At 58.5% G+C, this 56516-nt stretch carries 57 protein-coding genes and 1 tRNA gene (2 of these 58 cut by a window edge); 34 read left to right on the top strand and 24 right to left on the bottom strand.

Features of this window, described 5'->3' with window-relative positions; all coding sequences use genetic code 11:
• From PPTH39_RS11430 to PPTH39_RS11410, 5 genes are all read left to right on the top strand, one after another.
• Positions 1-1042: the 3' portion of an RNA polymerase factor sigma-54 gene (locus PPTH39_RS11430; protein ID WP_095001139.1), read on the top strand. The gene continues 452 nt to the left of window position 1, outside the view; 1042 of the gene's 1494 nt are visible here — the last part of the coding sequence; its start codon lies off the left edge, out of view; it ends in the stop codon at positions 1040-1042.
• Between the two features lie 75 nt (positions 1043-1117).
• A complete protein-coding gene (hpf, locus tag PPTH39_RS11425; RefSeq protein ID WP_016781796.1) occupies positions 1118-1426 on the top strand; it encodes a ribosome hibernation-promoting factor, HPF/YfiA family in 309 nt (102 codons plus the stop codon).
• Between the two features lie 12 nt (positions 1427-1438).
• A complete protein-coding gene (gene ptsN, locus PPTH39_RS11420) occupies positions 1439-1903 on the top strand; it encodes a PTS IIA-like nitrogen regulatory protein PtsN (protein ID WP_095001138.1) in 465 nt (154 codons plus the stop codon).
• A 2-nt stretch (positions 1904-1905) separates the two neighbouring features.
• Positions 1906-2763: an RNase adapter RapZ gene (rapZ, locus tag PPTH39_RS11415; protein WP_019825031.1), complete on the top strand. Its 858-nt coding sequence runs from the start codon at positions 1906-1908 to the stop codon at positions 2761-2763.
• Positions 2764-2778: 15 nt separating this feature from the next.
• On the top strand, positions 2779-3051 hold the full coding sequence (locus PPTH39_RS11410; RefSeq protein WP_095001137.1) for an HPr family phosphocarrier protein: 273 nt from the start codon (positions 2779-2781) through the stop codon (positions 3049-3051).
• A 133-nt stretch (positions 3052-3184) separates the two neighbouring features.
• Here PPTH39_RS11410 and PPTH39_RS11405 read toward each other — a convergent pair whose 3' ends face one another.
• The 6 genes from PPTH39_RS11405 to pmbA form a co-directional block, all read right to left on the bottom strand.
• Complete coding sequence (locus PPTH39_RS11405; protein WP_095001136.1) at positions 3185-4078, bottom strand: ZIP family metal transporter; 894 nt, start codon at positions 4076-4078, stop codon at positions 3185-3187.
• 26 nt (positions 4079-4104) lie between these two features.
• The gene (locus PPTH39_RS11400) at positions 4105-4716 is read right to left on the bottom strand and encodes a superoxide dismutase (protein ID WP_095001135.1); all 612 of its coding nucleotides are present in this window, start codon (positions 4714-4716) and stop codon (positions 4105-4107) included.
• Between the two features lies 1 nt (position 4717).
• Positions 4718-5173 carry a hypothetical protein gene (locus PPTH39_RS11395; protein WP_130871988.1) on the bottom strand — a complete coding sequence of 152 codons (456 nt, stop codon included), beginning with the start codon at positions 5171-5173 and terminating at the stop codon, positions 4718-4720.
• Between the two features lie 27 nt (positions 5174-5200).
• Entirely contained in the window at positions 5201-6577 is a 1377-nt protein-coding gene (locus PPTH39_RS11390; protein WP_095018241.1) for a class II fumarate hydratase, read from the bottom strand.
• The gene (locus tag PPTH39_RS11385) at positions 6570-6965 is read right to left on the bottom strand and encodes a FagA protein (protein ID WP_095001132.1); all 396 of its coding nucleotides are present in this window, start codon (positions 6963-6965) and stop codon (positions 6570-6572) included. Before PPTH39_RS11385 ends, PPTH39_RS11390 begins: the two co-directional genes overlap by 8 nt.
• 141 nt (positions 6966-7106) lie before the next feature.
• Positions 7107-8453, bottom strand: a complete 1347-nt coding sequence (pmbA, locus tag PPTH39_RS11380; protein WP_095018242.1) for a metalloprotease PmbA — start codon at positions 8451-8453, stop codon at positions 7107-7109.
• Positions 8454-8560: 107 nt separating this feature from the next.
• On the opposite strand from pmbA, the gene yjgA reads away from it, so the two are divergent.
• The gene (gene yjgA / locus PPTH39_RS11375; protein WP_016781786.1) at positions 8561-9082 is read left to right on the top strand and encodes a ribosome biogenesis factor YjgA; all 522 of its coding nucleotides are present in this window, start codon (positions 8561-8563) and stop codon (positions 9080-9082) included.
• Positions 9083-9129: 47 nt separating this feature from the next.
• Here yjgA and tldD read toward each other — a convergent pair whose 3' ends face one another.
• The 8 genes from tldD to mreB all read right to left on the bottom strand — a co-directional run bounded on the left by tldD (position 9130) and on the right by mreB (position 20364).
• On the bottom strand, positions 9130-10572 hold the full coding sequence (gene tldD, locus PPTH39_RS11370) for a metalloprotease TldD (RefSeq protein WP_016781785.1): 1443 nt from the start codon (positions 10570-10572) through the stop codon (positions 9130-9132).
• A 155-nt stretch (positions 10573-10727) separates the two neighbouring features.
• Positions 10728-11555, bottom strand: coding sequence for a carbon-nitrogen hydrolase family protein (locus PPTH39_RS11365; RefSeq protein ID WP_095001129.1), 828 nt, complete (start codon positions 11553-11555; stop codon positions 10728-10730).
• 9 nt (positions 11556-11564) lie between these two features.
• Positions 11565-15377 (bottom strand): YhdP family protein, encoded by a 3813-nt coding sequence (locus tag PPTH39_RS11360; protein WP_095026598.1) that lies wholly within the window; start codon positions 15375-15377, stop codon positions 11565-11567.
• Positions 15378-15452: 75 nt separating this feature from the next.
• Positions 15453-16910, bottom strand: coding sequence for a ribonuclease G (gene rng, locus PPTH39_RS11355; RefSeq protein WP_095001127.1), 1458 nt, complete (start codon positions 16908-16910; stop codon positions 15453-15455).
• Between the two features lie 56 nt (positions 16911-16966).
• Positions 16967-17572: a Maf family protein gene (locus PPTH39_RS11350; RefSeq protein ID WP_130871987.1), complete on the bottom strand. Its 606-nt coding sequence runs from the start codon at positions 17570-17572 to the stop codon at positions 16967-16969.
• Positions 17573-17623: 51 nt separating this feature from the next.
• The gene (mreD, locus tag PPTH39_RS11345; protein WP_095001125.1) at positions 17624-18112 is read right to left on the bottom strand and encodes a rod shape-determining protein MreD; all 489 of its coding nucleotides are present in this window, start codon (positions 18110-18112) and stop codon (positions 17624-17626) included.
• A complete protein-coding gene (mreC, locus tag PPTH39_RS11340) occupies positions 18113-19183 on the bottom strand; it encodes a rod shape-determining protein MreC (RefSeq protein ID WP_130871986.1) in 1071 nt (356 codons plus the stop codon). It abuts the gene before it with no gap.
• A gap of 143 nt (positions 19184-19326) precedes the next feature.
• The gene (gene mreB, locus PPTH39_RS11335) at positions 19327-20364 is read right to left on the bottom strand and encodes a rod shape-determining protein MreB (RefSeq protein WP_002555108.1); all 1038 of its coding nucleotides are present in this window, start codon (positions 20362-20364) and stop codon (positions 19327-19329) included.
• 210 nt (positions 20365-20574) lie between these two features.
• On the opposite strand from mreB, the gene gatC reads away from it, so the two are divergent.
• From gatC to PPTH39_RS11305, 6 genes are all read left to right on the top strand, one after another.
• A complete protein-coding gene (gene gatC / locus PPTH39_RS11330; protein ID WP_016781778.1) occupies positions 20575-20862 on the top strand; it encodes an Asp-tRNA(Asn)/Glu-tRNA(Gln) amidotransferase subunit GatC in 288 nt (95 codons plus the stop codon).
• A gap of 15 nt (positions 20863-20877) precedes the next feature.
• Positions 20878-22329: an Asp-tRNA(Asn)/Glu-tRNA(Gln) amidotransferase subunit GatA gene (gene gatA / locus PPTH39_RS11325; RefSeq protein WP_095018245.1), complete on the top strand. Its 1452-nt coding sequence runs from the start codon at positions 20878-20880 to the stop codon at positions 22327-22329.
• Between the two features lie 10 nt (positions 22330-22339).
• Positions 22340-23785, top strand: coding sequence for an Asp-tRNA(Asn)/Glu-tRNA(Gln) amidotransferase subunit GatB (gene gatB, locus PPTH39_RS11320; RefSeq protein ID WP_095018246.1), 1446 nt, complete (start codon positions 22340-22342; stop codon positions 23783-23785).
• A 77-nt stretch (positions 23786-23862) separates the two neighbouring features.
• On the top strand, positions 23863-24234 hold the full coding sequence (locus PPTH39_RS11315) for a septal ring lytic transglycosylase RlpA family protein (protein WP_095018247.1): 372 nt from the start codon (positions 23863-23865) through the stop codon (positions 24232-24234).
• 47 nt (positions 24235-24281) lie between these two features.
• On the top strand, positions 24282-25322 hold the full coding sequence (locus tag PPTH39_RS11310) for a calcium/sodium antiporter (protein WP_130872123.1): 1041 nt from the start codon (positions 24282-24284) through the stop codon (positions 25320-25322).
• A gap of 137 nt (positions 25323-25459) precedes the next feature.
• Entirely contained in the window at positions 25460-26932 is a 1473-nt protein-coding gene (locus tag PPTH39_RS11305) for a PhoPQ-activated pathogenicity-related family protein (protein WP_130871985.1), read from the top strand.
• A 2-nt stretch (positions 26933-26934) separates the two neighbouring features.
• Here the strand turns inward: PPTH39_RS11305 and PPTH39_RS11300 are convergent, their stop codons facing one another.
• Both PPTH39_RS11300 and PPTH39_RS11295 read right to left on the bottom strand, forming a co-directional pair.
• Complete coding sequence (locus PPTH39_RS11300) at positions 26935-27876, bottom strand: AEC family transporter (RefSeq protein ID WP_130871984.1); 942 nt, start codon at positions 27874-27876, stop codon at positions 26935-26937.
• Positions 27877-27940: 64 nt separating this feature from the next.
• Positions 27941-28498, bottom strand: a complete 558-nt coding sequence (locus tag PPTH39_RS11295; RefSeq protein WP_095018249.1) for a hypoxanthine-guanine phosphoribosyltransferase — start codon at positions 28496-28498, stop codon at positions 27941-27943.
• A gap of 164 nt (positions 28499-28662) precedes the next feature.
• On the opposite strand from PPTH39_RS11295, the gene upp reads away from it, so the two are divergent.
• Together upp and PPTH39_RS11285 are read left to right on the top strand one after the other, a co-directional pair.
• Positions 28663-29301, top strand: coding sequence for a uracil phosphoribosyltransferase (gene upp, locus PPTH39_RS11290; RefSeq protein WP_095001117.1), 639 nt, complete (start codon positions 28663-28665; stop codon positions 29299-29301).
• 1 nt (position 29302) lies between these two features.
• Positions 29303-30580 carry a uracil-xanthine permease family protein gene (locus PPTH39_RS11285; protein WP_095001116.1) on the top strand — a complete coding sequence of 426 codons (1278 nt, stop codon included), beginning with the start codon at positions 29303-29305 and terminating at the stop codon, positions 30578-30580.
• Positions 30581-30686: 106 nt separating this feature from the next.
• On the opposite strand, the gene hemH is transcribed toward PPTH39_RS11285, so the two are convergent.
• Both hemH and PPTH39_RS11275 read right to left on the bottom strand, forming a co-directional pair.
• Complete coding sequence (hemH, locus tag PPTH39_RS11280; RefSeq protein ID WP_095001115.1) at positions 30687-31712, bottom strand: ferrochelatase; 1026 nt, start codon at positions 31710-31712, stop codon at positions 30687-30689.
• Positions 31713-31725: 13 nt separating this feature from the next.
• The gene (locus PPTH39_RS11275; RefSeq protein WP_095020521.1) at positions 31726-32628 is read right to left on the bottom strand and encodes a TIGR01777 family oxidoreductase; all 903 of its coding nucleotides are present in this window, start codon (positions 32626-32628) and stop codon (positions 31726-31728) included.
• A 192-nt stretch (positions 32629-32820) separates the two neighbouring features.
• On the opposite strand from PPTH39_RS11275, the gene PPTH39_RS11270 reads away from it, so the two are divergent.
• The 10 genes from PPTH39_RS11270 (at position 32821) to PPTH39_RS11225 (ending at position 42450) form a co-directional block, all read left to right on the top strand.
• Positions 32821-33807, top strand: coding sequence for an NAD(P)/FAD-dependent oxidoreductase (locus tag PPTH39_RS11270; RefSeq protein WP_095001113.1), 987 nt, complete (start codon positions 32821-32823; stop codon positions 33805-33807).
• A gap of 172 nt (positions 33808-33979) precedes the next feature.
• Positions 33980-34948: a YbgA family protein gene (locus tag PPTH39_RS11265; protein ID WP_130871983.1), complete on the top strand. Its 969-nt coding sequence runs from the start codon at positions 33980-33982 to the stop codon at positions 34946-34948.
• Positions 34949-34950: 2 nt separating this feature from the next.
• A complete protein-coding gene (locus PPTH39_RS11260; protein WP_095024931.1) occupies positions 34951-35889 on the top strand; it encodes a MerR family transcriptional regulator in 939 nt (312 codons plus the stop codon).
• A gap of 8 nt (positions 35890-35897) precedes the next feature.
• Positions 35898-37343, top strand: coding sequence for a deoxyribodipyrimidine photo-lyase (phrB, locus tag PPTH39_RS11255; RefSeq protein WP_095024932.1), 1446 nt, complete (start codon positions 35898-35900; stop codon positions 37341-37343).
• Positions 37336-38106: an SDR family NAD(P)-dependent oxidoreductase gene (locus PPTH39_RS11250; protein WP_095018251.1), complete on the top strand. Its 771-nt coding sequence runs from the start codon at positions 37336-37338 to the stop codon at positions 38104-38106. Before phrB ends, PPTH39_RS11250 begins: the two co-directional genes overlap by 8 nt.
• Positions 38103-39350 (top strand): NAD(P)/FAD-dependent oxidoreductase, encoded by a 1248-nt coding sequence (locus PPTH39_RS11245; protein ID WP_095001108.1) that lies wholly within the window; start codon positions 38103-38105, stop codon positions 39348-39350. The genes PPTH39_RS11250 and PPTH39_RS11245 overlap by 4 nt, the downstream gene beginning before the upstream one ends.
• A complete protein-coding gene (locus tag PPTH39_RS11240; RefSeq protein WP_095020519.1) occupies positions 39347-40147 on the top strand; it encodes a DUF1365 domain-containing protein in 801 nt (266 codons plus the stop codon). The genes PPTH39_RS11245 and PPTH39_RS11240 overlap by 4 nt, the downstream gene beginning before the upstream one ends.
• Entirely contained in the window at positions 40134-41405 is a 1272-nt protein-coding gene (locus PPTH39_RS11235; RefSeq protein WP_130871982.1) for an SAM-dependent methyltransferase, read from the top strand. The genes PPTH39_RS11240 and PPTH39_RS11235 overlap by 14 nt, the downstream gene beginning before the upstream one ends.
• Positions 41398-41904: a DUF2878 domain-containing protein gene (locus PPTH39_RS11230; RefSeq protein ID WP_095018254.1), complete on the top strand. Its 507-nt coding sequence runs from the start codon at positions 41398-41400 to the stop codon at positions 41902-41904. The genes PPTH39_RS11235 and PPTH39_RS11230 overlap by 8 nt, the downstream gene beginning before the upstream one ends.
• Positions 41905-42144: 240 nt before the next feature.
• The gene (locus PPTH39_RS11225) at positions 42145-42450 is read left to right on the top strand and encodes a YkgJ family cysteine cluster protein (protein WP_095001104.1); all 306 of its coding nucleotides are present in this window, start codon (positions 42145-42147) and stop codon (positions 42448-42450) included.
• Between the two features lie 10 nt (positions 42451-42460).
• Here the strand turns inward: PPTH39_RS11225 and PPTH39_RS11220 are convergent, their stop codons facing one another.
• From PPTH39_RS11220 to hemA, 6 genes are all read right to left on the bottom strand, one after another.
• Entirely contained in the window at positions 42461-42979 is a 519-nt protein-coding gene (locus PPTH39_RS11220; RefSeq protein ID WP_095001103.1) for an acyloxyacyl hydrolase, read from the bottom strand.
• Positions 42980-43061: 82 nt separating this feature from the next.
• The gene (gene murI, locus PPTH39_RS11215; RefSeq protein ID WP_095001102.1) at positions 43062-43853 is read right to left on the bottom strand and encodes a glutamate racemase; all 792 of its coding nucleotides are present in this window, start codon (positions 43851-43853) and stop codon (positions 43062-43064) included.
• On the bottom strand, positions 43846-44601 hold the full coding sequence (locus PPTH39_RS11210; protein WP_095031454.1) for a molybdopterin-synthase adenylyltransferase MoeB: 756 nt from the start codon (positions 44599-44601) through the stop codon (positions 43846-43848). The genes murI and PPTH39_RS11210 overlap by 8 nt, the downstream gene beginning before the upstream one ends.
• Positions 44595-45425 carry a peptide chain release factor N(5)-glutamine methyltransferase gene (gene prmC / locus PPTH39_RS11205; RefSeq protein WP_095024934.1) on the bottom strand — a complete coding sequence of 277 codons (831 nt, stop codon included), beginning with the start codon at positions 45423-45425 and terminating at the stop codon, positions 44595-44597. The genes PPTH39_RS11210 and prmC overlap by 7 nt, the downstream gene beginning before the upstream one ends.
• Positions 45426-46508, bottom strand: coding sequence for a peptide chain release factor 1 (gene prfA / locus PPTH39_RS11200; protein ID WP_095003173.1), 1083 nt, complete (start codon positions 46506-46508; stop codon positions 45426-45428).
• Between the two features lie 2 nt (positions 46509-46510).
• A complete protein-coding gene (hemA, locus tag PPTH39_RS11195; protein ID WP_095003174.1) occupies positions 46511-47794 on the bottom strand; it encodes a glutamyl-tRNA reductase in 1284 nt (427 codons plus the stop codon).
• Between the two features lie 201 nt (positions 47795-47995).
• Between hemA and PPTH39_RS11190 the strand changes: the two genes are divergently transcribed.
• From PPTH39_RS11190 to PPTH39_RS11145, 10 genes are all read left to right on the top strand, one after another.
• Complete coding sequence (locus PPTH39_RS11190; RefSeq protein WP_130871981.1) at positions 47996-49720, top strand: tetratricopeptide repeat protein; 1725 nt, start codon at positions 47996-47998, stop codon at positions 49718-49720.
• A 3-nt stretch (positions 49721-49723) separates the two neighbouring features.
• Positions 49724-50350 (top strand): lipoprotein insertase outer membrane protein LolB, encoded by a 627-nt coding sequence (gene lolB, locus PPTH39_RS11185; RefSeq protein ID WP_095003176.1) that lies wholly within the window; start codon positions 49724-49726, stop codon positions 50348-50350.
• A 1-nt stretch (position 50351) separates the two neighbouring features.
• Entirely contained in the window at positions 50352-51212 is an 861-nt protein-coding gene (gene ispE, locus PPTH39_RS11180) for a 4-(cytidine 5'-diphospho)-2-C-methyl-D-erythritol kinase (RefSeq protein WP_371926134.1), read from the top strand.
• A gap of 37 nt (positions 51213-51249) precedes the next feature.
• Positions 51250-51324: transfer RNA gene (locus PPTH39_RS11175), tRNA-Gln, on the top strand.
• 45 nt (positions 51325-51369) lie between these two features.
• Positions 51370-52311, top strand: a complete 942-nt coding sequence (locus PPTH39_RS11170; protein WP_019825119.1) for a ribose-phosphate pyrophosphokinase — start codon at positions 51370-51372, stop codon at positions 52309-52311.
• 139 nt (positions 52312-52450) lie between these two features.
• Positions 52451-53038, top strand: a complete 588-nt coding sequence (locus tag PPTH39_RS11165) for a 50S ribosomal protein L25/general stress protein Ctc (RefSeq protein WP_095003177.1) — start codon at positions 52451-52453, stop codon at positions 53036-53038.
• Positions 53039-53204: 166 nt separating this feature from the next.
• Complete coding sequence (gene pth / locus PPTH39_RS11160; protein ID WP_016781749.1) at positions 53205-53789, top strand: aminoacyl-tRNA hydrolase; 585 nt, start codon at positions 53205-53207, stop codon at positions 53787-53789.
• A 23-nt stretch (positions 53790-53812) separates the two neighbouring features.
• Positions 53813-54913, top strand: a complete 1101-nt coding sequence (ychF, locus tag PPTH39_RS11155; RefSeq protein WP_086798695.1) for a redox-regulated ATPase YchF — start codon at positions 53813-53815, stop codon at positions 54911-54913.
• A gap of 124 nt (positions 54914-55037) precedes the next feature.
• The gene (locus PPTH39_RS11150) at positions 55038-56102 is read left to right on the top strand and encodes an FUSC family protein (protein ID WP_130871980.1); all 1065 of its coding nucleotides are present in this window, start codon (positions 55038-55040) and stop codon (positions 56100-56102) included.
• A 250-nt stretch (positions 56103-56352) separates the two neighbouring features.
• Positions 56353-56516, top strand: partial view of a sigma 54-interacting transcriptional regulator gene (locus PPTH39_RS11145; RefSeq protein ID WP_130871979.1) — the 5' portion only. The gene runs 754 nt beyond the window's last position; only the first 164 of its 918 coding nucleotides appear in the window; its start codon is at positions 56353-56355; the stop codon falls past the right edge of the window.

Below are 56516 nucleotides of genomic sequence, written 5' to 3'. Positions count from 1 at the left end.
GATGTCCGACACCGACCGTCTGATCGGCGTAACCCTGATCGACTGCATCAACAACCAGGGCTACCTGGACGAAACCCTCGAAGAAATCCTCGAAGCCTTTGATCCGGAACTGGACATTGAACTCGATGAAATCGAAGCCGTCCTGCATCGCATCCAGCAATTCGAACCGGCTGGCATTGGCGCGCGCAACCTGGGCGAATGCCTGCTCCTGCAATTGCGCCAACTGCCTGCCAAGACCCCCTGGCTGAGCGAGGCCAAGCGCCTGGTCACCGACTACATCGACCTGCTGGGCGCACGCGACTACAGCCAGCTGATGCGCCGCATGAAGCTCAAAGAGGACGAACTGCGCCAGGTCATTGAACTGGTACAGAGCCTCAACCCGCGCCCGGGTTCGCAAATCGAATCCAGCGAAGCCGAATACGTCGTACCTGACGTGATCGTGCGCAAGGACAACGAGCGCTGGCTGGTCGAGCTTAACCAGGAGTCCGTACCGCGCCTGCGGGTGAACGCGCAATACGCCGGTTTCGTACGCAGAGCCGATACCAGCGCCGACAACACCTTTATGCGCAACCAGCTGCAGGAAGCACGCTGGTTTATCAAAAGCCTGCAAAGCCGCAACGAAACCCTGATGAAAGTGGCGACCCAGATCGTCGAGCACCAACGCGGCTTTCTCGAGCATGGCGATGAAGCCATGAAACCCCTGGTACTGCACGATATCGCCGAAGCGGTGGGCATGCACGAATCCACCATTTCCCGGGTTACCACACAAAAATTCATGCATACCCCACGGGGTATTTATGAACTTAAATACTTTTTCTCCAGCCACGTCAGCACCTCTGAAGGCGGCGAATGCTCCTCCACCGCGATCCGTGCCATCATCAAAAAACTGGTTGCAGCGGAAAATCAGAAAAAGCCGTTGAGTGACAGCAAGATCGCTGGTTTACTGGAGGCACAAGGTATTCAGGTAGCCCGTCGCACCGTCGCCAAGTACCGCGAATCCCTCGGGATAGCGCCTTCGAGCGAACGCAAGCGTTTGATGTAAGCCACGGACCCCGGCGTTTCAGTGGCAGGCTGCTCGGCCTGCCGCTTTATGCAATGGCATCAAAGGAGAAACTGTATGCAAGTCAACATCAGTGGACACCAACTGGAAGTCACCGAACCGCTACGCGCATACATCGGCGAAAAACTCGACCGACTGGAGCGTCACTTCGACAAGATTACCAACGTACAGGTAACGATGGCGGTCGAAAAACTGAAACAGAAAATCGAGGCCACCTTGCACATCCATGGAGGAGAAGTCGTTGCCAACGCCGAGCATGACGATATGTATGCCGCCATCGATCTGCTCACTGACAAGCTTGATCGCCAACTGAAAAAGCATAAGGAAAAGACCCAAAGCCTGCTCCAGGGCGCGACCGGTCGTTAATACTCCCTACCCATGATCCGACTTGAAAGTATCCTGACCCCCGGCCGTTCCCTGGTGAACGCGCCGGGCGGCAGTAAAAAGCGTGCACTCGAACATATTGCCAACCTGATCAGCCGCGAAGTGCCTGGTCTCGAAATGCAGGATGTTTTCGAGAGCCTTATTGCCCGTGAAAAACTGGGTTCCACCGGTTTTGGCAACGGCATCGCCATACCCCATTGCCGCCTCAAGGGCTGCGAGTCGCCTGTAAGCGCCTTGCTGCACCTCGACGCCCCCATAGATTTCGACGCCATCGATGGCGCGCCGGTCGACCTGCTTTTCGTTTTGCTGGTGCCAGAAGCGGCAACCGATGCACACCTGGAACTGCTCCGGCAGATTGCCAGCATGCTCGATCGCAAAGACGTGCGCGAAAGACTGCGCAACGCACCTAGCAACGAAGCGTTGTATCAGGTTGTTCTGGACGTACAGAACGGTCATTAATCATGCGCTTAGTCATAGTCAGCGGACGCTCCGGCTCCGGTAAAAGCACTGCCCTCGCCGTCCTTGAAGACAACGGTTTCTATTGCATCGACAACCTGCCAGCCGGCTTGCTGCCGGAACTGGCCGAACGCGCGTTGATTCACACTGAACTGGCCCAGCCACTGGTGGCCGTTTCGATCGATGCGCGCAACCTGCCGAGTCATTTGTCACGTTTTCCGCAGTTGCTTGAAGAGGTGCGTAACCGGCATATCCAGTGTGACGTGCTGTACCTGGATGCCGACGAAGAAACCTTGCTCAAGCGCTTCTCGGAAACCCGCAGGCGCCACCCGCTCAGCAGCGCGAGCCGCTCCCTTGCCGAAGCCATTCGCGATGAAACCCAGCTTTTGGGCCCCATTGCCGACCTTGCTGACCTGACCATCAATACCACCAATCTGAATCTGTATCAGTTACGTGACACCATCAAGCTGCGCCTGCTGAACAAGCCAGAGCCAGGCACCGCCTTTTTGGTGGAGTCGTTCGGTTTCAAGCGCGGTATGCCGGTGGATGCCGATCTGGTGTTTGACGTGCGTTGCCTGCCCAACCCGTACTGGAAACCCGAGCTGCGCGAGCAGTCAGGGCTGGACCAGCCGGTAGCCGATTATCTGGCGGCGCAACCTGATGTCGAAGAGATGTTCCAGGACATCTCCAGCTACCTGCTTAAATGGCTACCGCGCTTTGCAGCCAGCAACCGCGCCTATGTGACAATCGGAATCGGCTGCACGGGCGGGCATCACCGCTCCGTGTACCTGACCGAACGCCTGGGCAAATGCCTGCAAGAAACTCTGAAGAACGTCCAGGTTCGCCACCGCGACCTTACTTGAAGGATCTACCCCGCGATGCCTGCAGTGGAAATTGAAATCATCAACAAACTGGGCTTGCACGCCCGTGCATCGGCAAAGTTTGTCGGCATCGCAGGGCAGTTTCCATGTCAGATCCAGGCGGGTCGCACCCCTGAGTCGATGGTCGACGGCAAAAGCATCATGGCCATGATGATGCTGGCCGCCGGCAAGGGCACAACCATCCACATCAAGACCGAAGGTGAGAAGGATCAGGAAGCGCTGGACGCACTGGTTGCCCTGATCAACAACTACTTTGATGAAGGTGAATAAGCCTGAAGCTTTTTCGACGCAGCGGCAGGAAAACTGCCACCGTGGGAGCGAGCCTGCTCGCGAAGGTTGTTCGCGAGCAGGCTCGCTCCCACGGCAGGAATTGATCGACTAAAGAGTATCTGCAGAGATCGATTCAACCAAGCGCCGTATCCATCACCATCATCAAACAAAAGCCGACACACAGCCCCAGGCTCGCCAGCTTTTCGTGGCCATTGCGCCGCGACTCGGGGATGACTTCCTGGGTGACCACCAGCAGCATCGCCCCGGCCGCCAATGCCAGACCCAACGGCAACAGCACCTCGGCCAAGTTGACCAGCCAGGCACAGAGCACCGCAAAGACCGGCTCAACCAGACCTGATGCCGCACCAATCAGGAACGCCTTGACCCGCGACATGCCCGCCCCTGCCAATACAAGGGCAATCACCAGGCCTTCCGGCACATCCTGCAACGCAATGCCCATCGCCAGGCTATCGGCATCCGGCATGCCGCCACCCGCCGACACCCCGACCGCCATGCCTTCAGGAATGTTGTGCGCCACAATGGCAATCACAAACAACCAGATGCGCGGCGCGATGACCGGCTCGCCGGGGCGACTGACAAATACCTCCGGCCCGGCGCCCGAGACCTTGCGATCCACCAGAAACAGGCAGAATGCGCCCAGCAGGATCCCTGCACTTATAAGCCCGCTGGCGGGCCAGGGTGACAACCCCAGGCTTTGCGCTGCCGCAATGCCCGGCACAATCAGCGAAAAGGCCGTGGCCGCCAGCATCACACCGGCCCCAAAACCCAGCAGAGTGTCACTGACCGCCACCGGCATTTTTCGAATAACCAGGACAGGCACGGCGCCTAACGCCGTGCCCAGTGCACACAACGCACCGCCCTGCAGCGCCCGCAGCAGCCGGGGCTCCAGATCCAGCCAGACCAGCCCCTTGGCAACCAACAGGGCCGTACCCGCCAACAGCAAAAGCGTACCGAAGGCATAGCGAAACATTCGAACGCCACCGACCGCTAAAATTTGCGTGCCCATAATCCGCCTGAATCCTTTCGTTGCGCTTAGCCAATCGCCGCTTGATAGCGTCGCGCCACTTCCGGCCAGTTGATCACGTTGTAAAACGCGTTGATATATTCCGGGCGGCGGTTTTGATAGCGCAGGTAATACGCGTGCTCCCACACATCAAGCCCCAGGATCGGCGTATTGCCGTTCATCAGCGGGCTGTCCTGGTTGCCGCTGCTTTCGATTACCAGCGTTTTTTGCGGGGTCACGCTCAACCATGCCCAGCCACTGCCAAAACGCGTCAGCGCGGCTTTGGTAAAGTTTTCCTTGAACGCCTCCAGACCACCCAACTGCTCGTCAATCGCCTTGGCCAGCGCACCTTCGGGCTTACCCCCGCCTTTAGGGCTCATGACTTCCCAGAACAACGAGTGGTTGGCATGCCCGCCACCCTGGTTGATCACTGCAGCGCGCAGCTTTTCGGGCAACTGATGAACACTGGCCACCAGTTTTTCCACCGGCCACTTGGCCCATTCGGTGCCCTCTACGGCCGCATTGAGGTTATTGATGTAGGTCTGGTGATGCTTGGTGTAGTGAATTTCCATGGTTTGCGCATCAATATGCGGTTCAAGCGCGTCATAGGCATAAGGCAATGCAGGCAAGGTGTAAGTCATTTCAATGTGCTCCTAAGTGATGGCCGCTAACTGTCGAGAACTCATGGCTGCTCTGAGCCACATTGCTTTTGAGCAACAGGTTGGAGCGCGGGTACTCGCCGTACTCACTGATAAAATTCAAAAGCTCTACGTAGGTCTTGCTGCTCTGACGCAGCGCCGCTTCACGCAATGCTGTCGGCAGGCGCGCGTTCTGCATGGTTTGCAACAATCGCTGATGAATCGCACAGAGGTACTCCACGCTCTCCTCCGGTTGATTGAGGCGCAAATGCAGATCCGCCAGGTTGTGGTGTGAAATGACGCAGGCGGCCACTGCTTCGTCGGCATCACTCCAGCGCTCGAACAGCACCTGGGCCAGGGCCAGGGCCAGCGCCTGCAGATAATGCTCGCGGGCATCGACCAGTTCGCCTTCGGCGAAACAGCGGTTGGCTCTTTCGATCGTGCGTTTCCAGTGATCCATGTGAACCTCCAAAGCAGTGTCGATGGATTAAACGCCGCCGGCGGTGAGTTTCTCGGGGTCGAGAAGGACCTCAAGCTGGCTGCGTGACAAATCCGTGTATTCAAGTGCCACATCGATTACCGGGCGCCCTTGCTGGTAAGCGGTCTTGGCAATTTCGGCGGCTTTTTGATAACCGATGATCGGGTTCAGTGCCGTTACCAGGATCGGGTTGCGCGACAGCGCCTCCTTGAGCTTGGCTTCATTGACCTTGAAGCTGGCGATGGCCTTGTCAGCCAACAGGCGGCTTGAGTTGGCCATGAGTTCGATGCTGCTCAACAGGTTGTGCGCAATCACCGGCAGCATGACGTTCAGTTCGAAATTGCCGGACTGACCTGCCACGGTGATCGCCGCGTCGTTGCCGATGACCTGGGCCGCGACCATCGCCGTGGCTTCCGGAATCACCGGATTGACCTTGCCCGGCATGATCGACGAGCCCGGCTGTAACGCCTCAAGTTCGATTTCGCCCAGACCGGCCAGGGGGCCGGAGTTCATCCAGCGCAGGTCGTTGGCGATTTTCATCAGTGACACTGCCGTGGCCTTCAACTGACCAGAAACAGCCACTGCGGTGTCTTGCGAACCAATCAAGGCAAACAGGTCCTTGCCCGGCGTGAAGGCCACCCCGGTCAGCTCGCTGAGTTGCTGACTGAATAACGCAGCAAACTGCGGGTGGGCGTTAATCCCGGTGCCCACCGCGGTACCGCCCTGGGCCAGGGCTTGCAGAGCTGGCTGCAAGTTATGCAAATGCTCGATATTGGCCTTGAGCTGCTGCGCCCAGCCATTGAGCACCTGGCTCATGCGTACCGGCATCGCGTCCATCAAGTGGGTGCGCCCGGTTTTGACGTAGGCGTGAACCTCGATCGCCTTGCGCTCGATAACCTGCACCAGATGGCTCAGCGCCGGCAGCAACTGCTCGTGCAGGCCCAGTGCAGCGCTGACATGGATGGTGGTCGGGATAATGTCGTTGCTGCTTTGCCCGCAGTTGACGTGATCGTTGGGGTTCACCGGCTCGCCCAGCAGCCGCGTGGCCAGGGTTGCAATCACTTCGTTGGCATTCATGTTGGAGCTGGTGCCCGAACCGGTCTGGAAAATATCCACCGGGAAGTGCTCCATGAAATCACCGGTCAACAGGATCTGGGTGGCCTCGACAATCGCCTCGCCCTGGGCCGCGCTGATCTGCTTGAGTTCAACGTTGGCCAGGGCCGCTGCGCCCTTGGCCAGGATCAGGGCGCGAATGAATTGCGCAGGCATGCGTTGATGGCTGATGGGGAAGTTGTCGACTGCACGCTGGGTTTGCGCACCGTACAACGCGGATTCAGGCACACGCAACTCACCCATGCTGTCACGTTCGATACGAGTGTTACTCATCGGGAAATCCTTGCACCAGTTCTGTTAAAGAAATTGAAGGTTCGAGCTCGCAGGTTGCCAACTGCCAGGCAAAGCTTTGCCAGCGCTTGAGTCGGCAATTGCACAGGGCTTGGGTTTCGAGGTCGCGCAGCGGACGCCACGCGTTGTCCAGGCACAGATTGCGCCAGTGCCAAGGCAGCGCGGTGTCAGTGGCTGTGTCTAGCATCAGGCGGAAGGTGGTGACCGCAATCAACCACGGGGAAGTGGCTGTACAGCCAGCAAGATAGCGGCCTTCAGCCAGGTAATGCTCGATCAGGCGCGGCTCGTCCGGCGCCAGCCCGCAGCGGATCTGGCGGCTCATCCAGCGCCAGCTTTCTAGATACGGCCCTTCACGCAACGCAGAACTCATGACCCAGGCTCACTCGATAATGAGATTCATTATTAAGCGATATTGATTATCAAAACAAGTCTGCTAAAGGACAAGATGCACAAACACAAAAAAGGCGTATCACCGCTGCAGTGATACGCCTTGGCATGGAACAGGCCAGTCTTAGCTGCCCGCCACCATCATGCGTTCAATCAGCACCGAACCGGTGCGGATGTTGCTGCGCAGCTCCAGATCGTTGCCCACGGCCACGATCTGTTTAAACATATCGCGCATATTGCCGGCGATGGTCACTTCCTGCACCGGGAACTGGATTTCGCCATTCTCGACCCAGAAACCCGCCGCGCCACGGGAATAGTCACCGGTGACCATGTTCAGGCCGCTGCCCATTAACTCGGTGACAAACAGACCACGCCCCATTTTGCGAATCAAGGCTGCCTGGTCTTCATCACCATGTGTCACAAAGAGGTTATGCACGCCGCCGGCGTTGGCAGTGCTCGGCATGCCCAGTTTGCGCCCCGAGTAAGTGCTCAGGATGTACGAAACCAACTCGCCGTCCTTGATAAACGGTTTGGCGTAAGTGGCCAGGCCATCATTGTCGAACGACGAGCTGCCCATGGCGCGCATCAGGTGCGGGCGCTCATCCAGGGTCAACCATTCAGGGAAAATCTGCTGCCCCATTGCATCGAGCAGGAACGACGATTTACGGTACAGGTTGCCACCCGAGATTGCCCCCAGGAAGCTGCCGAACAGGCCGCCAGCCAGTTCGGCCGAGAACAGCACCGGCACCTCGCACGTCGGTACCGGGCGCGAGCCCAGTCGCCGGGCAGCGCGCTCGGCAGCGCGCTGGCCAATGCTCACGGCGTCCATCAACAACTCGCCCTGGCAATTGACGTCATACCAGTAGTCACGCTGCATCTGGCCGTCGCCTTCGGCAATCATTACGCAGCTGAGGCTGTGACGGGTCGAAGCCGAGCCGCCGATAAAACCATGGCTATTGCCGTACACGCGGCAGCCCTGATGGGTGCTGAGGGTGGTGCCATCGGCATTTTTGATCCGGCTGTCGGCCTCAAATGCAGCGGCTTCGCAGGCCAGGGCCTTTTCAATGGCCTGCTCGGGGGTGATATCCCAGGTGTGGAACACATCAAAGTCTTTCAGTTCACGCGCCATCAGGCTGGCATCGGCCAAACCCGAGCTTTCGTCTTCCGAGGTGTGTTTGGCAATCGCCAGGGCGGCGGCGACGGTTTCGCGGATGGCATCCGGGCCGGTGGCCGAGGTGCTGGCCGAGCCTTTGCGCTGGCCTACATAGAGGGTGATGCCAAAACCCTGGTCACGGTTGAACTCTACGGTTTCAACTTCGCGCTGACGTACCGAGGTCGATAACCCCTGCTCCAGCGACACGGCGACTTCACAGGCGCTGGCACCCTGGCGCCTGGCTTCGGCGATGATTTGCTCGACCTGTTCCTGCAGTGCCGGCAAGGCCTGCGGGCCGACGCTTTGAACTGCACTCATGGTTTTCTCCACTCAAATTCTGTTTTCGGCAGGGCCGCCGAGCGACCGGGCCGGACAATCGGCCCCCGACTGGTTATCATGGCGGCGTTTCTTTGCGGACTGCCACCATGGTTGATTCTTACGACGACGCCTTCGACGGCGAAAAAAGCAAATCGCAGGTCAAACGCGAGCTTCATGCTCTGGTTGATCTGGGCGAGCGTCTCACGACACTCAAGCCTGACTTGCTGAACAAAATGCCCCTGACTGACGCTATGCGTAAGGCTTTGGCAGATGCTCCAAAACACACGGCTCATATTGCGCGCAAGCGCCATATGATGTTCATCGGCAAACTGATGCGCGATCAACCGCTTGACGAAATTCTTGCCTTGATCGATCAAGTCGATGCCTCTTCTCGCCAGTACAACGAACGTTTTCACAACCTCGAGCGCTGGCGTGATCGCCTGATCGAGGGTGATGACGCTGTACTGGAAAAGTTTGTTGCCGAGTTCCCTGAAGCCGACCGCCAGCAAATGCGTTCGGTGATACGTCAGGCCAAACACGAGCTGGCTCATAACAAGGCACCGGCTTCAAGCCGCAAATTGTTCAAGTACATCCGTGGGTTGGACGAGACTCAACGCGGTCTGCGTTAAGCCTCGTACCCGTGAAGGTTGCCTGGCAACCTTCACGGGGCCTCCCCTCAACCGCCCGTACCGCCTACAGTGATCGCGTCAATCTTCAGGGTTGGCTGGCCGACACCTACCGGCACCGACTGCCCATCCTTGCCACACGTGCCTACGCCGCTGTCCAGCGACAGATCGTTACCGACCATCGACACCTTGCTCATTGCTTCCGGCCCGTTGCCAATCAGGGTCGCGCCTTTGACTGGGCGAGTGATTTTGCCGTCTTCAATCAGATAGGCTTCGCTGGTGGAGAACACAAACTTGCCGCTGGTGATATCGACCTGACCACCACCCAGATTGGCGCAGTAGATGCCCTTTTTCACCGAAGCGATGATTTCGGCAGGATCGCTTTCGCCGCCCAGCATGTAGGTGTTGGTCATGCGCGGCATCGGCAAGTGCGCATAGGATTCGCGACGGCCGTTGCCGGTGCGCGCCACGCCCATCAGACGGGCATTGAGCTTGTCCTGCATATAGCCCTTGAGCACGCCGTTTTCAATCAGGGTGGTGCACTCGGTCGGGGTGCCTTCGTCATCCACGCTCAGCGAGCCACGGCGGCCCGCCAGGGTACCGTCATCGACGATGGTGCACAGTTTGGAAGCAACCATTTCGCCCATGCGTCCGCTGTAGGCAGAACTGCCCTTGCGGTTGAAGTCCCCTTCCAGACCGTGACCCACCGCTTCATGCAACAGTACGCCGGACCAACCCGAGCCCAGAACCACCGGCATGGTACCTGCCGGAGCCGGTACCGCTTCGAGGTTGACCAGGGCCTGGCGCAACGCTTCACGGGCGTAACCCATGGCACGATCGTCAGTGAGGAAATAGCGGTAGTCGGTACGCCCGCCACCACCATGACCGCCGCGCTCGCGACGGCCATTCTGCTCAACGATGACGCTGACGTTGAAACGCACCAGCGGCCGGATATCTGCCGCCAGCCCGCCATCGGTGGAGGCCACCAGAATCCGCTCCCAGACCCCGGCCATGCTCACGGTGACTTGCTGGATACGCGGATCGAGGGCGCGGGTGGCGGCATCGACACGCTTGAGCAGCTCGACCTTTTCTGCGCGGCTGATGACTTCCAGCGGGTTGTCCGGGCCATACAGCTGAGCCACGTCCTGAGTGGTGAACGCCTGCACCGTGCCGTTTTGCCCGGCACGGGAGATCGAACGGGCGGCGCGGGCGGCCTGACCCAATGCGTCCAGGGTAATGGCATTGCTGTAGGCAAAGCCGGTCTTCTCGCCAGACTGGGCGCGAACACCTACACCCTGGTCGAGGTTAAAGCTGCCTTCTTTGACGATGCCGTCTTCCAGCGCCCAGGATTCGGAAATCTGGCCCTGGAAATACAGGTCTGCCGCGTCGATACCCGGCCCGGCCAGGTCTCCCAATACGCTTTGCAGGCTTTCGATGGTGACACCTCCGGGTGCCAACAGGTGTTCGCTGACTGAGGTCAACAACTCGCTCATAATCACTCCGTCTTGGCCCCTGCTTCAGCATCTTTGAGTGCTGAACCCTCGGGCCTGAAAAATCTGTTCTGTGGGAGCGGGCTTGCTCGCGATGGCATCGATGCGGGGCAACGGTTACACCCTGTCGCCTGCATCGCGAGCAAGCCCGCTCCCACTTAAATTAGATGGGCGTTGAACCGCCGATGGCTCACCACCGGCATGCGCGCCCTGATATCCGCCTGCTCAAGCGCATCGCGGCGGGCCAGCAACACCCCCTCGCCCTGCGCCTGCTCGGCCAGCACCCGCCCCCAGGGATCGATAATGGCTGCATGCCCCCAGGTTTCTCGCGGGCCCGGATGCACGCCGCCCTGGGCCGCTGCAAGGATATAGCACTGGGTTTCAATGGCGCGGGCGCGTATCAGTATCTCCCAATGGGCCGCACCCGTGACAGCGGTAAAGGCCGAGGGCGCGGTAATCAGTTCAGCGCCCGCAGTGCGCAGCTCACTGTACAGCTCCGGGAAGCGCAGGTCATAACATACGCTCAGGCCCAGCTTGCCCACCGGGGTATCAACCACCACCACACGCTTGCCCCGGGCATAGTCATCAGACTCGCGATAGCGGCCACGGTTGTCAGACACATCCACATCAAACAAGTGCAATTTGTCGTAACGGGCCGCTTGCTCGCCCTCGGCGTTGATCAGCAATGAACAAGCATTGACCTTGGCTTCAGGCTGCCCCTCGGGCGGCAGAGGCAAAGTACCAGCCACTACCCATAACTTGAGGTCGCGGGCGGTCTGTTTCAACCAGGGCAGGATCGGGCCCTCGCCCAACGCCTCGGCGCGGCCGATGGCGGCAGTATCGCGACGGCCCATCGCGGCAAAGTTCTCGGGCAACACGGCCAGTTGCGCACCGCCTTGGGCAGCCTCTTCCAGCAGCCGGCGCGCCTGGGCCAGATTGGCCAGGACATCGCTCTGGCTGACCATTTGAATCACTGCCAGGGTCATGCTGCGCTCCTAGTGTTTCTCGAAAGGCTTGTCGAAAGTGATCTTCGGATCGTTCCACGGCCCTTGAATGCTGTATTGCACGCTGGCGAAGCGCGACACCTGGTCACCGATCAGCTTGTTGAGCAGGAACATCGCCCCGCCCGCTGCCGGCCCGCCCACCAACAGCGCTGCAAGGGGCAGGTTATTGGTCACGGGCAAGGTCACCAGCAGCTTGGCGTCGACCCGGTCGGTGACCATGTTCAATGTACCGTTAAGTTCCAGATTGGTGGACGGCCCGGTCATCAGGATCGGCTTGCCTGTGCTGTACACGCCGCTGCGGGCATTGAGCACGCCCTTGACCCGGTCATAGCTCAGGCCCTTGCCGAACAGGTCGGAGAAGTCCAGGCGCAGACGACGGCCAATGGCGTTGAAGTTGAGCAAGCCAAAAATGCGCAGCACCTGGGCGCTGCCGTCGACTTCCACAAACTGCCCCTTGTTGAGCGAGGCGTCCAGTGTGCCGGAGAAACGCTTGAGGCCAATCCACGCTGGCGAACCGGGCCAGTTGCCATCGATGTCCACATGAAAGTTGTCGCTGGTGACGCTGGGGGCAAAGCCCCAGTTCTTCAGCACCGTGGCCAGGTTGCCGCCACCCAGGCGCCCCTGGTACCAGCTTTTGCTGTTACCCGCCACGCCTTCCCAGCCGCCCGAACCTTCTAGCAGCATGCCCTTGAGCCCCAGGTTGAGACTGGTAAGGCTGATGCCCCGGCTGTTGGGTCGAATGTTGAGTGACCAGGCACCAAGCAGGTCCGCCCCCTGGTAGAGCTGGCGAATAATGATGTCCAGGGCCGGTATTTTGCGCGGGTCGACCGCAGCCAGCGGGTCGGGGGCATTCTCGTCTGCCACCGTCTTGGGATCAGGCGCAGGCAGGCGAATGGTCTGCATGTTGACCACAATCGGTGCGTTGTTCGCATCCGGCAGGGTCACGGCGCCGATGGCCTGCTTGCTGTCGATTTGCAGCGCCCAGGAGGCGGCGACGCGCTTCATGACCAGGCGCACCTGATCCAATTGGGTGCCGAAGGCAATCAACTTGCCGACTTTAAAGTCCGCACTGCTGAGCAGTTGCTTGGCGCTACCGCCGGGGTCATTGCCGGCATATCGTTCGACCAGCGCCTGCCAGGGGGCGACGTCCAGCTCCGACAGCACGCCGCGAATGCGCAGGCCCTTGGTCGTGGGCAAAACGGGTTTGCCATCGCCCAGGAACAACTCGCCACGCCCGTCTTCAAACTTGCCATTGGGGGCAGCAAAGGTCAGGTTGACCAGGTCGCCGTAGTCAAACCAGTACCGCCGCTCGGCCCCTTGCAGAGTCATGCGAAACACGCTGTTGCGGCTTTCATTGGCCGCCAGCCCGAAGGGTGCCGGCAAATCCACCACCGCGCCCTTGAGGCTGGAGCTGACGCGTAACTGGCTGTCGGCACCGTCCAGGGTCAGTTGCAACTGATAGGGCAAGTCACCGCTTACCGGGATCGGTTGATTGAACTTGAGCCAGTCCGTGAGTTTTTTCACCCCCACCTGACCGCTGGCCACCACCCGGGTGCTGATGCGGCCAGGCTTGCCGTCGGCAAAGATCTGCGCGGTGATCGGGCGATCGAACGCCCGGGCGCTGATGCCCTTGCCGCTCAGGCCCTTGGCACTGTCAAAGCGCAGGTCACCCTTGAGCTGGGTCAGTTCAAGCTCGGGTTCGCTGATTTTCAGGCGCGCCTTGTCGACGTTGAAGTCCACCAGGATTTTTGGCTCCACACCCTTTTCCAGCGGGATGTCCAGATCAACACGGCCCTTCAGCGAACCTTCACCCTGCCAGCCAGCGAACGTTTCTGCGGTACCTATCGGTGCTTCCTGAAGAATTTTCAGACCGTCCCCCAGCCCGCCCTCAAAGTCGCCATCCAGAAACAGATGGCTGACCTTGCCGGCAGGCACATGCGGGATGCTGACAGCCACGTTACGCACACGGGTGTCGAGTAGCTGACCTTTGCTGGCCATGATCCGCACACCGCTATCTTCAATAAACACATCGCCCGACACGTTACGCACATGGGGCCAGCCAGGCTGGAACGCCAGTTCTGCGCCATGCACCTTGAAAAACAGGCTGATATTGCGCGCCGCCGCAACGGCGTCATGGCTCAGCGAACCTTGATACTGGAAGAAGCCCTCTTCGACTGCTCCTTTGATAATCGCCGTGCTCAGCCACTCCGAAAGCGCCGGACTCAGTACTTCAGGCAGGTACTTGGGGGTAAAACGGCCGTCGCCATCTGTCAGGCCCACCCGCAGGTCCATGTAATCTTCCTGGGAATGGTCAAGGTGAATGCGGATCAAAAAGTCGGCCGCGATATTGCCCTCTTCCCCCAGCACTTTGATGTAGGGCGCAATCAGGGTGAAGCTGTCCTTGTTCAGGGTCCAGGTCAGCAGGGCATTGGCTTGCAGGTATTGCCAGGGCTTGGCGAAGATCGGGTCGAGGTGCAGCATGAAGTCTTTGCTGTCCAGGCGCAGTTCGCCCTTGCCCAGGTCGCCGCTGATCAGGCCACTGACATTGCGCGCCGCCGGAGCGCCGTGGGTGGCATTGAAGCCGACCTGCTCCAGATTGGCCGCAAAGCTGATTTTTTGATCGTCCGTGGCTGCTGGTCGATAATCAGCCAGCACATTGCGCAAGGTGCCGGTAACGCTCAATTGATCGATGACTTTGGCGACGGCTTCCGGCACGGGGGCCAGTGAGTCCATCAGCGGCGTGATCGGGGTCAGGTCCAGGCGGTCGGCCTGCAGGTGCCAACGCTCCTGCTCCTTGTCGGTGGCCGCGAACTGCTGCAGTTGCAGACGGGTTTCCCAACGGGTCTTGCCCAGGTTCATGGCCAGTGAGTCGAGCACCACCCTGAAACCCTGTTTGCCGCGCTCAGCCCAGGCATGCAGCGCCAGGTTCTCGATGGTCTCGGGTTTGCGATCGGCATAGGCACCACTGAACCGGGTCGCATTCAGGCGCGCCACCGCGCTCTGTACCGAGCCCTGGCTCCAGTTGAACCAGAACTCGCCTCCAGCCTTGAGCTCGGAGACTTTCCACGGTGCGATCAGCGTGGCCGGCAGCCACTTGGCCCAATCACTTTGCGGCAGGCTCACATAGGCCTGGGCCGCACCGTCACGCCAGTGGCTGGCCTGAACCTGTGTGCTGAGGCTCAGCGCCACGGGCTGGCCATCGGGCAAGGTCAGCCGCGCATCAAGACGCTGGTCCGACGCGCCGACGTCCAGCGTCAGCCCGACATAAGTCAGGGTCAGCGGGGATTGTTTGTAGGGTTCCAGGGTCACCTGGCTGTCGAGCACCGACAACCGCGCCACACGTTGCAGCTGGTTGAGCAACTGCTCAGGGTCAAGCGGCTGGTCATCCTGCACCGGCAGCCCTTCGAGTGCCCAGTGGCCGTGTTCATCCTGGCGCAAGCTCAGTTGCAGACCATTGAGTTGCACGTGACCAATACGGATATCACGGTTCAACAGGCTGGCCCACACATCGGGCACCACCTGCACTTCATCCAGACGCAGGGCGCTGTTGCCCTCACCGACCATGACGTCGTGGGCCTTCAATACCGGCGCCATGCCGCTCCAGCTTCCTTCCAGGCTGCCAATGGTCAATGGCATGCCCAGCGCTTCACGGGCTTTGCTCTGCACTTCAACGCGGTATTCGGCGATCAGGGGGGTCAATTCACGGCCGATACTGACGTACAACGCCGTCAGGACCAAAACCAGAGCGCACGCGCCCAGCCCCCAACGGGTCAGCGCGGCAAAAAAGCGTGTCAGACGCTCCATGTCAGGTGGCCCCTTAAATAATGATCGTAGGGGCCGGTTTCAGCCCCTTTTCGACGCTATGTGACGCTAGATACTTCAGAGCAGCACCACGTCGTATTGTTCCTGGGAGTACATGGTTTCGACCTGAAAACGAATCGTGCGACCGATAAACCCTTCCAGCTCCGCGACATTGCCTGACTCTTCGTCCAGTAAACGATCCACCACTTTCTGGTTGGCCAGCACACGATAGCCGGTCGCTTGATAAGCCCGGGCCTCTCGCAGGATCTCACGGAAGATTTCATAGCAGATGGTTTCGGGGGTTTTCAACTTTCCCCGGCCCTGGCAGCACACGCACGGCTCGCACAACACTTGCTCCAGGCTCTCGCGCGTACGTTTGCGGGTCATCTGCACCAGACCCAACTCGGTAATGCCGATGATGTTGGTCTTGGCGTGATCACGCTCCAGCTGTTTTTCCAGGGTGCGTATCACCTGGCGCTGGTGCTCTTCATCTTCCATGTCGATAAAGTCGATGATGATGATCCCGCCCAGGTTGCGCAGGCGCAGTTGCCGGGCAATCGCGGTAGCCGCTTCGAGGTTGGTCTTGAAGATGGTTTCCTCAAGGTTGCGATGCCCCACAAACGCGCCGGTGTTGACGTCGATGGTGGTCATGGCCTCAGCCGGGTCGACCACCAGATAACCGCCGGACTTGAGCGGTACCTTGCGGTCCAGGGCCTTCTGGATTTCGTCTTCAACGCCGTACAAATCGAAAATCGGCCGTTCGCCCGGGTAGTGCTCAAGGCGGTCGGCGATTTCCGGCATCAGTTCGGCAACAAATTGCGTGGTCCTCTGAAAGGTTTCCCGCGAATCGATGCGAATTTTCTCGATCTTGGGGCTGACCAGATCACGCAATGTACGCAGCGCCAGGCCCAGGTCTTCGTAGATCACCGTCGGCGCGCCAACCGTCTTGATCTGGGCACCGATCTGGTCCCACAAACGACGCAGGTAGCGAATATCCATCAGGATCTCATCCGCCCCGGCACCTTCGGCCGCCGTACGCAGGATAAACCCGCCGGCTTCCTTGATGCCTTCCTGGGCCACGCAATCACTGACCACCTGTTTAAGGCGTTCGCGCTCGGCTTCGTCTTCGATCTTCAGCGAAATGCCGACATGGGCAGTGCGCGGCATATACACCAGGTAGCGCGAGGGTATCGACAGTTGAGTCGTCAGGCGCGCACCTTTTGAACCTATCGGGTCTTTGGTGACTTGCACCACCAGGCTCTGGCCTTCATGCACCAGCGTACCGATGCTTTCAACGGCCTGGCCTTCACGCAGGGAAATTTCGGAGGCATGAATAAAAGCAGCACGATCCAGACCGATATCCACAAAGGCAGCCTGCATGCCGGGCAAAACCCTGACAATCTTGCCTTTGTAGATATTACCGACAATGCCCCGGCGCTGGGTACGTTCGACATGCACCTCTTGCAGAACACCGTTCTCTACCACTGCCACGCGCGATTCCATCGGCGTGATGTTGATCAGGATCTCTTCACTCATGGCTGGGTCTCGTTCAGGCGTCATCACAGTAGTGCCACGTCTCGTAGGTGCCGTATTCAGCGCACGGTAAGGTTTTGCCAACAGGGTATGCCGAAATGCCCGAGCAGTTCTGCGGTTTCGCACACAGGCAGGCCCACGACGGCGGAATAACTGCCATTCAGGCCCGCCACAAACACCGCAGCCAAGCCCTGAATGGCGTAGCCACCGGCTTTGTCCAGGGGTTCACCGCTGGCCCAATACAGGCTGGCTTCTTGTTTGCTGATGTTTCTAAAGCGTACCTGACTGCGTACCACTCGGGTTTCACAGCTCCCGGCGTCAATAATCGCGATCGCGGTCAACACCTCATGCTCCCGGCCAGACAGCGCCATGAGCATAGCCAAGGCGTCGGCCTCGTCGACCGGTTTACCGAGAATGTGTTCATCGAGCACCACGGCCGTGTCAGCCCCCAGTACGCAAAACGCAGCGTCCGGCATGGTCGTCAGCAGTTGTTGGCGCCCGGCCTGGGCCTTTTCGCGCGCCAGGCGCTCGACATAGGCCACAGGGGATTCATTCGGGAGGGGAGTTTCGTCAATGGCTGCGCTGACCGTTTCAAACGGCACGCCGATCTGAGTCAACAACTCGCGTCGGCGCGGTGAGCCAGAGGCCAGATAAAGCGAGGTCATCAAGACATCTCCCTGTCGAGGTGCACAAACCAGGAAATGGCTCGTATCCGGTTAATTGATTTTGAAGCGTCTGCACAGCCCGCGCAGCCCGTAACTGACCCAGGGCCACAGCAGGGCACTGACCACACCCGGCAACACCAGCGCCAGCGTTGGCTGGCGATTGCCGGTCAACGCACTGAGCCACAGTTGGGCAAGCTGCGCCAGGCCGAACACAACCAGAAGCACCAGGCATTGCTGCCACATCGGGAACACCCGCAAGCGCTGCTGAAGGGACAGCACCAGAAAGGTAATCAGGGTCAGGGTCAGGGCGTTCTGCCCCAGCAACGTGCCATACAGCACATCCTCCGCCAACCCCAGGCAAAACGCGGTGACCATGCCCACTTTGTGCGGCATGTACAAGGCCCAGAAAGCCAGTAGCAATGCCAGCCAGAGCGGGCGCAGGATTTCCATGAACTGGGGCATGGGTGAAATACTGAGCAACAGGCCAATGGCAAATGTCAGCCAGATGATCCAGCCGTTACGCGAACGGGTACTCGCCATTTATTGCCTCTCCCGGGTAGTGGCCGGCACGGCGGCTGGCGGCTTGGCGGCAGGGGTTGCAGCGGGCGCAGGTTTTTTCACGGTCTTGGGCTCGGCAACAGCCGCCGGAGCTGGAGCCACAGCCGCCGGGATAACGGCCGCTGCAGGCGCAACCGGCTTGGGCACCGTCGCCGGAATGATCGGCGGCGGTTCACCGTTTTGTTCAGCCTGCTGAGCCTTGGCCGCATCGTTGGCCCGCTCTTCAGGGGTACGGCTGTCACTGAACACCAGCAGCAGGTAACGGCTGCGATTCAGGGCTGCCGTCGGCACGGCCCACACAATGGCAAAGGGCTGACCCGAATCGTGAATCACCTCCTTTACCGTTGCCACCGGATAACCGGCCGGGAAGCGCTGCCCCAGGCCCGAGCTGACCAACAGGTCACCCACCTTGATATCCGCCGTATCGGCAACATGACGCAGTTCAAGGCTCTCGGGGTTGCCCGTACCGCTGGCAATCGCCCGCAACCCGTTACGGTTGACCTGCACTGGAATGCTATGGGTGGTATCGGTCAGCAACAGGACACGCGAGGTGTAGGGCATCAACTCAACCACCTGCCCCATCAGACCGCGGGCATCGAGTACCGGCTGGCCCAGCACAACGCCGTCACGTTCACCCTTGTTGATGATGATGCGATGAGTGAAGGGGTTGGGATCCATGCCGATCAGTTCGGCCACTTCGACCTTTTCGTTGACCAGCGCCGAAGAGTTGAGCAACTCGCGCAGGCGAACGTTCTGCTCGGTCAAGGCCGCCAGCTTTTGCATGCGCCCCTGAAGCAGAAGGTTTTCGGTTTTGAGTTTCTCGTTTTCAGCCACCAGCTCAGTGCGGCTGCCGAACTGACTGGCCACGCCCTGCCACAAACGCTGCGGCAGATCGGTGATCCAGTAGGACTGCATCAGTACCAGAGACATCTGGCTGCGCACAGGCTTGAGTAACGTAAAGCGAGCGTCCACTACCATTAGCGCGACCGATAGCACGACCAGCACCAGAAAGCGCACGCCCAATGAGGGGCCTTTGGAAAAGAGCGGTTTAATAAGCCGCTCCTCCCGGGCAGGTGTTCAATTTATTCATACGGCTTCAAGCGGCCTGGATGAAGATTGACAGAAGATAAACGCCAAAAGGCAGCACTGCAAAGTGCTACCTTCTGATGATAACGAAAGGGCTGCACCACGCGATCTTATTCGCTGGAGAGCAGGTCCATCGTGTGTTTATCCATCATTTCCAGCGCACGGCCACCGCCACGCGCAACACAGGTCAACGGGTCTTCGGCAACAATCACCGGCAGACCGGTTTCCTGAGCCAGCAACTTGTCGAGGTCACGCAGCAAGGCGCCACCACCGGTCAGTACCAGGCCACGCTCGGCGATGTCCGAAGCCAGCTCTGGCGGAGACTGTTCCAGCGCGCTTTTCACGGCCTGAACGATAGTTGCCAGCGACTCTTGCAGAGCCTCGAGCACTTCATTGGAGTTCAGGGTGAAGGCACGTGGTACGCCCTCTGCCAGGTTACGGCCGCGTACGTCGACTTCACGTACTTCACCACCCGGGTAGGCAGTGCCGATTTCCTGCTTGATGCGCTCGGCAGTCGATTCACCGATCAGGCTGCCGTAGTTACGGCGCACATAGGTGATGATTGCTTCGTCAAAACGGTCGCCACCTACCCGTACGGATTCGGCGTAAACCACACCGTTCAGGGAGATCAGCGCGATTTCAGTGGTACCGCCACCGATATCGACAACCATCGAGCCACGAGCTTCTTCAACCGGCAGGCCCGCACCGATGGCCGCAGCCATTGGTTCTTCGATCAGGAACACTTCACGGGCACCGGCACCGAGTGCCGATTCACGAATGGCGCGACGCTCTACCTGAGTCGATTTGCAAGGCACGCAAATCAAGACTCGCGGGCTAGGTTGCAGGAAACTGTTTTCATGCACCTTGTTGATGAAGTACTGCAGCATTTTTTCGCAAACGCTGAAATCGGCGATAACGCCGTCCTTCATCGGACGAATGGCAGCAATGTTGCCCGGTGTACGGCCAAGCATGCGCTTGGCCTCGGTGCCGACAGCAACGACACTTTTCTGGTTACCGTGTGTCCGAATAGCCACAACTGATGGCTCATTCAGGACAATACCGCGCTCGCGCACGTAAATAAGGGTGTTGGCAGTGCCCAGGTCGATGGAAAGATCGCTGGAAAACATGCCACGCAGTTTCTTGAACATGGGAAAGGGACCCTAGGCAACGCGTGGGTAAAAAAGTGCGGCAAACTCTAACAACGACAGGGATTTTGGGCAAGGCGCCAATATGTTAAATTGGGCGCTTTTCTGAGCACCAACACCCACAATCGCGGCCATATGACCGTAGAAATGCGGTAGTGTTCCGACAATCTAACACACGGATAGCATCCGTCCTGTTTTCCACTGGAGAATCCCATGGCGCTAGACCGCTCCGACGTGGAAAAAATCGCACATTTGGCCCGTCTTGGCCTCAATGATGCCGATATTCCACGCACCACCGAAGCCCTTAACAGCATTTTGGGGCTGATTGATCAGATGCAGGCCGTCGACACGACCGGTATCGAGCCTCTGGCCCACCCACTGGAAGCCAGCCAGCGCCTGCGTGCAGACGTCGTGACTGAGAGCAATCATCGCGAGGCGTATCAGTCCATCGCACCGGCGGTCGAAAACGGCCTCTATCTGGTTCCGAAAGTCATCGAGTAAAGGGAAAGCGCCTGCATGCATCAATTGACTCTGGCCGAGATCGCCCGCGGACTCGCCGATAAAAAGTTTTCTTCCGAAGAGCTGACCAAGACCCTGCTGGCGCGTATCGCCCAGCTCGATCCTCAGCTCAACAGTTTTATCACCCTCACCGAAGACCTTGCCCTGGAGCAGGCCAAGGCCGCTGACGCACGCCGCGCCAACGGTGAAAGCGGTGCCCTGCTGGGCGCCCCGATCGCTCACAAGGACCTGTTCTGCACCCTGGGCGTACGCACCAGCTGCGCCTCGAAGATGCTCGACAACTTCAAGGCACCGTACGACGCCACAGTGGTAGCCAAGCTGGCCGCTGCCGGCGCCGTAAGCCTGGGCAAGACCAACATGGACGAGTTCGCCATGGGTTCGGCCAACGAATCGAGCTACTACGGCGCGGTCAAAAACCCGTGGAACCTTGACCACGTACCCGGCGGTTCGTCGGGTGGTTCGGCCGCCGCCGTTGCCGCCCGCCTGTTGCCTGCCGCGACGGGGACCGACACTGGCGGATCAATCCGACAGCCGGCAGCCCTGACCAACCTCACAGGCCTGAAACCGACGTACGGTCGCGTTTCGCGCTGGGGCATGATCGCCTACGCCTCCAGCCTCGACCAGGCCGGCCCGCTGGCTCGCACGGCCGAAGACTGCGCCATCCTGCTGCAAGGCATGGCCGGTTTCGACCCGCAAGACTCCACCAGCATTGACGAACCCGTACCGGACTTCAGCGCCAACCTCAATGGTTCGCTGAATGGCCTGCGTATCGGCGTGCCTAAAGAGTTCTTCAGCGAAGGCCTCGACACGCGTATCGCCGAGCTGATCCACAACAGCATCAAGGAACTGGAAAAACTCGGCGCCGTGATCAAGCCGATCAGCCTGCCGAACATGCAGCACGCGATTCCTGCGTACTACGTCATCGCACCTGCCGAGGCCTCGTCCAACCTGTCGCGTTTTGACGGTGTGCGCTTCGGCCATCGCTGCGAAAACCCCAAGGACCTCACTGACCTGTACAAGCGCTCGCGCGCCGAGGGCTTTGGCCCGGAAGTACAGCGCCGGATCCTGGTGGGGGCCTACGCCCTGTCGGCGGGCTACTACGACGCTTACTACCTGCAGGCGCAAAAAATCCGTCGCCTGATCAAAAACGACTTCATGGCGGCATTCAACGAAGTCGACATCATCCTCGGCCCGACCACGCCTAACCCGGCCTGGAAAATCGGCGCTAAAAACAGCGACCCGGTTTCCGCCTACCTGGAAGACGTCTACACCATCACCGCCAACCTCGCGGGCCTGCCGGGCCTGTCGATGCCAGCCGGTTTTGTCGATGGCTTGCCAGTGGGCGTGCAGTTGCTTGCACCTTATTTCCAGGAAGGTCGCCTGCTCAACGTCGCCCACCAGTATCAGTTGAACACTGACTGGCACACGCGCTCACCTGCCGGCTTCTGAGGAGAAACATATGCAATGGGAAGTTGTGATCGGGCTGGAAATTCACTCCCAGCTCGCCACCCAATCGAAGATTTTCTCCGGTAGTGCCACCACCTTTGGTGCAGAACCGAACACCCAGGCCAGCCTGGTAGACCTGGGCATGCCCGGCGTATTGCCGGTACTGAACCAGGAGGCCGTGCGCATGGCCGTCATGTTCGGCGTGGCAGTAGATGCCGAGATCGGTCAGCACAACGTGTTTGCCCGCAAGAACTATTTCTACCCCGACCTGCCCAAGGGCTACCAGATCAGCCAGATGGAGTTGCCGATCGTCGGCAAGGGTCACCTGGACATCACTCTGGAAGACGGCACCGTCAAGCGGGTCGGCATTACCCGCGCGCACCTTGAAGAAGACGCCGGCAAAAGCCTGCACGAAGACTTCAGCGGCTCCACCGGCATCGACCTGAACCGCGCGGGCACACCGCTGCTGGAAATCGTTTCCGAACCGGACATGCGCAGCGCCAAAGAGGCCGTGGCCTACGTCAAAGCCATGCACGCCCTGGTACGTTACCTGGGTATCTGCGACGGCAACATGGCCGAAGGCTCGCTGCGTTGCGACTGCAACGTATCGGTGCGCCCGGTGGGTCAGGCCGAGTTCGGCACCCGCTGCGAGATCAAGAACGTCAACTCGTTCCGTTTTATCGAGAAGGCGATCAACAGCGAAATCCAGCGCCAGATCGAGCTGATCGAAGACGGCGGCAAGGTTATCCAGCAAACCCGCCTGTATGACCCGAACAAGGACGAAACCCGCGCCATGCGCAGCAAGGAGGAAGCCAACGACTACCGTTACTTCCCCGATCCCGACCTGCTGCCGGTGGTGATCGAAGATGCGTTTATCGAACAGGTTCGCGCCACCCTGCCAGAACTGCCACCGCAAAAGCGCGAGCGCTTCCAGTCGCAGTTCGGCCTGTCGGCTTACGACGCCAGCGTTTTGGCCTCCAGCCGCGAACAGGCGGACTACTTCGAAAAAGTCGTGAGCATCAGCGGCGACGCCAAGCTGGCGGCCAACTGGGTCATGGTTGAGCTGGGCAGCCTGCTTAACAAGCAAGGCCTGGACATCGACCAGTCACCGGTAAGCGCCGAACAGCTGGGCGGCATGCTGCAGCGCATCAAGGACAACACCATCTCCGGCAAGATTGCCAAAGTGGTGCTTGAAGCAATGGCCAATGGCGAGGGCAGCGCTGACGAGGTCATCGAAAAGCGCGGTCTCAAGCAAGTCACCGACAGCGGCGCCATTGAAAAGGTGCTGGACGAAATGCTGGCGGCCAACGCAGAGCAGGTCGAGCAATACCGTGCGGCAGACGAAGCCAAGCGCGGCAAGATGTTCGGTTTCTTTGTCGGCCAGGCGATGAAAGCGTCCAAAGGCAAAGCTAACCCGCAACAGGTCAACGAGCTGCTGAAAAGCAAACTCGAAGGCTAAGCCACTCAACTGTGGGAGCGGGCTTGCCCGCTCCCACAGATTTTTGTGGTTATTTCCCGCAACAGAAGGATTCCCCCATGAAGCAGCTACTCGGCGCCTGCGCCCTGCTCAGCTTGCTCGCCGGCTGTGCCAGCCATGACATAGACCCCCGCGGCTATGACAAAACCGGCATTGCCTCCTATTACGGCGCTCGCCACCACGGCAAGCGAACCGCCAGCGGTGAACCTTTCGACCAAAATGCCCTTACCGCTGCCCATCCCGCCCTGCCTTTCGGGACGCGGGTACTGGTCACCAACTTGAGCAACGACAAATCCGTCGTGGTACGCATCAATGACCGCGGCCCGCATACGCGCAGCCGCTTGATCGATCTTTCACGCCAGGCCGCCAGGCAGTTGGATATGCTGCGCAGTGGCACGGCTAAAGTCCGGGTCCAGGGCTTGAGCGACTAAGCGAGGGGGTCACTATTTTCGGCTTGAACGCATTATCTGCGTGGAGCGTGCTGCAACTGTTCGGCGGCCTGGTGCTGTTGATTGCAGGTGCGCAGCTGTTGGTGCGCTGCGCAGAGCACATTGCGAGCAAATTGAAGGTACGGCCACTTCTGGTCGGCTTGACCGTGGTAGCAATGGGCAGCAGCGCCCCCCAGATGACGGTCAGCCTGCAGGCCGCGCTCAATGACACCGCGGACATTGCCGTGGGCAGTGTCATTGGCAGCAATATTTTTAACATCCTCGTCACCCTCGGGCTTTCGGCGCTGATTATTCCACTGCGGGTGTCGCGACAGCTGGTGCGCCTGGACATCCCGTTGATGATTCTCGCCAGCATCATGGTGTTTGCACTGGCCCTGAACCATCAACTCGACCGCCTGGACGGCGCACTGTTGCTGGTCGGCTTGCTGGTGTACCTGTTCTTGCTGCTGCACCAATCCCGCCACAGCGGTCACCACCACCCCGGCCGCGACACCCCTCACGCTTCATGGCTACGCACACTCACGCAGATGGGCTGCGCCTTGCTCCTCCTCGGGTTTGCCGGCCACCTGCTGCTGGGCGCTGCCGTCGAGGTGGCGTCAGAGCTGGGCCTGTCCGAACGCATCATCGGCCTGACCATCATCGCCGTGAGTACCTCACTGCCCGAGCTGGCCACTTCCCTGATTGCTGCATTTCGCGGCCAGCGTGAAATTGCGGTGGGCAACGTCATTGGCAGCAACGTGTTTAACCTGCTGGGCGTATTGGGGCTCACCGCCCTGCTGGCGCCCGCGCCACTGTCGGTGTCGCCCAATGCACTGGCCTTCGACCTGCCGGTAATGCTGGGCGTGGCAGCACTGTGCCTGCCGGTGTTCTATAGCGGCTATCGGGTGACACGGGTGGAAGGCTTGCTGTTTCTCGGCTTGTATCTGGCGTATGGCCTGCACGTAGTGTCATTCACCACCGGCATGCCGCTGGCAGGCAGGCTCGAGCATCTGATGCTGTTTTACATTCTGCCGGCTTTGTTGCTGTTTCTGCTGTTCAGCACTTTGCGTGCATGGCGCCGACAACATTGAGGCGTGGTGACTACCACTTAATGCAGGAACAAAACCTACAACAAAGACAGGTACATCCTGCTGAAGTATTTAGATAACTCCCGTAAACATGGAGGATGCCGCGCGATACATGCGCCTCTGGTATTTACGGGCCTGCCATGAACTCACTTCGCTCCCTCGTTTTACTCGCCCTCACCCTGCTGACAAGCGGTTGCAGTTACGCATCGGATGCCGCGATGGCCTGCTTCATCAACAACGGTCAAGATTTCAGTAAAGTATTGGGCTGCTACAAACAGGCTCAAGCTGGTCAGGCGCTGACGCATAAGTTCATCGGCTCAACATTGTTTCCCGGGGTGGAAAGACGTCGCTTCGAGCTTCAGTCCCAGCGCTGGACAGGGCATGACTTCGCTCGCCCGACCGACTGGGTTCACACTGTCGATATCTATATTCCGCAAGCTGCATTGAATAGCCAGGCACTATTGATCGCCAATAACGGGATCAATATCCCTGCAACCGACAAACCCCTGCAACCTTCAACAGACTTTACCGAAGAAATGGCACTCGGCATTGCCCGGCAAACGCAAACCATTGTGGTCTCTGTCAGCAATATCCCGAATCAGTACCTGACCTATGCCGATGATGACCTGGCGCGTCGCGAAGATGACAGCGTGGCCCATAGCTGGTCTCTGTTTCTAAAAAGCCCTGAGACCCGGCCATTTCTTTCGCTGCACATTCCCATGATGCTCACACTGGTCAAAGCTATGGACCTTGCCCAACAGGAGCTCAAGCCATGGCAAATAGATCGTTTTATTGCTAGCGGCGCGTCCAAACGGGGGTGGGCGGTATGGATGACGGCGCTGACAGACTCGCGGGTGAGCGCAATAGCCCCCTTTGTTATCGATATTCTCAACACCAAAGCGGTTCTGAAACACACCTATGGTGCTTATGGTAAAAGCTGGCCGATCGCTTTCAATGCCTATCACCACGAAGGCATTACGCAACAGTTAGAAACGGCTGATTTCGACAAACTGATGCAGATAGAAGACCCTCTGCTCTATGTCAAATCATCAACCGACAGGATGACAATCCCCAAGTACATCGTGAATGCCAGCAGCGATGACTTTTTTCTCCCGGACAACGCACGGTTTTATTTTGACGCGTTGCCTGGAACAAAAATGCTCCGTGTCGCACCCAACGCAAACCATTACGGGATCAAGGCATTTATCGAGAGTTCGTTGATTGCTTTTACCAACCGACTGCAACAGAAACGTCCATTACCGACCCTAACAACCATCGAAAAAACCGAATCGGCAAGTTCAAAAATGCAACTTGGGTTTTCTGAACGCCCCACCAAACTGGTTCAATGGCGCGCGTTCAATCTCAATGATCGTGATTTCCGACTGGCCTGCGGTATCAGGTACGAAGCCACCTCGATTGTCATGACCGAAAACAACACGCTTACCGTTGAGTTGAACTCACCCGAAGAGGGCTGGAGCGCCAACTACATAGAGGCCACGATGGCCGACGGCCTGGTCATCAGTACGCCTGTACTGGTTTTGCCGCACACCTATCCGACCTGGACACCCAAACAAATCGGGCCTGCATGCAGAAACCTGAACGATCCAGCCTGAGATTAAATCCAGCCGCCCCACTGCAACACAAAAATCCCGATATTGGTGGTGATAGCCGCCATCAAGGTGGTGATCACGATAATCGCTGCTGCCAGCTCGTGATTACCATTGGCTGCCCGAGCCATGACATAACTGGCAGCCGCCGTAGGGCTGGCGAAGTACAGGAACAAAATCCCCAGTTCCGGCCCGCGAAAACCGCAGATCCAGGCGCCGAGGGTTGCCAGCAGCGGCATGCTGACCATTTTCACCAGGCTGGCGCTCAGCGCCATGTCGCCACTTTTGCGCAGGCTCGCCAATGACAGCGTGCCACCGATGCAAATCAGCGCCAGCGGCAAGGTCATCGCCGCCAGATACTCACCCGATGCCTGCAACCAGCCAGGCAAGCTGATCTTGAACAGCGCAAAGGGCACTGCAGCCAGAACACTGATGATCAGCGGGTTCTTGACCACACTTTTGCAGATACTCCACGGATCGGACTTGATGACCGGGCTGTAAACCGCCAATACGATGGTCGACAGGGTGTTGTAGAGCAGGATCACCAGGCCGGCGAGCACTGCCCCCAGTGAAATCCCGTATTCGCCGTACATGCTGGCCGCCAGAGCCAGGCCGATAACCCCGTTATTACCGCGAAAAGCGCCCTGGGTGTAGATGCCGCGATCTTCCCGCGGGCAGCGCCAGATTGACCAGCCCCACGCCAGGGCAAAGCTGAACAGGGTCGCCGCGACAAAATACGCCAGCACCTTGGGCTGCAAGGCAGCCCTGAGGTCGGCGTGCAAAATACCCAAAAACAACAACGCCGGCATGGTGACGTTAAACACCAATGCCGACGCCGTATGGATAAAGTTGTCATTGATCCAGCCCACGCGCTTGAGCACCACGCCTAAAAACAGCATGGCAAACACGGGAGCCGTAATGGAGAGCGTCTGAAGGAATATAGCCAGCATGTCGGCGCTCTCGTGAAGACAGGACAGGTTGAAGCCTTCCAGGGGTCAGCTTCAACGACCTTTATTACATACCTTTGACGGCATAAATGCCGGCAGCATTACGCCAGTAGCCTTTGTAGTCCATACCATAGCCAAACACGTAACGGTCAATGCAAGGCAAGCCCGTGTAGTCGGCCTTCAGGTCAGGACGCGCCTTGCGGTCATGTTCCTTGTCGATCAATACCGCGGTATGCACCTGACGGGCACCGGCGTGTTTGCAGAAATCAACGATCGCGCTCAGGGTGTGACCTTCATCGAGGATGTCATCGATGATCAGTACATGACGGTCTATAAACGAGACTTCAGGCTTGGCTTTCCAGAACAGGTCACCACCCGTGGTTTCATTGCGATAGCGTGTCGCATGCAAATACGACGCTTCAAGCGGAAATTGCAGATGGGTAAGCAGCTTGCCGGAAAAAATCAGGCCGCCGTTCATCACACAAAATACCACTGGATTGGTCTCGGCCATTTCAGCCGTGATTTGCGCGCCAACGCGGGCAATGGCTGCCTCGACTTCAGCTTCGGTGTACAGGCAGTCAGCCTCTCGCATGATTTGACGGATATGCTCGAGATCAGCAGACATGACGCTCTCCAGGGGGTGTTGTGCAAGAAAAGCGGGCAAAGGTACGCATCCGCTTGGCTCAGATCAAGCATTTATGGACTAACGTGCAGTAATGTCTGTAGGACATCACCCCGGATTAGATTAATCTAGGCCGGTTTTTTTGCCTGCCCCCGGAGTTTTTCCCTATGCCTATCCGTGAGATACGCCATCCGCTAATCCGTCACAAACTCGGCCTGATGCGTCGTGCTGACATTAGCACGAAGAATTTCCGCGAGCTCGCTCAGGAAGTCGGCGCGTTGCTGACCTATGAAGCCACCAGTGACCTGACCCTCGAAACCTACGATATCGACGGCTGGTGTGGCACTGTTCAAGTTGAAAAAATCGCCGGTAAGAAAATTACCGTCGTCCCGATCCTGCGTGCAGGTATCGGCATGCTTGAAGGCGTCCTTAGCCTGATCCCGGGCGCCAAGGTCAGTGCTGTCGGCATTGCCCGCAATGAAGAAACCCTCCAGGCCCACACTTACCTGGAAAAACTGGTACCGGAAATCAACGAGCGTCTGGCGATGATTATCGACCCGATGCTGGCCACCGGTTCCTCGATGGTTGCCACCATTGATCTGCTGAAAAAAGCAGGCTGCAAGGAAATCCGCGCCATGGTGCTGGTTGCTGCGCCTGAAGGGATTGCAGCTGTTGAAGCCGCTCACCCGGACGTAACCATCTACACCGCCTCCATTGATGAGCGTTTGAACGAGCACGGCTACATCATTCCGGGCTTGGGTGATGCCGGCGACAAGATCTTCGGCACCAAGCAAAAGGACATTTAACATGCAGGACGAGTTCAACGACCCGCTCTGGCGCCAGATCATATCTGGCGCGCAGATGCTCTTCGTGGCCTTTGGCGCGTTGGTGTTGATGCCTTTGATTACAGGCCTGGACCCTAACGTTGCGCTGTTCACGGCGGGTCTCGGGACTCTGCTGTTCCAGATCGTGACCCGGCGCCAGGTGCCGGTCTTTCTGGCTTCGAGTTTCGCTTTCATTACTCCGATCATTCTCGCCAAGGGTCAGTTCGGCCTGGCCGCGACCATGGGCGGCGTGATGGCAGCCGGTTTCGTGTACACCTTTCTCGGTTTCGCGGTAAAGCTCAAGGGCACCGGTTTTATTGACCGCCTGCTGCCACCTGTGGTGATTGGCCCGGTGATTATCTCGATCGGCCTCGCGATGGCACCCATTGCTGCACACATGGCCATGGGTCGCGCTGAAGATGGCACCGAGCTGATTCACTATCAGACGGCAATGCTGATCTCGATGCCAGCACTGCTGACCACCTTGATCGTGGCCGTATTCGGCAAAGGGATTTTCCGTCTGGTGCCGATCATTGCCGGCGTGCTGGTAGGTTTTGGCATGGCGTTCTACTTCGGTGTTGTCGACACCGCCAAGATCGCCGCCGCCCCCTGGTTTGCGCTACCGCACTTCACCGCGCCCGAGTTCAACTGGCAGGCGATTCTGTTTATCGTCCCCGTGGCACTTGCCCCGGCCATTGAACATATCGGCGGTGTCATTGCCGTAGGCAGCGTAACCGGTCGCGACTACCTGAAAAAACCGGGCCTGCACCGCACACTGTTCGGTGACGGCATTGCCACCACTGCAGCCGGCTTGCTGGGTGGCCCACCCAACACCACGTACGCCGAAGTGACAGGCGCGGTGATGCTGACCAAGAACTACAACCCGAAAATCATGACCTGGGCGGCGATCTTCGCCATCAGCCTGGCATTTATCGGCAAGTTCGGCGCACTGCTGCAAAGCATTCCAGTGCCGGTGATGGGCGGGATTCTGTGCCTGCTGTTCGGTTCGATTGCGGCGGTGGGCATGAACACCCTGATCCGCCATCAAGTCGACCTGAGCGAAGCACGCAACCTGGTAATCGTCTCGGTGACCCTGGTATTCGGGATTGGCGGCGTACTGATCGGTACGGGGATGGGGCCTGAGGACTTCGGTCTCAAAGGCATCGCGCTGTGCGCCATTGTGGCGATTGCGCTGAACCTGATCCTGCCGGGCAATGACAGCTGGAAGCACAAGAAAAAAGGTGACGGCCCCGTCATCTGACCTGTAATCCTTGTAGGAGCGGGCTTGCTCGCGATGGCATCACCTCTATCCAACAGATAGACCGCGTTGACTGCATCGCGAGCAAGCCCGCTCCCACAGGGGTTTTCTACAGGGCCAGCGGCGCCCTCTCACACAACGTGTTCAACGCCTGCGCCCACTGCGGGTGGTCATTGAGACACGGCACCAGCACCAACTCCTCGCCCCCCGCCTCGATAAACTGCTCGCGTCCGCGATCGCCAATCTCTTCCAGGGTTTCAATGCAATCGGCCACAAACGCCGGGCACATCACCAGAATCTTCTTTACCCCTTGCTTGGCCAACGCATCCAGACGCGCCTCAGTGTAGGGTTCAATCCACTTGGCCCGGCCCAGACGGGACTGGAACGCCACCGACCACTTCCCTTCAGGCAAGCCCATGCGCTCGGCAAAGGCCTGTGCGGTGCGCAGACACTGCGCCCGATAACAGGTGGCAAGTACCGCAGGCGATGCATTCTTGCAGCAGTCATCATTTTTGAAGCAGTGGTTGCCGGTCGGATCCAGCTTGTGTAAATGCCGCTCGGGCAAGCCGTGAAAGCTCAGCAGCAAGTGATCGTAATCCTGCTCCAGATGCGGTTGGGCACTTGCCACGAGAGCATCGAGGTATTCGGGCTGATCATAGAACGGTTGCAGGATGGAGAACTGGACAGGCAGCTTTTTGGCCTTTACCACCCGCTTGGCCTCTTCAATCACCGTGGTCACGGTGCTGTCGGCGAACTGCGGGTAAAGCGGCGCCAGAGTGACCTTTTTGATGCCCTGCGCAGCAATACGGGTCAACACGGTTTCAATCGATGGCTCGCCGTAACGCATTGCCAGCTCGACCGGGCCCTGGCTCCACTCTTTGGTCATGGCCTGTTGCAAACGGCGGCTCAGTTCCACCAGCGGCGAACCTTCCTTCCACCAGATCGAGGCATAGGCATGGGCCGATTGCTCGGGCCGCTTGATCAGAATCAGCGACACCAGCAAGCGTCGCACCGGCCACGGCAGATCGATGACGTACGGGTCCATTAAAAACTGATTCAAGTAGCTGCGTACATCCGCTACCGAAGTAGACGCCGGCGAACCCAGGTTAACCAGCAACAGCGCGTGATCGGTCATGCAACTTCCTATTTCAGGGGCGGGCGGCGACATCTTCGAGCGCCGCACGCAAATCGGTGAACTGAAAAGTAAAACCCGCTGCCAGCAGTTTTGCCGGTTGAGCCCGCTGACCACCCAGCAACAAACCGGCCATCTCGCCGAGCAGCACACGTAACACAAAGGCAGGCATGGGCATAAAGGCCGGGCGGTGCAACACGCGACCCAGCACCTGGGCAAATTCGCCATTGCGTACAGGATGCGGCGCGCAGGCATTATAAGGACCGCTTGCGGCATTCTCATGCACAAGAAAATCAATCAGGGCGATTTGGTCATTGATATGAATCCACGGCATCCATTGCCGACCATTGCCTATCGGCCCGCCCAGCGCCAGCTTGAACGGCAACAACAGGCGCGACAAAAAGCCGCCTTCGGCCGCCAGCACCAGCCCCGTGCGCACCAGGACCACGCGCACCCCCAAAACCTGTGCCCGCTGAGCGGTCTCTTCCCAGGCAATACACAAGTGGCTGGCGAAATCCTCACTCACCGTCGGCGACTCTTCTGTCAGCTCGCGCTCACCACCGTCGCCATACCAGCCCACCGCCGAACCCGATACCAGCACTGAAGGCTTTTGCGCACGACTTTGCAACCAACCCACAAGGGTCTCGGTCAAGGTGATGCGGCTGCTCCACAACAAAGCCTTGCGCTTGCGGGTCCAGGGCCGATCGGCAATCGGCGCGCCGGCCAGGTTGATCACCGCATCAATCGGCTCCTCACCAAGCTCTTCAAGCAGGGCAATCCCTTTGACCTGGGCACCGCATAATTGAGCCACCTTTTCGGGGCGACGGCTCCACACACTGAGGCGATGGCCTTGCGCCAGCCAGTGACGACAGAGCTGACGCCCTATCAAGCCTGTACCGCCGGTCAGCAAAATGTGCATGAGTTGATCCTCACAAGGAGTTTTATCGGGAGCACTGGTCTATTTTTATATAAAGACCTTTTATCGGTCGTTGAGCTGATTTAAGAATAGGCCACATGGATCTGAAGCAAACACTAAAACCTATACTAAAAAACATAATTGTACAGGTATTGCCGACGGCGTAGTCTGTGCAAACAGAGATCGGGGGCCACAATGACTGTACCCATCGCAATTATCGGTGCCGGCATAGCCGGGCTGTCAGCCGCAAATGCCCTGCACAAGGCGGGGCATGCAATTCAATTGTTCGATAAAAGCCGGGGCAGCGGTGGACGCATGTCGAGCAAGCGCAGTGATGTCGGGGTACTGGACCTGGGGGCTCAGTATTTCACCGCACGCGACCGCCGTTTTGTCGATGAAGTCCAGCAATGGCAAGCCGAAGGCTGGGCCGCCGAGTGGGAACCGCACCTGTACCACTATAAAAATGGCCTGTTAAGCCCCTCACCCGACGAGCAAACCCGCTGGGTGGGCACGCCGCGCATGAGCGCCATTACCCGAGGCCTGCTGGGCCATTTGCCCGTGAGTTTCTCCTGCCAGATCACCGACCTTATACGCGGCGAAAAACGCTGGCACTTGCTGGATGCCGAAGGTGAGGAACACGGCCCGTTCAGCCACGTCATCATCGCCACTCCGGCACCACAAGCCACGTCCCTGCTGGCCAGCGCACCCAAGCTCGCAAGCGCTGCTGCCGGTGTGAAAATGGAACCGGCCTGGGCCGTGGCACTGGCGTTCGAATCCCCCCTCGACACGCCCATGGAAGGCTGCTTCGTGCAAGGCAGCCCGCTGGACTGGCTGGCCCGTAACCGCAGCAAACCCGGGCGCGACAGCCAGCCTGACACCTGGGTCCTGCACGCCACCAGTGCCTGGAGCAAACAGAACCTCGACCTGCCCAAAGAGTCAGTGATCGAACATCTGCACGGCGCATTTGCCGAGTTGATGCACTTCCCTACTCCCGCACCGATTTTCAGCCTGGCCCACCGCTGGCTCTACGCCCGCCCTGCTGCGGCGCATGAATGGGGCGCGCTGGCCGACTCCGATCTGGGCCTGTATGCCTGTGGTGACTGGTGCTTGTCAGGTCGCGTGGAAGGCGCCTGGCTCAGCGGCCAGGAAGCAGCGCGACGGCTGATCGAGCATCTGGATTGAAGCCACAACACGTGCCGCAGCAGCTGCCGCAGGAACGAGCAGCTGCTACGCGGGATTAACAACCCTTCAAATACCTGTACAAGAAATTTGACTTGTACAACATCTGGCATATGATGAACTCAAGTTGTACATCACCAAAAAGATGTACAAGTAATTCTTGGAGGTTCGTCACATGCCCAGCCCCACATCTGCCCGGCACAAACCCAAAATAGCCATCAGCGCCTGCTTGTTGGGGGCTGAAGTGCGGTTCAACGGCGGGCATAAAGAGTCACGCCTGTGCAGCCAGGCCCTGACCCAACACTTCGAATTTGTCCCGCTTTGCCCCGAGGTCGCCATCGGTCTGGGTATTCCGCGCCAGCCGGTGCGATTGGTGGGCAACCCCTTACAACCCCAGGCTGTCGGCACGGTCGACAGCACGCTGGACGTGACCCGGCCCCTGCACGACTACGGCGTGGAAATGGCCGCGGCGCACACCGATATCTGCGGCTACATCTTCATGCAGAAGTCACCGTCCTGTGGCCTGGAGCGGGTCAAGGTGTATCAGGACGGCGGACGCCCTGCCGAACTGAGCGGGCGCGGCATCTACGCCCGGGCATTCTGTGACGCTCAACCCGATTTACCCGTGGAAGAAGACGGCCGTTTGAACGACCCGGTGCTGCGGGAAAACTTCATGACCCGGGTGTACGCCTACAGCGCCTGGCAGGCACTGCTCAAACAGGGCGTTACCCGCCGCTCACTGACCGAGTTTCATGCCCGCTACAAATATCTGCTGATGGCCCATCATCCGGTGCAGTACAAAACCCTCGGCAACCTGCTCGGCAGCCTTGGCAAGCAAGACCCTATGGGCATTGCACCGCAGTACTTCAGCGAACTGATGAAAGCCCTGAAAAAATGCGCCACCCGCCGCACCCACACCAATGTGCTGCAACATATCAGCGGCTACCTCAAGCAAGCCATCAGCGCCGAAGACAAGCAGGAAGTCCAGCAACTGATTGGCCAGTACCTGCACGGCATCGTGCCACTGGTGGTCCCGCTGACCCTGCTCAAGCATCACTTTCGCCTGCACCCCCACCCGTACATCTCGCGCCAGGTTTACCTGCAGCCGCATCCGGAAGACCTCAGCCTGCGTAATGCCATCTGACCATGAATGATGACCTGATCATGTCCAACACCCCTGGTACGGACTACAGCCAGGCACTGGCCGAAGGCTGGTTGCCCATCCGCGAAGTGTCGCGCATCACCGGTGTGAATGCCGTGACCCTGCGTGCCTGGGAACGCCGCTACGGCTTGATCGTGCCGCACCGCACGGCCAAGGGCCATCGCCTGTTCTCGACCGAGCATATCCAGCGCATCCAGCAGATTTTGTTGTGGCTCAACCGTGGCGTGTCGGTCAGCCAGATCAAGCCGCTACTCAACGCGCCGCCGACTCTCGCCCCGGCACCTGACAGCGACTGGCAGGCGTGGCGGCAAACCATGATTGAAGCCATCAGTGAGCTGGCCGAACGCCGCCTCGACGACTGCTTTAACCAGGCAATGTCGCTCTACCCTGCCCGCCCGCTCTGTGAACAACTGCTGCTGCCTCTTTTGAACGAGCTGGAACAACGCTGGCAAGGGCAGTTCGGTGCGCAATTGGAGCGGGTGTTTTTCCACTCCTGGCTGCGCAGCAAGCTGGGGGCACGGATTTATCACAACAACCGTTCGCTCAAGGGCGCGCCGGTACTGCTGATCAATCATTCCGACCTGCCCTTCGAGCCGCAACTGTGGCTAACCGCCTTGCTGGTCAGCAGCAGCCACTGCCCGGTCGAAGTCTTCGACGCACCTGTGCCCGGCGGCGAACTGGGCCTGGCTGTCGAGCATTTGAAGCCCCGCGCCGTGGTGCTGTATTCCAGCAAAACCCTCAATACCCATCAACTGCCCCGACTGCTGCAGGGTATCGACTGCCCGATCCTGATCGCCGGACCGACGGTATGCATCCACTTCGACCAGTTGTCCGTAAGTACAACCGAGATCGCAGGATTGTATCTGGCCCACAACCCGGTAGAGGCCCATCAACGCCTCAGCCAACTCGGCCTTTATCGCTAGGAAATGATATGCAACTGATCTGGCTGCGCACCGACTTGCGCCACGACGACAACACCGCCCTGAGCGCCGCTGCCAAACGCGGCCCCACCCTGGCCGTATACCTGATCAGCCCCGAGCAATGGCTGGCCCATGACGATGCGCCAAGCAAGGTAGACTTCTGGCTGCGCAATCTGCGCACGCTGAGCAACAGCCTGCAACAGCTCAATATTCCTTTGCTTATTCGTACTGCGCCCAGCTGGGACCAGGCGCCTGCGGTGCTCCTTGAGCTGTGCCAGCAGCACGGAGTTGAGGCGGTACACACCAACCAGGAATATGGCATTCATGAAACCCGCCGCGACCAGGCAGTTGCCCGGGCCCTTGAAGCCGAGGGCATCGAGTTTCACGGTTACCTCGACCAACTGTTGTTCCAGCCGGGCAGCATCCTCACGCAGTCGGGCTCGTACTTTCAGGTCTTCAGCCAGTTTCGCCGCATCTGCTACAACCGCCTGCACATGGCCTTGCCCAAGCTGGTTGCCAGGCCTGAAAAACAATCACCGCTGAATATCCAGAGCGACGTCATACCCAAGTCTGTCAGCGGTTTCGCCGTACCCAGCGATTCGCTGCGCGCATTGTGGCCAGCAGGCGAGGATCAGGCTCGCCAACGCCTGGCACAGTTTGCCGATGAGCAGATCCACTACTATCAGGACGAACGCGACCTGCCCGCCAAACCCGGTACCAGCCAGCTGTCGGCCTACCTCGCGGCAGGCGTGATCTCACCCCGCCAATGCCTGCACGCCGCATTGCAAAGCAACAACGGCGAGTTTGAAAGCGGCAGCCCGGGGGTCTTTACCTGGATCACCGAGCTGCTGTGGCGCGAGTTCTACAAACATATCCTGGTGGGCTACCCAAGGGTCTCACGTCACCGCGCCTTTCGTCCGGAAACCGAATACCTGCCCTGGCGCCACGCGCCGGATGAACTGGCCGCCTGGAAACAGGGCCGCACTGGCTTCCCGATTATCGACGCGGCCATCAGGCAACTGCTGGAAACCGGCTGGATGCACAACCGCCTGCGCATGGTAGTGGCTATGTTCCTGACCAAAAATCTGCTGATCGACTGGCGCGAGGGCGAGCGCTTTTTTATGCAGCATCTGATCGACGGTGATCTGGCCGCCAACAATGGCGGCTGGCAGTGGAGTTCATCCACGGGAACCGACTCGGTGCCGTATTTCCGTATTTTCAACCCGATCACCCAGTCCGAACGCTTCGACCCCGAGGGTAAATTTATCAAGCACTGGCTGCCCGAACTGGCCGAGCTGAACAAAAAACAGGTGCACAACCCCGCGTCGGTGGGCGGGCTGTTTGGCGTGGCGAATTACCCGGCGCCCATCGTCAACTTGAGCCAAAGCCGCGACCGCGCCTTGAGCGCGTTCAAAAATCTGCCCTCCCGGCAAATGCTGGAGGCCAGCCATGGCTGATCGGCGGCGGATCTGGCTCACGGGCGCCAGCAGCGGCATTGGTGCGCAAATGGCCGAAGAGTTGCTCAGTAGTGGCGCCCGGCTGGCATTGACAGCCCGCACGCTGGCGCCTTTGAAAGCCTTGTCCGACCGTTACCCCGGACAGGTCTTGCTGGTGCCCGGCGACCTGACCGACAGCCTGCAGGTACGCGAAATTGGCAAGCGCATCATCCAGGCCTGGGGCGCGCTGGACACCGTAATCCTCAATGCAGGCACCTGTGAGTATGTTGATGCCCGCCACTTCGACGCCGCACTGGTCGAGCGCGTGGTGCGCACCAACCTGCTGGCCAACAGCTATTGCCTGGAAAGCGCACTGCCACTGCTGCGCGCAGGCTCGCGCCCGCATCTGGTGGGAGTGGTCAGCTCGGTCACCTTATGGCCATTGCCACGGGCCGGGGCCTACGGTGCGTCAAAAGCCGGCCTGCGCTACTTGCTCGAATCGTTGCGCATCGATCTGGCCCAGGAACAGATCGATGTCACCCTGGTCAGCCCCGGCTTTGTCGATACCCCGCTCACTGAACACAATGACTTCCCGATGCCCATGCGTTGGCCTGCACACAAGGCGGCACGGCATATTTGCCAGCGCCTGGAAAAACGCCCGCTGGAGATCGCCTTCCCGACGCTGTTCATTGCCTCCTTGCGGCTGCTGGCAAACCTGCCAAAGCGCCTGCAAGTGGCGTTAGGCAAGCGTCTGGCACGTACATCCGACGGTAAGCCATCATGAAGATAGCGATCATTGGCAGCGGGATTTCAGGGCTGACCTGCGGCTACCTGCTGCATAAAGAACATGATGTCAGCGTGTTCGAGGCCAGCGACTGGATCGGCGGGCACACCCATACCGTCAATGTGAGCGTCAAAGGCCAAACCTATGCCGTGGACACCGGCTTTATTGTGTTCAACGATTGGACTTACCCTAATTTCATCAAATTGATGGAGCAATTGGGTGTTGGCTCCAAAGCCACTGAAATGAGTTTTTCAGTCCACGACACCGACAGCAACCTCGAATACAACGGCAATACCCTCAACAGCCTGTTCGCCCAGCGCAGCAACCTGTTGTCGCCCAGGTTCTGGGGCATGTTGCGCGATATTTTGCGTTTCAATCGCGAGGCCATTCGCGACCTGGACGAACAACGTATTGCCAGCAACACCCGGTTGGGCGACTACTTGCGACTGCGGGGTTATGGCTCGCGCTTTATCGAACACTATATCGTGCCGATGGGGGCTGCGATCTGGTCGATGTCCCTGGTCGAGATGCAAGCCTTTCCATTGCAGTTCTTTGTGCGCTTTTTCAAGAATCACGGCCTGCTCAGCGTCAGCAATCGCCCGCAATGGCGTGTGATTGAAGGCGGTTCCAGTAGCTACCTAAAACCCTTGAGCGCAGGATTTGCCGACAGGATTCGCCGCAACTGCCCGGTTATCCAGGTTGAACGCAATGCCGAAAGCGTTCTGGTGCACAGCGTTGGTGGTACTGAATCTTTCGACAAGGTGATCTTTGCCTGTCACAGCGACCAGGCCCTGAAGCTGCTGGCCAAGCCCTCGGTTGCCGAACAACAGATTCTGGGAGCCATGCCATACGCCGACAACGAGGTCGTGCTGCACACTGATACCCGATTACTACCCGACCGAAAGCTGGCTTGGGCTAGCTGGAATTATCGCCTGGGCGGTGCAGGACAAAAACGTGCAGCCGTAACCTACGATATGAACATCCTGCAAGGGATTCAGAGCGAGACCACTTTTTGCGTCAGTCTCAACCAAACCGCAGCAATTGACCCGCTCAAAGTGCTGGCCAGCTACACCTATGCCCACCCGCAATACAGCCTGGACGCCGTCGCCGCGCAAGCGCGCTGGCAAGAACTGCTGGGCGCACAGCACAGCTACTTTTGTGGCGCTTATTGGGCCAACGGCTTCCATGAAGACGGCGTGGTCAGCGCCTTGCGCGTGGCCCAGGCCTTTGGTCAGCAATTATGAACAGCGCCCTGTACAGCGGCTGGATCGGCCATCGGCGCTTTGCTCCAAAGCCCCATGCCTTTCGCTATCAGATCGGCCTGTTGTATCTGGATCTGGATGAGCAAGACGCTGTACTGGGGCTTTCACCACTGGCAGGCAAAAGTCGCTTTGCGCCCTTCTCGTTTCGTGAAACCGATTACCTGAAAACCTTCACCGCAACCGGCATGCGCCTGATTGATGCGGTACGCCAGCAAGTTTCCAGCGCTTTGGGGTATACGCCGCAAGGCCCGATATGCGTGCTCACACAAGCCCGCAGTTGGGGGCTGTCCTTCAACCCGGTGAGCTTCTTCTATTGTTACGAAGCTGACGGAAAACTGGCCGCCCTCCTGTGTGAAGTCACCAATACGCCTTGGCGCGAACGTTATCACTATGTGCTTCCCGCCAATGGAGACGGTTTTTCCCACGTTGCCGTGGCCAAAGCCTTCCACGTATCACCTTTTCTGCCACGGGACCTGGAATACCACATGAGCTTCAGCCCGCCCCAGGCCCGGCTCGGGGTGCATATGGCCGACTGGCAAGGTGATCTGAAACTGTTTGATGCCACCCTCAACCTGCAACGCACTCCCCTGGACCGCCCGGGCCTGCACCGCTATCTGCGGCAGTTCCCGTGGATGACCGCCAAAACCTGCCTGGCCATTTACTGGCAAGCGTTGCGCCTGTTTCTTAAACGCACACCGATTTTTTCCCACCAGGCCGCCGACGGCGCCTTTCGCATTGCCGCCCTGCAACCCAAGGATCAACGCCATGAAGAGCCCTAGCCTGGTGAGCAAAACCTCACTGTCGACTACCCATAACCTGACCAGCGCACTACTGCGACGCGGGGTGCTGCGCCAGCTCAGTCAATTGAAAAGCGGGCATCTGGTGATCACCGAAAACGGTGAACGCCTGATCTTCGGTGACAGCGGCGCGGGCCTGGTCGGCGAGGTGCAGATTCACGATACAAGCGTCTGGGGCATGATCGCCAGCAACGGCTCGATTGGCGCCGGCGAAGCCTTTATTCATGGCTACTGGAGTTCACCTGACCTGACCAAAGTGATCCGCGTACTGGTCAGCAACCTGGACGTGCTTGATGCCATGGAAGGTGGCCTGGCCCGCCTGGGTCGCCCGCTGATTCGCGGCTTGCACTGGATCAATCGCAACACCCGCAAGGGCTCGCAAAAAAACATTGCTGCGCATTACGACCTGGGTAATGACATGTTCGAGCAATTCCTCGACCCGACCATGATGTATTCCGCCGCGCAGTTCTTAACGGCTGACGACACCCTGGAGCAAGCCCAGCTTAACAAGCTGCAGCGCATCTGCCAGAAGCTCGACCTCAAGCCCGCAGACCATTTGCTGGAAATCGGTACCGGCTGGGGCAGCATGGCGTTGTATGCAGCGCAACATTACGGCTGCAAGGTGACGACGACTACATTGTCCAAAGAGCAATTCGACTACACCCAAGCCCGCATCGAGGCGCTGGGCTTACAAGAGCAAGTAACGTTACTGCTGGAGGATTACCGCGACCTGACCGGGCAATACGACAAGCTGGTGTCGATCGAGATGATCGAAGCAGTCGGCCATCACTTCTTGCCCAGTTACTTCAAGCAATGCGCCCGCTTGCTCAAGCCCCACGGCCTGATGCTGCTGCAAGCCATCACCATTCGCGAGCAGCGTTACGAGCAGGCAAAAAGTAGCGTGGACTTTATCCAGCGCTACATCTTTCCCGGTGGTGCACTGCCTAGCGTGCAAAAAATGCTCGAAATTGTCGGCAAGGACACCGATATGAATCTGATGCATATGGAAGATTTTGGCCTGCACTACGCCAAAACCCTGCGCTTGTGGCATGAGAACTTTCGCCGCGCACACGGCCGTTTAACGGAATTGGGCTACGACGAATACTTTCTGCGCCTGTGGGAGTTTTACCTGTGCTACTGCGAGGGCGGCTTTCTCGAGCGCAGCATCGGCACCGCACAATTGTTGCTGGCCAAGCCGGCGGCCATGACCGAACCATTGCTTGGCCGGTTCAATGCTTAAAAACCTGGTAAATGCCGGGCTGTTCCAGCTCGGCTGGTTTGCCTGTGTACTGGGAGGCAACAGCCTGTGGTTGCTGCTGGCCGCGGGCGCCCTGCTGGTGCATCTGCTGTTTATCAGCCGCTCATTGGCAGAAGTGCGCCTGGTAGTGGTCGTGTGCGTGCTCGGCAGTACGGTGGACAGCCTGTTGCTCAATGCCGATGTTTTCGCCTTCAAGCAGCCCGGCATAGTGATTCCGTTCTGGCTGATGTTGCTTTGGGCCCTGCTGGCCATCACCTTGAACCACTGCCTGGCGTGGACTGCCAAGCCCTGGTGGCGTGCTGTTTTGCTGGGAGCCATCGGTGGACCGCTGTCGTATTACGCCGGGCAACGTCTGGGCGCGGTGCAATTCCCGCTGGGCCTTTGGCCGACGCTGGCCGGGTTGAGCCTGTTGTGGGCTGGGTTGTTTGCGGTCCTTGTAGCGATTGCCGACAGGCTACGTCCGGTTGCGCAGCAAGCGTAAATCCTGAGAGCGAGTTTCATCTGGCAAACCGCAATGGCTGACTTTACGACGGCTGCGGCAGCTGCAAGGTCTGAAGGAAATTTTAACTGTGGGAGCGAGCCTGCTCGCGAAAGTCGTTCGCGAGCAGGCTCGCTCCCACAGGGAGGGTTGACCGGCAACAGAGTATCTACGGGGGGTTATACATCTGCGTTCATCAGCACATTCACACCTGATGCCAGCACTGCCTTACACTGCACGCCTATGACCAACATCCCCCTGACCGAAATTACCGAACCCGCCGTTACCTGTTCAACGTGCGCGGCATGCTGCTGCCAGCTGGAAGTGATGCTGATCACCGATACCGGTGTGCCCGAGCGTTTTATTGCAGAGGATGACTGGGGCGGCGAAGTGATGCTGCGCCTGGATGATGGTTGGTGTGCGGCTTTGGACCGCAACACCATGATGTGCACCATCTATGAGCTTCGACCACTGATTTGCCGCGAGTTCGAAATGGGCGAAGTCGAATGCCTCAATGAACGCCAGGGCATTGCCACGGCGTATCGCTAAATACCTGCCCCTACAGCGGCATGGTGTAGTGCAGCGCATAACTTTCTACGCCGTCATTGGTGCTGGAGATCCCGGCATTGGAATAGTGGGTCGCACGTATGCCGACCTCATGACCACCGGCAAAGCGCAGGCCAAACCCCAAACGGTCTTCAAACTGGAAAGCTGTTCCCAGACGGTTGCCCTCCACTTCAGTGTGCGAGAACAACGCCACCCCGATCCCGGCTTCGAGATAGGGCTTTACGCTTCCACCGGCAAATTCGTACACCAGCACGGGCGAGAACGACAGGCTATTACTCGCGGATGACTTGTCACCTTCCCAGTAGGTATAAGCCCCATCCCAATAGCCGGTCAGACGCCCCACATCACTTTGTAGCCAGCTTTTGTCCCAATCAGATTTCAAGCCCAGACGGTAGGTCATGGTCGATTCGCTGGTGTGCCCCACCGCAAATTCAAGCCCGGCAGCCTGTGCAGTAAAACTTTGCCCCAGTGCAGCGGCTGCAAGCGCAGCCAAACAAAAAAGTCGCTTCATAAGAAAATCCTATTTTCATATGCCCATGTCAGTGGTTATGCGCTTCATCAGGCAGGTGTCATGAAGCATAAGTTCTGTTTTTTTACAGACCGAAGCTTCGCACAACGCCAGATTTATTCCACAACACAGGCAGGATATTTCCTAAGTGTTCAGGAGAAGCGCTGGTCCAGAACTGCGTTTCAGCAGGCGGGCCAGCTGCCAGCAAGCCGCGCTCAGCCAATAATCGCTTGAGCTGGCGCGCCACGGCGGCACCGGTGTCGATCAGGGTAATCGAACCAGGAAGCATCTGGCTTAGCAGAGGCTTGAGGAAGGGGTAATGCGTACAGCCAAGAATAATGGTGTCACAGCCCGCGGCCAGCAACGGTTCGACATAACCGCGCAACAAAGTACGCAAGGTATCGCTGTGCAGGTCGCCGGTTTCGATCAGCTCCACCAGGCCCGGGCATGGCTGAGTGACAACCCGCACATCGCTGGCAAAACGATCGAGCAAGGCGGCAAATTTGGCGCTCTGCAATGTGCCGGTCGTGGCGAGTACGCCTACCACACCACTGCGGGTGGCCGCTGCCGCCGGTTTGACCGCTGGCTCCATACCGACCATGGGCCAGGTCGGGTAACGCTGACGCAAATCCGCCACCGCAGCCACCGTTGCAGTATTACAGGCCAGCACCAGCGCCTTGGCGCCTTGCTGCTGGAAAAAATCAGCCATTACCGCGCAGCGCTGACGAATGAATTCGGGGCTTTTTTCGCCATAGGGGATATGCCCGCAGTCCGCCACATATAGCAGCGACTCGTTGGGCAATAGCGCGTGGATCTCCTTGAGTACCGACAAGCCACCGACGCCGGAGTCGAAAACGCCAATCGGCGCCTCACTCATGGCCAGTACCGCATACGCTGCAGGCCGGGTCGCGCTTGACCCGCAATTCGCGAAAACGCGTGCTCGAGGCATCGACCAGCAACAGCCGGCCCACCAGTGGCTCACCAAACCCGGCCAACACCTTGAGCGCTTCAAGGGCCTGCAAGCTGCCGATCACCCCCACCAGGGGACCAATGACGCCGGCTTCGCTGCAGGTCAGCTCCTCTTCGCTGCCATGCCCGTACAGGCAGTGATAGCAAGGGCTGGCACTCTGGCGCGAGTCAAACACCGACAGCTGCCCCTCAAGGCGAATCGCCGCGCCACTGACCAACGGCTTGCGCGCCGCAACACAGGCCTTGTTCACCGCTTCACGGGTGGCAAAGTTGTCGCAGCAGTCGAGCACCAGATCCACCGCGGCAACGGCGTCGGCCAGCGAATCGGCATCCAGCACCGAGCGGTGGGCAACCAGCTTGAGATGCGGATTGATCAGGCGCAGTCGGCGCAACGCCGAGTCCACCTTGCTCTCGCCAACATTGGCAGTGTCATGAATGATCTGACGCTGCAGATTGGTCAGGTCAACGCTGTCAAAGTCAGCCAGATGCAGCTCGCCGACACCGGCGGCGGCCAGGTACAGCGCGACGGGCGAGCCCAGCCCACCCAGCCCGACAATTAGCACACGGCTGTTTTTCAGCTTCAGCTGGCCATCGATATCAACCTGTTGCAACAGGATCTGTCGGCTATAGCGCAACAGCTCCTCGTCGGTCAGCACGGCAGGCGGCCCAATGTAATGCGTTCGTGGCCGCCCAGGTCCGTGCGGCTTTCAACCTCGGTAAAACCTGCGTCCTGCAACAGTTGGCGCACAGCTGCAGCCTGATCGTAACCGTGCTCCAGCATCAACCAGCCACCTGCATTCAAGTGCTGCGCAGAAGCGGTAATGATCTGGCGGATATCGTCCAGGCCATCGGCACCGGCAACCAGAGCGCTTTCAGGTTCGAAACGCACATCGCCTTGCGCCAGGTGAACATCACCGGCAGCAATATAGGGCGGGTTGCTGATAATCAGGTCAAAACGCTGGTCGTCCAGCGCGCTGAACCAATGGCTGGTAAACACATTGACGTTGTCGAGCTGCAAACGCTGGCGATTGCGCTCGGCCAGAGCCACGGCCTCAAGCACGCGGTCAACTGCCGTGACGTGCCAGGCGGCACGTTCACTGGCCAAAGCCAGGGCGATTGCACCGCTGCCAGTGCCCAGGTCCAGCACTTTGGCCGGGGTTGCGGGCAGCAGGGCCAGCGCGGTTTCCACCAGCAACTCGGTGTCCGGGCGCGGAATCAGCGTATGCGGCGCCACTTCCAGATCAAGGTTCCAGAAACCCTGCTGCCCCAGAATATAGGCCACCGGCTCACCGGCACGGCGGCGCAGCAAGTACTCGGCGAAGGTCAAGGCGGCTTCGCTGCTGACGATTTTTTCGGGCCATGTGTGCAGATAGCTGCGCGACTTGCCCAGGGCAGCGGCCAGCAGCAGCTCCGCATCAAGACGGGCCGTAGGTGAATCAGGCAGTTCAGCAGCACGCAACAAGCTGGCAATAATAGTCATTTATTCACCCAGGGCTGTCAGTTGATCAGCCTGAAACTCCGCCAATAAAGGCTCGATAACGGCATCAACGCCGCCAGCCAGTACGTCATCCAGGGAATACAGGGTCAGGTTGACACGATGGTCAGTCACTCGCCCCTGCGCGAAATTGTAAGTGCGGATGCGCTCGGAACGATCCCCCGAGCCCACCAGCGACTTGCGCTCGCTGGCAATGGCATTGGCCGCGGCGCTGGTTTGCTGGTCATTCAATTTGGCCGAGAGCCAGGACATCGCCCGCGCCCGGTTTTTATGCTGGGAACGCTCTTCCTGACACTCCACCACAATGCCCGAGGGCAAGTGAGTAATGCGGATGGCCGAGTCGGTCTTGTTGACGTGCTGGCCACCGGCTCCGGAGGAACGGTAGGTATCCACACGCAAATCGGCCGGGTTGATCTCGATGGCTTCCTGCTCATCGGGCTCTGGCAGCACCGCCACGGTACAGGCCGAGGTATGGATACGACCCTGGGATTCGGTTGCAGGTACACGCTGCACGCGGTGTACACCGGACTCGAACTTCAGCTTGGCGTAAACATTCTCACCTTCGACACGGGCAATGACTTCTTTATAGCCACCATGCTCGCCGATGCTTTCGGACAGGATTTCAACCCGCCAGCCACGGCGCTCGGCGTAGCGCGAGTACATGCGAAACAGATCACCGGCAAAAATCGCCGCTTCATCGCCACCGGTGCCGGCGCGAATTTCCAGAAACACGTTGCGCCCGTCATTCGGATCCTTGGGCAGCAGCATGCGTTGCAGGTCTTTTTCCAGTTCGATCAATCGCTCTTTGGCTTCACGAACTTCCTCGACTGCCATTTCGCGCATGTCCGGGTCGTTGTCCTTGAGCAACGCCTGGGCGCCTTCAAGGTCGGCCTGCACTTTGAGCCACTGCGCGTAAGCGGCAACAATGGGTTCAACTTCCGAGTATTCCTTGGAATAGGCGCGGAATTTGGTTTGATCGGAAATGACTTCGCCATCGCCAAGCAATGCGGTCAGTTCTTCAAAACGGTCCTGGAGGATGTCCAGTTTATTAAGCAGTGACGCTTTCATTACTATTTTTTATCCGCAGAGCTATGCGATGAGCCCTCACCGAGGGCAAAAAGTTCTTGGGCCATGGCCAGCGCATCGAGGCGGCCTTCGGCGGAAAGTTTTTTCAGTTGTACGCTGGGGGCATGAAGCAATTTGTTGGTCAGCCCGCGCGCCAGTTGTACCAGCACATCTTCCGGATTGCTGCCGTTGGCGAGCATGCGCTGGGCCTTTTGCAGCTCTTCGTCACGCAGGCGTTCGCTTTGCTGGCGGTAGGCCTTGAGCACATCCACAGCCGCCAGTTCACGCAGGCGCACCATAAAATCGTCAGCGCCTATGCTCACCAGCTCTTCTGCCGCCTGGGCCGCGCCCTGACGGCTCTTGAGGTTTTCGGCAACCACTTCGTGCAAGTCGTCGACGGTATAGAGGTACACGTCGTCCAGCTCACCGACTTCAGGCTCGATATCCCGGGGAACGGCAATATCGACCATAAAGATCGGTTTGTGCTTGCGCAGCTTCAGGGCGCTTTCGACCGCGCCCTTGCCCAAAATCGGCAATTGGCTGGCCGTGGAGCTGATCACGATGTCGCTGTGGACCAGCTCCTGGGGAATATCCGACAGCAGTACCGCGTGGGCGCCAAACTGCTCAGCCAAGGTACTGGCGCGTTCCAGGGTACGGTTGGCCACCACGATACGCTTTACTCCCAGGTCATGCAGGTGGCGGGCGACAAGGGTAATCGTCTCGCCCGCACCGATCAGCAAGGCCTGGCTGCGCTGCAGATCGCTGAAGATCTGCTTGGCCAGGCTCACCGCGGCAAAGGCCACCGAAACCGGGTTTTCACCGATGGCGGTGTCGGTGCGCACCTGTTTGGCCGAGTTGAACGTGGCCTGGAACAAGCGCCCCAACAACGGCCCGACCGTGCCCGCCTCACGCGCCACGGCATAGGCAGACTTCATCTGGCCGAGAATCTGCGGTTCGCCCAACACCAGCGAATCCAGGCCTGAAGCCACGCGCATCATGTGACGAACGGCTGCGTCGTCTTCATGGATATAGGCGCAGGCACGCAGTTCATCGAGGCTCAGGTCATGATAGTCCGCCAGCCATTGCAGCACACGGTCTGCCGAAAGGTGGTCCTGCTCTATATAGAGCTCGCTGCGATTGCAGGTGGAGAGGATCGCAGCTTCGCGACTGTCGGTTAGGCGGCAGAGCTGCTGCAAGGCCTCAACCAACTGCTCCGGAGTAAAAGCCACGCGCTCGCGGACGTCTACTGAAGCAGTCTTGTGGTTAATACCGAGTGCGAGGAAGGCCATTCAAGATCGCTGATGATGACAAGAAGCCGACAATTGTCCTACTTCGCCAGATTCAGAACAACCATTGCTGACTATTGTCTCTATAGTTAACGTCTGTTGAACACATCATCAGCCCCGGATATCGATAGTCGCACTTGTTATGGTTTGCACCATTGCATGTGTCATGATGCCCAGACCGCAGGTAAGTCGCCCATCTCTTATATGAATAGATCCTCCGCGTTGCTCCTCGCTCTCGTCCTTCTCAGTGGCTGCCAGGCTCTGGCCCCCACGTCCCCGGATGACTCATCCGCGGCAGAAGACGTTTCCTCCACCCCGGAAAAACCCACGGTCTACAGTTCGTTCAGCGAAGACACGCTGTACAGCCTGTTGAGCGCCGAGCTGGCCGGCCAGCGCAATCGTCTGGATATCGCCCTCGATAACTACGTGACGCAAGCGATCAACACGCAGGATCCGGGAGTTTCCGAACGCGCTTTCCGTATCGCCGAGTATCTGGGCGCCGACCAGGCCGCACTGGATACCTCGCTGATCTGGGTGAAAAACGCCCCGGACGATATCGAGGCGCAACGTGCTGCGGCCATTCAGCTGGCGCGTAACGGCCGCTATGACGAATCCCTGGTCTACATGGAAAAAGTCCTGCAGGCCAAGGGTGATACTCACTTCGATTTCCTGGCCCTGGCGGCCATAGAAACCGATGCAGATACCCGGGCAGGTCTGCAAAAAAGTTTTGACAGCCTGCTGGCCAAGCACCCGGACAACGGTCAGCTGATTTTCGGCAAGGCCTTGTTGATGCAACAGGACGGTGATGCCGAAGGCGCGCTGAAGCTACTGGAAAAGAACCCGCCGCAAAACGGCGAAGTCGCCCCGATTCTGTTGCGCGCCCGTTTGTTGCAAAGCCTCAACCGCGGCGATGAAGCGTTGCCCCTGCTGAAAAAAAGCGTCAGCCAGTACCCCGATGACAAGCGCCTGGGCCTGACCTATGCGCGCACCCTGGTCGAGCAGAACCGCATGACCGAGGCAAAAGTGCAGTTTGCCAGCCTGGTGGAGCAATACCCCGAAGACGATGAGCTGCGATTCTCGCTGGCACTGGTTTGCCTGGAAGGCAAATCCTGGGACGAAGCCGAAGGCTATCTGCAAGAGCTGATCGAGCGCGACAGCCATGTCGACTCGGCGCATCTGAACCTGGGCCGCATCGCCGAAGAACGCAATGATCCCGAGGGCGCACTGGTTGAGTACGCATTGGTAGGTCCCGGCAGCGAATACCTGCCCGCACAACTGCGCCAGGCGGACATCCTGATCAGCCATGGTCGCGGCGCCGAAGCCTCGAAAAAACTGGCCTCGGCCCGTGGTGCACAGCCCGACTACGCCATCCAGCTGTACTTGATAGAAGCCGAAACCCTGGCGGCGAACAACCAGACCGATCGCGCCTGGAACACGCTGCAACAAGCACTCAAGCAATACCCGGACGATCTCAACCTGCTGTATTCACGCGCCATGCTGGCCGAGAAACGTAACGATCTAGATCAGATGGAGCGGGATTTACGCGCCATCATCAAGCGTGAACCTGACAACGCCATGGCATTGAACGCCCTGGGCTATACGCTTTCGGATCGAACCACTCGCTACACGGAAGCCAAGGCGCTGATCCAGCAAGCCTATGATCTGAACCCGGACGACCCTGCTGTGCTCGACAGCCTGGGCTGGGTGAATTATCGCCTTGGCAATCTGGATGAGGCCGAACGCTTGCTGCGCCAGGCACTGGAGCGTTTCCCTGATCAGGAAGTAGCCGCTCATCTGGGCGAAGTGCTGTGGGCCAATGGCAAGCAGCGTGAAGCGAAAAAAATCTGGGGCACTTTTCTTAAAGAAAATCCTGACAGCCCTATTCTGCGCAAAACCATTTTGCGCCTGACCGGATCAGAGACTCTTTAACTCATGTTTTATCGTCACTTGCGCCATCTCGTGGTTTTCAGCCTGATTGCCGTGCTCGCCGGTTGCGCGGGCTTCGGCGCCCGCGAATCCGTAGAAGGCCACGGCAGCCCTGCCCTGTGGTCAGCCCACAAACAGCAATTGACCCGGCTCGACGGCTGGCAAATCAGCGGCAAAGTCGGCATTCGCGCCCCTAAAGAATCGGGCAGCGCCACGCTGTTCTGGCTGCAGCGCCAGGACTATTACGACATACGCCTTTCCGGTCCGCTGGGCCGCGGAGCCGCTCGCCTGACCGGGCGCCCGGGCAGCGTGCTTCTGGAAGTGGCCAATCAGGGCCGCTATGAAGCACCGACCCCTGAAGCGCTTTTGGGCGAACAATTGGGCTGGAGCCTGCCAGTGTCACATCTGGTCTGGTGGGTACGCGGCTTGCCTGCGCCCGGCAGCAAAAGCCGGGTAACATTGAATGCTGACAGCCGCCTGGCCAACCTGGAACAGGACGGCTGGAAAATCGAATATTTGAGCTATGTCGAGCAAAACGGCTTCTGGCTGCCTGAGCGGGTCAAGCTCCACGGCCCGGATCTGGATGTCACGCTCGTGGTTAAAGATTGGCAACCTCGCTTGTTGGGTCAATAAGATGCAAGACCGTCTGAATCGAAACACTCTGGTTTTGCCCTCACCGGCAAAGCTTAATCTGATGCTGCACATTCTCGGTCGTCGCGAAGATGGCTATCACGAACTGCAAACGCTGTTTCAATTTCTCGACTACGGCGATGAAATGACCTTTGCCGTGCGTGACGACGGAGTCATTTGCCTGCACACCGAATTCCCCGGTGTTGCTCATGACGACAATTTGATCGTCAAGGCCGCAAAAAAGCTTCAGGCACAATCCGCTTGCCCTCTGGGGATCGATATCTGGATCAAAAAAGTGTTGCCCATGGGCGGCGGCATCGGTGGCGGCAGTTCCAATGCCGCCACAACACTGCTCGCGCTCAACCATCTTTGGCAACTGGCCTGGGATGAAGACCGGCTGGCAGCGCTGGGCCTGACTCTTGGGGCCGACGTCCCGGTTTTCGTTCGTGGCCACGCCGCATTTGCTGAAGGTGTCGGCGAAATTCTTACGCCTGCCGAGCCAGAAGAACCCTGGTATCTGGTGCTTGTCCCGCAAGTATCTGTAAGTACTGCAGAAATATTTTCAGATCCGTTGTTGACACGTGACTCTTTGCCCATTAAAGTGCGCCCCGTTCCCAAGGGAAACAGCCGAAACGACTGCGAAGCAGTAGTGAAGGAGCGTTATCCAGAAGTACGTAACGCTTTGAATTTGTTAGGTAAATATACCGAAGCAAAATTAACTGGAACTGGAAGTTGTATATTTGGGGCCTTCCCAAACGAAGCAGATGCTGATAAAGTGCTGCACCTTCTTACAGAGACCCTTACAGGGTTTGTAGCAAAAGGAAGCAACGTTTCGATGTTGCATCGCAAGCTGCAAAATTTGTAAAAGGAAACGGGTACACGGTACTCGTAGCAACAGATACAGGGGCGTCGCCAAGCGGTAAGGCAGCAGGTTTTGATCCTGCCATGCGTTGGTTCGAATCCAGCCGCCCCTGCCATTTCTTATACTCATCCAGGTTACCCTCAGCCTTCAGGTACTGCGCGTGTCCAAGATGATGGTCTTTACGGGGAACGCTAACCCCGATCTGGCTCGGCGTGTCGTACGTCAGCTGCATATCCCACTCGGTGACATCTCTGTCGGCAAGTTTTCCGACGGCGAAATTACCGCTGAGATTAATGAAAATGTCCGCGGTAAAGACGTTTTCATCATTCAGCCGACTTGTGCTCCGACCAACGATAACCTGATGGAACTCGTCGTGATGGCTGATGCCTTCCGCCGCTCCTCAGCGACTCGTATTACTGCTGTTATTCCTTACTTTGGTTATGCCCGTCAGGATCGCCGTCCGCGTTCCGCACGTGTGGCTATCAGCGCAAAAGTTGTTGCTGACATGCTTACCGTAGTCGGCATCGATCGTGTTCTCACGGTTGATTTGCATGCTGACCAAATCCAGGGTTTCTTCGATATTCCTGTAGATAACATCTATGGCTCCCCAGTTTTGGTGGATGACATCGAAGATCAGCGCTTTGAGAACCTTATGATTGTGTCCCCGGATATCGGCGGCGTCGTGCGTGCACGTGCTGTTGCCAAATCCCTGGGCGTCGATCTGGGTATCATCGACAAACGCCGTGAGAAAGCCAATCACTCTGAAGTGATGCATATCATCGGTGATGTCGAAGGGCGTACCTGTATTCTGGTTGATGACATGGTCGATACCGCCGGCACGTTGTGCCACGCGGCTAAAGCCTTGAAAGAGCATGGTGCTTCCAAAGTGTTCGCCTACTGCACACACCCTGTGCTGTCGGGTCGGGCAATCGAGAATATCGAAAATTCCATGCTGGATGAGCTGGTGGTGACTAACACCATCCCGCTGTCCGCTGCCGCACAAGCCTGTTCGCGTATCCGCCAACTGGATATCGCACCGGTTGTGGCTGAAGCGGTTCGCCGCATCAGCAACGAAGAATCGATCAGCGCGATGTTCCGATAAGGGCCCTGCCCTTTCAGGACTTCTGCTGACGAAAAGCGCCCCGCCCCAGCAATCCGTTGGGGCGGGGCTTTTTTGCCCATACCGTCCATGGCGCTGGTCGCAAACGCCAGGGCGGATGTGGTTATTTTGGAGATACAACATGAACGATTTTACTCTGAATGCTGAAGTGCGTTCCGACCTGGGGAAAGGTGCGAGCCGCCGCCTGCGTCGTCTCGCAAGCCTGGTTCCAGCTGTAGTTTACGGTGGCGAAAAAGCCCCTGAATCCATCAGCATGCTGGCTAAAGAAGTTGCCAAACTGCTCGAAAACGAAGCTGCTTACAGCCACGTTATCGAACTGACCGTTGGCGGCGTTAAGCAAAACGTGATCATCAAAGCTCTGCAACGTCACCCGGCTAAAGGCCACGTGATGCACGCTGACTTCGTACGCGTTGTTGCTGGTCAAAAACTGACTGCAATCGTACCGGTTCACTTCGTTGGTGAAGCGGCTCCGATCAAGAAAGGCGGCGAGATCTCCCACGTTGTTGCGGAAATCGAAGTTTCCTGCCTGCCAAAAGACCTGCCTGAATTCATCGAAGTTGACCTGGCTAACGCTGAAGTCGGCTCGATCATTCACCTGTCGGACATCACCGCTCCTAAAGGCGTTGAGTTCGTAGCTCTGGCACACGGTAACGACCTGGCAGTAGCCAACGTTCACGCTCCACGTGTTGCACCAGAAGCAGCAGAGTAATTCATTACTCTGTCGTTGGAGTCTTGAGAAACATCGCGAGCTAACACGCAGCGAGTAAAGCGGACAAGATCGCGAAGTTTACTCACGTAAACCCGCTTTCTTGTCCGTTTTCGCCGCTAACCGTTAGCGGCGATGTTATCCACAACTCCATAGAAGGGCCCTTGTCGTGACCGCCATAAAACTGATCGTTGGCCTGGGAAATCCAGGCACCGAATACGAACAGACCCGGCATAACGCAGGGGCCCTTTTTGTTGAGCGTCTCGCGGCAGCCAATGGGGTAAACCTCGTTGCAGACCGCAAATATTTTGGCCTGACCGGGCGCTTCAGCCACCAGGGTCAGGATGTTCGTCTGTTGATTCCCACCACCTATATGAACCGAAGCGGCCAGGCCGTTGCGGCGCTTGCCGGTTTCTACCGCATTGCGCCGGAATCCATATTGGTGGCCCACGACGAACTCGATCTCCCGCCAGGCGTTGCCAAGCTCAAGCTGGGCGGCGGCCACGGAGGTCACAACGGATTGCGCGACATCATCGCGCAACTGGGGAACAACAAAGATTTCTACCGTCTGCGGCTTGGCATTGGCCACCCGGGCGTCGCCAGCATGGTGTCCAACTTTGTCCTCGGTCGTGCGCCACGCGCCGAACAGGAAAAACTGGATGCCAGCATCGATTTTGCCCTCGGCGTGCTGCCGGATATCCTCGCCGGGGAATGGAACCGTGCGATGAAAAACCTGCACAGCCAGAAGGCCTGACTCTTTTTCCGAGGGGAAACACCATGGGATTCAACTGCGGCATCGTCGGCCTGCCTAACGTCGGCAAGTCCACCCTGTTCAACGCCCTTACCAAGTCCGGTATCGCGGCCGAGAACTTCCCCTTCTGCACGATCGAGCCGAACACCGGTATCGTGCCGATGCCCGACCCACGCCTGGACGCGCTGGCTGCCATCGTCAAGCCACAGCGTATCCTGCCGACCACCATGGAGTTCGTTGATATCGCGGGCCTGGTGGCTGGCGCATCGAAAGGTGAAGGCCTGGGTAACAAGTTCCTGGCCAACATCCGTGAGACCGATGCCATCGCTCACGTGGTCCGCTGCTTTGAAGACGAAAACGTTATTCACGTTTCCAACAGCGTTGACCCAAAACGCGACATCGAAATCATCGACCTTGAGCTGATCTTCGCCGACCTCGACAGCTGCGAAAAGCAACTGCAGAAAGTCGCGCGCAATGCCAAAGGCGGTGACAAGGAAGCCGTAGCCCAAAAAGCCCTGCTGGAACAGCTGATCGCCCACTTCACCCTGGGCAAGCCGGCACGCAGCCTGATCAAGAACATGGACGCAGATGAGAAAGCCATCATCAAAGGCTTCCACCTGCTGACCACCAAGCCGGTGATGTACATCGCCAACGTGGCTGAAGACGGTTTTGAGAACAACCCGTTGCTGGACGTTGTGCTGGCTATCGCTGAAGAAGAAGGCGCGATCGTTGTTCCGGTCTGCAACAAGATCGAAGCAGAAATCGCCGAGCTGGATGACGGCGAAGAGAAAGACATGTTCCTGGAGGCCCTGGGCCTTGAAGAGCCTGGTCTTAACCGTGTGATTCGCGCCGGTTACGAAATGCTGGACCTGCAAACCTACTTCACCGCCGGCGTGCAGGAAGTTCGCGCCTGGACAGTAAAAGTAGGTGCGACCGCCCCTCAAGCAGCCGGTGTGATCCACACCGACTTCGAAAAAGGCTTTATCCGCGCTGAAGTTATCGCCTACGACGATTTCATCAAGTTCAACGGGGAAGCGGGCGCGAAAGAAGCCGGTAAGTGGCGTCTGGAAGGCAAGGAATACATCGTTAAAGACGGTGACGTCCTGCACTTCCGTTTCAACGTGTAATACAGCACACGTATAAAAAACCGCGCCCAGGCGCGGTTTTTTTTGGCCTGGCGTTTGTGGCGCACTCCGGGGCGCAACAACGGTCTATGGTTAACGCCATCTCACCTCATGATCGGGAGCCTCAATGATTCCCCGCGCCAAATTCCTCAGCCGCTATACCGACCCCATAGTCGAAAAAATCAAGGCCCGCTGGTCCCTGGGCTGGCGAGACGCCCTGGCCTCAGCCATTGCCGCCGCACTGGCGTGGATTATCGCCCGGCATTTTTTCGGTCACATACACCCCGTGTTTGCCGCAATCAGTGCCGTGGTGTGCCTGGCTCCAGGCCTGCCCAGTCATGGCAAGCAAGCGGTGGGCCTGATGGTGGGTGTCGCCACCGGGATCATCGTAGGCGAAGCCGCCTTGTGGTTGCCGGATGCTTACCCGTTGGTGCGTATTGGCTTTGCCACCTTCTCTGCCATCGCCATCGCGGCACTCTATGGCCTGGGGGCCGTGGTGCCCATCCAGGCCGGTGTATCGGCGGTGCTGATGCTGGCCGTAGGCCCGGAAAGTGCTGGCGTGGTACGGATGCTTGATGTGGTCGTGGGCTCATGCGTCGGGCTGGTTTTCAGCCAGATACTGCTGACCCCCAACCCGATCGGCATTATCGACAGCTCCGCCAAGGAGTTGCTCGAAAAGCTGGCGTCGGGATTCGGTAAAAGCCTGCAAGCTCTCGAAGGACAAGATGCGGCCAAGGCTCAAAATGCCGTGCAGATATTTTCCAGGGCCCACGACAGCCTTATTGCCCTGGAGAACGGCATCAGCATGGCCCGCAATACCGCCCGCTGGACCTTGCGCGGGCGCTTTGTATCACGGGAAGTCAAAGACATTGCCAGCCGTTACGAGCGCCACGCCGTGCGTTTATACGCCAGCTCCCTGTTGTTTGCAGAAGCCTTTGCCGATGCCTTGCGCAAGGAACAGGGCCCGGCACCGTCCTCCCTCCACGAACGGCTGGCAAACGTTGCTTCAGGGTGCGCCTCGATCGCCAGCGACGATGAACACCCGGTACTCATCCCCGTAGCCGGCGATGAATCGGCCGATGTTGTGTCAGCACCGTGGCAGCTGTGCATGCAGCACTTGAGCACCGTTGAAAGCGCCCTTCTGACCTTCGGATTTACGACTCAGGGCGATAGCAGAAAAAAGCCTGAATAAAAATACGAATAAATACCCGTTTACCCTTACCTCCACGAAGTCCGATCCATGGAGGTAAGGCACGCTATCCCTACGCCAATAAATACTAATCCTTACCGTGTCTATGTGTTTTAGCTCTCGACAGGCGGCCAGTTCAGGCCTTGGTTTAAACCGTCAACACCTTCAAACTATAAAATAAAAAGCGTTGTTTATACCTGTTTAACATTGCGAATTTCCCCTCACAAAAAAACATGGCGCCGGAGTATATTCAATGGGATCCTTTCGCCCGGACAAAGAGCCTTCAAGCCTATATTTTTTCGATGACACACAACTTCACGCTACTGTCAGAAATGCGGCAGCACAAAATATCGACATAATGCTTCATGGTGAAACAGGCACAGGCAAAGATACATTGGCCGAGCATCTGCATACCTT

Origin of the sequence: Pseudomonas bubulae, assembly GCF_900618535.1 — a bacterium.
Taxonomy (GTDB): domain Bacteria; phylum Pseudomonadota; class Gammaproteobacteria; order Pseudomonadales; family Pseudomonadaceae; genus Aquipseudomonas; species Aquipseudomonas bubulae.
The sequence above is the reverse complement of the archived record's forward strand: the minus strand, read 5'-3'. Positions and strand labels throughout refer to the sequence as shown.

Coding starts and splice junctions, on each gene's coding strand:
- hpf (WP_016781796.1), top strand. CDS start 1,118: ATGCAAGTCAACATCAGTGGACACCAACTGGAAGTCACCGAACCGCTA.
- ptsN (WP_095001138.1), top strand. CDS start 1,439: ATGATCCGACTTGAAAGTATCCTGACCCCCGGCCGTTCCCTGGTGAAC.
- rapZ (WP_019825031.1), top strand. CDS start 1,906: ATGCGCTTAGTCATAGTCAGCGGACGCTCCGGCTCCGGTAAAAGCACT.
- PPTH39_RS11410 (WP_095001137.1), top strand. CDS start 2,779: ATGCCTGCAGTGGAAATTGAAATCATCAACAAACTGGGCTTGCACGCC.
- PPTH39_RS11405 (WP_095001136.1), bottom strand. CDS start 4,078: ATGGGCACGCAAATTTTAGCGGTCGGTGGCGTTCGAATGTTTCGCTAT.
- PPTH39_RS11400 (WP_095001135.1), bottom strand. CDS start 4,716: ATGACTTACACCTTGCCTGCATTGCCTTATGCCTATGACGCGCTTGAA.
- PPTH39_RS11395 (WP_130871988.1), bottom strand. CDS start 5,173: ATGGATCACTGGAAACGCACGATCGAAAGAGCCAACCGCTGTTTCGCC.
- PPTH39_RS11390 (WP_095018241.1), bottom strand. CDS start 6,577: ATGAGTAACACTCGTATCGAACGTGACAGCATGGGTGAGTTGCGTGTG.
- PPTH39_RS11385 (WP_095001132.1), bottom strand. CDS start 6,965: ATGAGTTCTGCGTTGCGTGAAGGGCCGTATCTAGAAAGCTGGCGCTGG.
- pmbA (WP_095018242.1), bottom strand. CDS start 8,453: ATGAGTGCAGTTCAAAGCGTCGGCCCGCAGGCCTTGCCGGCACTGCAG.
- yjgA (WP_016781786.1), top strand. CDS start 8,561: ATGGTTGATTCTTACGACGACGCCTTCGACGGCGAAAAAAGCAAATCG.
- tldD (WP_016781785.1), bottom strand. CDS start 10,572: ATGAGCGAGTTGTTGACCTCAGTCAGCGAACACCTGTTGGCACCCGGA.
- PPTH39_RS11365 (WP_095001129.1), bottom strand. CDS start 11,555: ATGACCCTGGCAGTGATTCAAATGGTCAGCCAGAGCGATGTCCTGGCC.
- PPTH39_RS11360 (WP_095026598.1), bottom strand. CDS start 15,377: ATGGAGCGTCTGACACGCTTTTTTGCCGCGCTGACCCGTTGGGGGCTG.
- rng (WP_095001127.1), bottom strand. CDS start 16,910: ATGAGTGAAGAGATCCTGATCAACATCACGCCGATGGAATCGCGCGTG.
- PPTH39_RS11350 (WP_130871987.1), bottom strand. CDS start 17,572: ATGACCTCGCTTTATCTGGCCTCTGGCTCACCGCGCCGACGCGAGTTG.
- mreD (WP_095001125.1), bottom strand. CDS start 18,112: ATGGCGAGTACCCGTTCGCGTAACGGCTGGATCATCTGGCTGACATTT.
- mreB (WP_002555108.1), bottom strand. CDS start 20,364: ATGTTCAAGAAACTGCGTGGCATGTTTTCCAGCGATCTTTCCATCGAC.
- gatC (WP_016781778.1), top strand. CDS start 20,575: ATGGCGCTAGACCGCTCCGACGTGGAAAAAATCGCACATTTGGCCCGT.
- gatA (WP_095018245.1), top strand. CDS start 20,878: ATGCATCAATTGACTCTGGCCGAGATCGCCCGCGGACTCGCCGATAAA.
- gatB (WP_095018246.1), top strand. CDS start 22,340: ATGCAATGGGAAGTTGTGATCGGGCTGGAAATTCACTCCCAGCTCGCC.
- PPTH39_RS11315 (WP_095018247.1), top strand. CDS start 23,863: ATGAAGCAGCTACTCGGCGCCTGCGCCCTGCTCAGCTTGCTCGCCGGC.
- PPTH39_RS11305 (WP_130871985.1), top strand. CDS start 25,460: ATGAACTCACTTCGCTCCCTCGTTTTACTCGCCCTCACCCTGCTGACA.
- PPTH39_RS11300 (WP_130871984.1), bottom strand. CDS start 27,876: ATGCTGGCTATATTCCTTCAGACGCTCTCCATTACGGCTCCCGTGTTT.
- PPTH39_RS11295 (WP_095018249.1), bottom strand. CDS start 28,498: ATGTCTGCTGATCTCGAGCATATCCGTCAAATCATGCGAGAGGCTGAC.
- upp (WP_095001117.1), top strand. CDS start 28,663: ATGCCTATCCGTGAGATACGCCATCCGCTAATCCGTCACAAACTCGGC.
- PPTH39_RS11285 (WP_095001116.1), top strand. CDS start 29,303: ATGCAGGACGAGTTCAACGACCCGCTCTGGCGCCAGATCATATCTGGC.
- hemH (WP_095001115.1), bottom strand. CDS start 31,712: ATGACCGATCACGCGCTGTTGCTGGTTAACCTGGGTTCGCCGGCGTCT.
- PPTH39_RS11275 (WP_095020521.1), bottom strand. CDS start 32,628: ATGCACATTTTGCTGACCGGCGGTACAGGCTTGATAGGGCGTCAGCTC.
- PPTH39_RS11270 (WP_095001113.1), top strand. CDS start 32,821: ATGACTGTACCCATCGCAATTATCGGTGCCGGCATAGCCGGGCTGTCA.
- PPTH39_RS11265 (WP_130871983.1), top strand. CDS start 33,980: ATGCCCAGCCCCACATCTGCCCGGCACAAACCCAAAATAGCCATCAGC.
- PPTH39_RS11260 (WP_095024931.1), top strand. CDS start 34,951: ATGAATGATGACCTGATCATGTCCAACACCCCTGGTACGGACTACAGC.
- phrB (WP_095024932.1), top strand. CDS start 35,898: ATGCAACTGATCTGGCTGCGCACCGACTTGCGCCACGACGACAACACC.
- PPTH39_RS11250 (WP_095018251.1), top strand. CDS start 37,336: ATGGCTGATCGGCGGCGGATCTGGCTCACGGGCGCCAGCAGCGGCATT.
- PPTH39_RS11245 (WP_095001108.1), top strand. CDS start 38,103: ATGAAGATAGCGATCATTGGCAGCGGGATTTCAGGGCTGACCTGCGGC.
- PPTH39_RS11240 (WP_095020519.1), top strand. CDS start 39,347: ATGAACAGCGCCCTGTACAGCGGCTGGATCGGCCATCGGCGCTTTGCT.
- PPTH39_RS11235 (WP_130871982.1), top strand. CDS start 40,134: ATGAAGAGCCCTAGCCTGGTGAGCAAAACCTCACTGTCGACTACCCAT.
- PPTH39_RS11230 (WP_095018254.1), top strand. CDS start 41,398: ATGCTTAAAAACCTGGTAAATGCCGGGCTGTTCCAGCTCGGCTGGTTT.
- PPTH39_RS11225 (WP_095001104.1), top strand. CDS start 42,145: ATGACCAACATCCCCCTGACCGAAATTACCGAACCCGCCGTTACCTGT.
- PPTH39_RS11220 (WP_095001103.1), bottom strand. CDS start 42,979: ATGAAGCGACTTTTTTGTTTGGCTGCGCTTGCAGCCGCTGCACTGGGG.
- murI (WP_095001102.1), bottom strand. CDS start 43,853: ATGAGTGAGGCGCCGATTGGCGTTTTCGACTCCGGCGTCGGTGGCTTG.
- prmC (WP_095024934.1), bottom strand. CDS start 45,425: ATGACTATTATTGCCAGCTTGTTGCGTGCTGCTGAACTGCCTGATTCA.
- prfA (WP_095003173.1), bottom strand. CDS start 46,508: ATGAAAGCGTCACTGCTTAATAAACTGGACATCCTCCAGGACCGTTTT.
- hemA (WP_095003174.1), bottom strand. CDS start 47,794: ATGGCCTTCCTCGCACTCGGTATTAACCACAAGACTGCTTCAGTAGAC.
- PPTH39_RS11190 (WP_130871981.1), top strand. CDS start 47,996: ATGAATAGATCCTCCGCGTTGCTCCTCGCTCTCGTCCTTCTCAGTGGC.
- lolB (WP_095003176.1), top strand. CDS start 49,724: ATGTTTTATCGTCACTTGCGCCATCTCGTGGTTTTCAGCCTGATTGCC.
- ispE (WP_371926134.1), top strand. CDS start 50,352: ATGCAAGACCGTCTGAATCGAAACACTCTGGTTTTGCCCTCACCGGCA.
- PPTH39_RS11165 (WP_095003177.1), top strand. CDS start 52,451: ATGAACGATTTTACTCTGAATGCTGAAGTGCGTTCCGACCTGGGGAAA.
- ychF (WP_086798695.1), top strand. CDS start 53,813: ATGGGATTCAACTGCGGCATCGTCGGCCTGCCTAACGTCGGCAAGTCC.
- PPTH39_RS11150 (WP_130871980.1), top strand. CDS start 55,038: ATGATTCCCCGCGCCAAATTCCTCAGCCGCTATACCGACCCCATAGTC.